The following is a 54,903-nucleotide window of genomic DNA, read 5'->3' on the forward strand; positions in this document are numbered from 1 at the left end:
GTGTTCTACGCGGATCTCCTGATCGGTGACGGCGTGCGCGTCTCCGCCCGGCCCAGCGACTCGATCGCGCTCGCGCTGCGCGTCGGTGCGCCGATCCGCTGCGCCGAGCAGGTGCTCACCGAGGCCGGCATCGTCATCCCGGACGAGCAGGAGGACGAGGTCGAGAAGTTCCGCGAGTTCCTCGAGGGCGTCCGCCCGGAGGACTTCGCCGGCTGACTTTTCGGCTCGGCGTTAACGGGTACGTAAGCTTCGCGATACGGTGACGAAGTCGTCACGCTGCGCAGGATCCCCCGTACGCGGCGTGTCGCGGCAAAGCTTCCGCGATCCGGTCCGATGTGCGCTATATGGTGGGGCTCGTCGAGGGACGCGGCACCGCACAGCGGGAGGTAGTCGCATGGACGAATCTGCTGGATCAGGGTCGGCCCCCGGGGCCGACGACGGCATCGGGATCGGCGAGGACGGCACCGTGGGATACCGCGGTGTGACCGCCTGCCACGCGGTGGGCATCAGCTACCGGCAGCTCGACTACTGGGCGCGGACCCAGCTGGTCGTCCCGAGCATCCGCGACGCGTCCGGTTCCGGGACCCAGCGGCTGTACTCGTTCCGTGATCTGGTGGTGCTCAAGGTCGTCAAGAGCCTCCTCGACGCCGGGGTCTCGCTGCAGAACATCCGCAAGGCCATCGAGACGCTGCGCTCGCACGGCGTCGAGGACCTGGCCGGCATCACGCTGATCTCGGACGGCACGACGGTGTACGACTGCCGCTCCCCGGAGGAGGTCGTCGACCTGTTGCAGGGCGGGCAGGGCGTGTTCGGCATCGCGATCGGCGGTGCGTTCAAGGAGATCCAGGGCTCGCTGTCGCACCTCCCGGGCGAGCCGGCGGTCTTCGCACGGCCCGCGGCGGACCCGGAGCCGGCGGCGGAGACGCTCGGCGACGAGCTGGCTGCCCGCCGGGCCCGGCGCCGCGCCGGCTGAACCGTTCTTCTCCCCGGCTACGCCGGCTGACATTCGCCATCCACCCGCTTCCGGCGTGGTGCGCTGGGCTCGCTCCCGCGGGCACCGGTCGTCGCTGGCGCTCCTCCCTGCCGGTCTCGTCGTCGGTTCCGCGCGGTCTCCCTCCCCGCGTGATGGCACGCCGGCGACGCGGTGCGCTCCGGGCGGACGTGGATCCGGTGCGGGCCCTGCCGCGGATGGCCGGATGTGCCGCGGGCGGGGCGCCCGGTCCACGGCCGATGCGGCCCGGCCGGACCGTGGCATGATGATCGGCATGGATGCGGCCTGGGGGATCGTCGGCGTGCCGTCCAGCGCGGGAGCGCACACGCCCGGCGTCGAGAAGGGGCCGGCCGCGATCCGGCGGGCCGGGCTCGCCGGGCTGCTGCCCGGCGGCGCGGCGGACCACGGCGATGTGCCCGGCGCTCGCTGGCGGCCGGATCGGGCACGCCCGGCCGCCAAGAACGCCGGCGAGGTCGCGCGGGTGGCGGCCGGGACGGCGGACGCGGTCGCCGGTGTGCTCGCGCGCGGGCAGCGGCCGATCGTGATCGGCGGGGACTGCTCGATCACGGTCGGTGTGGTCGCCGGTTTCGTCCGGCACGGCACACCGCCGGCACTGCTCTACGTGGACGGTGGTCCCGACCTGTTCACGCCCGCCACCAGGGCGAACGGGAATCTGGACGCGATGGGTACGGCACACCTGCTCGGGCTGCCGGGCTGTGCGCCCGAGCTGGCCGGGATCGGGCCGGTGACGCCGCTGCTGAGCCCGGCCGACGTGGTGAGCTATGGCGACGCGCTGGCCGGCGGGGACGATCCGGAGCGCCGCCTCCTCGACGAGCTGCGGATCCCGTACGTGACCGCGGCCGAGGTGCACGCGGACGTCCCGGGTGCGGCCCGGCGGGCGCTGGCCGCGATCGAGGCGACCGGGCGGCCGTTCGTGCTGCACCTGGACGTGGACGTACTGTCCTTCGTGGACGTTCCGCTCGCTGACGTGCCCGACTCCGGCGGCGACCCGATCGGCCTGACGCCGGCGGAGCTGACCGCGTCGCTGGCCGTGCTCACCGCCGGCCCGCGGTTCGCGGCCCTGGTGCTGACCGAGATCAACCCGGACCACGCGCCGGACGACTCGGTGCTGGGTGACTTCCTGGCCGCGATCGCGGGTGCGCTGCCCCGGGCGTGACGGCGGCCCGCCTGATCACCCGTTCAGGGGTGCATTTCCGCTGATCACGCCCGCGCCGGTGGTCGCGGTGACACGATTTTCGCGGCGTGCCGGTGGACCAGTCTCCGCGGACAAACCGCGCCACCGGCCGACATGGGGGGAAATATCATGCGAATCAAGGCGCGGTATGCAGCCGTCGTCGCCGGGGCTCTCGCGGCGATGGCGGTGCCGGGGGCCGCTCAGGCGGGCCCGGTCGAGGGTCCGGCCTACCTCCGCAACGTCGGGCTGGACGGCTGCCTGACCGCGGTCGGTGACGACGGCAGACGCGGTGCGCTCGTCCGGGTCAAGCCGTGCGACGGGTCGTTCGCGCAGCTCTGGCTGATGAAGGTGCTGCACGTCGACGCGGACGACCAGCCGGTGTTCACGATCCGCAAGAGCGGGTGGGAGTGCCTGGAACTGATCGGGGAGGAGCTGCCGGACAGCGGGCGGCTGGCGCTGCGCGACTGCGACGAGGGGAACCCGTACCAGGTGTTCCGGGCGTCCACGACGGACTGGTCCGCGCCGGTCTGGCGGGTGTCCGGTCCACTGCCCGGCGCGTGGCTGCGGGCCTACCACGAGCACGAGGCGCCGTACGTGGCGGCGGATGACGAGCGGCCGGGTGCGTTCGCCGAGTGGGAGCACCTGCCGATCGGTGCGTGAGCCGGTCCCGCCGGGAGGCCGCATCGGCCTCCCGGCGGGCGCCGTGACGTGGTCAGCGTTCCGCCGCGACCAGCTCCCGGGTCGCCGGCGCGATCTCCTTCGCGAACAGCTCGATCGCGGCCGGGTCGTCCGTGGCGAGGACGAAGCCGCTGGTGCCGTACTCCAGCGTCAGCCCGGCCAGCTCCTCCGCCCACTGGTCCGGCGGCCCGTCCAGGAACCCGCGGCTCTGCGCCGCGAACGAGCCGCCCACGTTCAGCAGCCGTCGCACGTCGGACGGGGACCGCCCGGCGTCCACGGCTGCGGCGTCGATTCGCGCGTTCATGTCGGTCAGGTCGGACGCACCGCCCTTCAGGTACGCGAGCGACGGCAGCCACCCGTCCGCGAGCCGCCCGGTCAGCGCCAGCATGCGCGGCTTGAGCGCGCCCACCCAGATCGACACGTCGTGCGCCGGGGCCGGGCCGCGCTTCGCACCGTCCACCGTGTAGTGCTCACCGGACACCCGCACGCCGCCCTTGACCGACGTGTCCCAGACCGAGCGGATGATCTCGATGCCCTCGGCCAGCGCGTCCACCGCCTGCCCGGGGGTGAGCCGCCGCCCGCCCATCGCCTCGATCGCGTCCCAGAACGCGCCCGCGCCCAGACCCAGCTCGACCCGGCCGCCGGAGAGCAGGTCCAGTGACGCGACCGCCCGGGCCAGCACCGCGGGCTCGCGCAGCGGCAGGTTGAGCACGTTCCCGGCGACCGTGATCCGGCTGGTCCGGGACGCGACGTAGCTCATCAGCGTCCACGCGTCGTGAAACGTCGGCTGGTACGGGTGGTCCTGGAAGGTGACCAGGTCCAGCCCGAACTCCTCCGCCGCGACGGCCAGCTCGACCGCCTGCTGCGGCGGCCGGGCCGCGGGCGTGACGAACGCTCCGAAGATCAGCTCGTGTCCGTAGTCGGTCATGACCGGTCCTCCGATGCGGGAGTGATGTTGAAGTTGTCGCGGAACAGGTTCGTCGGGTCGTAGACCGCCTTGATCTGCCGCAGGCGGGCGAGCGTGTCCGGCGGGAACGCGTCGGTCAGCCGCTCCGGCCGCGGATCGGTCTCGAAGCTGAGGTAGAGCCCTTCCATCAGCGGGTGCAGCTCGCGGTCCCAGACCCGGTCCAGCCGCTGCCGGTTGCTCCCGATCGCGGCGATCTGGAAGTTCGCGTCCCGGTGCGCGTACGCGGTGTCGAACGCGCCGACGTCGGAGACCGCGCCGCCGACCGCGCGGATCTGGAAGAAGTAGGTGGCGCCGCTGGCCAGCAGCCTTGTGATCCCGGCCGCCACCTCCGGCGTGAGGTGCCGGACGAACCCGGACCGGCTGACCGGCTCGCCCTGGCCGCGGTGCGGTTCGGTGGACGCGTTCGAGATGACCGCGGCGTACGGCGCGATCACCACGTTCTGGTCGTAGAGCGCGGAGACCGAGGCGATCGGCGTCATCTGGGCCACGATCGTCTCCGGGTCGGACGCGTCGACCAGCGCCATCACCTGCGCGAACGACGGCTGACCGGGCTGCGGCGGGCCCATCAGCAGGTTCGCGGTCAGGTCGCGCGGCGCGGCCTCGACCGCCTGCCCGTACCGGACCAGCATGCCGGCGGTGTCGGACGCGTCCAGCACGAACTGGCCCCAGCCGACGTCGCCGACCTCGTCGACCCGGAAGTCGAAGTCGATCGCCACGCCGACGTTCGCCCCGGCGCCACGCAGCGCCCAGAACAGGTCCGGGTGCTCGTCCGCGGACGTGCGCACCACCGTGCCGTCGGCCAGCACCACGGTCGCGGCGCGGACGTGGTCGAGCGTCAGGCCGTACTTGCGGGTCATCCAGCCGACGCCGCCCGCGGTGGTGAGCCCGCCGACGCCGACACCGCCGTAGTCGCCGGAGGTCAGCGCCCAGCCGTGCGGTGCCAGCGCCGCGGCCACCTCCATCCAGCGCAGGCCGGCGCCGATCCGGACGAGCCGGGCCGCGGGGTCGAGCACCTCGAACGTCGTGAACCGGCCCAGGTCCAGCACGATCCCGCCGTCGTTGGTGGACCGGCCGCTGACGCCGTGGCCGCCGCTGCGCACGCCGAACGGCAGGTGCCGGTGTGCGGCGGCGAACCGCAGCGCGTCGCCGACCTCGTCCGGCGTGGACGGTCGCAGCACCAGGCCGGGTGAGCCGCCGCGCATGTAGTTGGAGCGCACCGACGGGTACTCCACGTCGCCCGGCTCGACCGTGGACCGGGCGAGGGAGGCCGGTACGTCGTCGTAGCCGATGCCGGGGCGGCGCTTCGCCCGTACCGCCGAGGGTCTGTGGTTGGTCCTGGCCAGCGGTGCGGCGGCGTCCCGGAGCGCGGGCATCACGTCGGTCGCGAACGTCTCCATGTCGGCGGCGGAGTCGGTCATCAGGATCAGCGTGCCGATGCCGTCCGCCAGGATCAGCGGCAGCAGCTCGTCGATCCACTGGGCGGGCGGGCCCTGCAGGAAGCCCTCGGACGTGTCCCGGAACGTGCCGGAGATGTTGAGCAGGCGGCGGATGTCGGCCGGTTCGCGCCCGGCGGCCACCGCGGCCTCGTCGATGATCTTGTTGCCGGCCGCGATACCGTCCCGGCCGACGTAGGGCAGCGACGGCAGCCAGCCGTCCGCCTTCGCGCCGATCAGCCGCAGCATGCGGGGCTTGACGCCGCCGGCCCAGATCGGGATCGCGTGCGCCGGCGCCGGTCCGCGTTGTGCGCCGACGACGCGGTGGAACTCGCCACCGGCGCGTGCCGGCCGGCCGCTGGACAGGTCCTGCAGCTCGCGGATCACGTCGATCGCCTGGCCGAGCGCCTCGATCCTCGCGCGCGGCGGCTGCACGGTGGCGCCCATCGCCCGCGCCGCGTCCGGGAAACCGCCGGCGCCGAGCGCGAGCTCCAGACGGCCGCCGGAGAGCAGGTCGAGCGAGGCGGCCGCGCGGGCCAGGACCGAGGGGTTCCGCAGCGGCACGTTGATCACGTTCGGTGCGAGCCGGATGCGCGAGGTCTGGCCGGCCACCCAGGCCAGCAGTGTCCAGGTGTCATGAAATCTCGGTTGATATGGGTGGTCCTGGAACGTGACGAGGTCGAACCCGAGCTCCTCGGCACGCTTCGCCAGGTCGACCGGGTCGTGCGGCGGCGCGTTTCCGGGCGTGACGAACGTGCCGAACTCAAGGGGGTGTCCGTAACTCATGATCACGCTCCGTCTTAGGTTGATGCATCAACCAGTGTGCCAGATTCGCCGGAGATCGGCTGTGACCCTCGCCGCGTCGTACCGCCGCACGGTTTTAAATGTTTCGGAACGTCGTGAAACGATCACGCAACACCGCACGTGACCGCCCGTAATCAACTGTGAGTTCACTGCCGCTCACAACGCTTTGAGTCTCAAGGGAGTACATACAGTGGACAGTGGTAGCACCGCGTGGGTGTTGACCAGCACCGCGCTGGTCCTGCTCATGGTGCCCGGCCTCGCGCTGTTCTACGGCGGCATGGTCGGCGCCAAGCGCGTCATCAACATGGTCATGATGACCTTCGGCGCGGCCATCGTGGTCTGCGTCATCTGGGTGCTCTACGGGTACTCGCTCGCGTTCGGTGACTCCATCGGCGGCGCGGGCATCCTCGGCCTGGACACCGCGAACTTCGGCCTCGGTGGCGTGATCGCCGAGGACGAGGCCGCCACCATCCCGCCCGCGCTGTTCGCCGTGTTCCAGATGCTGTTCGCGGCGCTGACCACCGCGCTGATCGCCGGTGGCGTCGCGGACCGGATGAAGTTCGGCGTCTGGCTCGCGTTCACCGCGGTCTGGGCCACCCTGGTCTACCTGCCGGTCGCGCACTGGGTCTTCGCGTTCGACAGCGACACCGTCGTCGGCGGCTGGATCGCCAACGACGTCGGCGCGATCGACTTCGCCGGTGGCACCGCCGTCCACATCAACGCCGGCATCGCCGCGCTCGCGGTCGTCATCGTGCTCGGCAAGCGCACCGGCTGGCCGTCGTCGCCGCACAAGCCGCACAACCTGCCGCTGACCGCGCTCGGCGCCGGCCTGCTCTGGTTCGGCTGGCTCGGCTTCAACGGCGGCTCCGCGCTCGCCGCCGGCAACTCCGCCTCGGTCGTCGTGCTGAACACGGTCGCGGCCGCGTCCGCCGCCGGCCTCGCCTGGATCGTCGTCGAGCGGTTCCGTGGCGGCGCCATGACCTCGCTGGGCAAGTCGTCCGGCATCGTGGCCGGCCTGGTCGCGATCACCCCGGCATGCGGCGCGGTGAACCCGCTCGGCGCGCTCATCATCGGCGCGGTCGCCGGTGCGCTCTGCGCGCTCGCCGTCAACCTCAAGTACAAGCTCGGCTACGACGACTCGCTGGACGTGGTCGGCGTGCACCTGGTCGGCGGCATCATCGGCACGCTGCTGATCGGCTTCCTCGCCACCGCGGACGCGCCGAACGAGCGCGACGGCCTGTTCTTCGGCGGCGGCGTCGAGCTGCTGCTCGACCAGACCATCGCGGCGGTCGCGGTGCTCGCGTACAGCTTCGTGCTGACGTTCATCATCGCCAAGCTGTTCGACCTGGCCGTGGGCCTGCGGGTCAGCGCGGAGGTCGAGCAGGAGGGCATCGACAGCGTGCACCGGGAGTCCGGCTACGACTTCCTCGGCCCGGACCCGGTCGCCGAGCCGGAGCCGGTCAAGGCCTGACCAACGCTTGCGCAGACGTGGCCCCGGCGCCCCGCCCACTCCTCCCGGGCGGGCACGCCGGGGCCCGCCGCGTTCACGACCGGATCGGCGCCGGCCGGTCGTGGCTCAGGATGGCGGCCGCGGGGCACCGGAGCACGGCCTCGCGGACCGCCGGAGCCGTGTGTGCCGGCGGCCGCGCGTCGAGCAGGCGGACCAAGCCGGCCTCCTCGTCCAGATCGAAGACCTCCGGGGCGATCGACCGGCACATCCCGGAGCCGATGCAGCTCGCGCCGTCGACCTCCACCCGAAACGCACTCATGTGTAGCCTCCCGCTCACTGTCGGTCTAGGACATCGTTCCTGACCGTCATTCCGCGCACCAGACGCGGAGATCGCGGATGACGCCAATCCCGGCACGTGTCCGGCCGAAAGCACTACCTGCCCGCGGCGTTCCCGGCCTTCCGGCCGAGGTTCCGGGCCGCGCGTGCGCGCAGGCTGTCGGGCATGTCGTCGAGAACCGTGGCGCTCGACGTGATTCGCGGATTCGCACTCTGCGGCATCACCGTCGCCAACATCAAACCCATCGCCCACCGGGGTACGGTGCACGAGTCCACGGGGACGGTGCTGCCGCCCGGTCCGGTGCCGGACGCCGTACCGTGGCTGCATCTGTTCGTCGATCAGCGCTTCTATCCGATCTTCGCGGTGCTGTTCGGCGCCGGGTTCCAGCTGCTCCTGCTGCGCGCGGCCGGGTCGCGGCGGGTGCTGCTCCGGCGGCTGCTGGCACCGTCACGGACGACGGCCGTGTGATCACGGGCGGCAGCCCAGTCGCCGGCCTGACCGGCAGCACCGGCACCGGCCTCACCGCCGGCACCGGCTGCTGGCCGAGGCGGTTCGGGCCGCGCACGCCGGTGACGCGCTGGTCTCCCCGTCGATCACGACGCGCCTGCTGCGGCACTTCGCCGGCGCCAGGCCGTCGACGGGCCCGCCGCCCCCGCTGACCGGCCGCGAGCTGGAACTGGTCCGGAAGGTCGCGCACGCCGGACCAACCGGGAGATCGCCGCGGAGCTGTTCGTCTCGGTCGCACCGTCAAGGCACACCTGGCGAACGTCCAGGCCGAGCTCGGCCTGCGCAACCGGGTCGAGGTCGCGGCCTGGGCCTGGCAGAACCGCCAGGTCTAGAGATCGCTGAACGTGGTCAGGAAACGGTCCCGGAACGTGTCCATCCGCCAGACCGGCGCGTCCGGGGCCGGCTTGAGCCCGGGCGTCCACTCCCACGAGGCGACGCGGTCCAGGACCGCCGGGTCCTTGGCGACGATCGTGATCGGCACGTCGCGGGTCGCGTTGTCGCCGGTGATGATCGGGGCCGGCTGGTGGTCGCCGAGGAACACCAGCACCGTGTCGTCCGTGCCGTAGGTGGCGATCCACGAGGTCAGCGCCTCGATCGAATACTCGATCGACTGCCGGTAGGCGGCGCGCACCCGGTCGGAGTTGCTCCACAGCTCGCGGGTCGGGACCCCGGCCTGCGCCTGCGGCGTGAAGACCGTGCCGTCGCCGACCGCGTTCCAGTCGACCATCTGCGGCAGCTTCGTCCACGGCGAGTGACTGGACAGCGTGTCGATCTCCGCCATCACCGGGCCGTCGTGCACGTCCAGCTCGCGCCGCTGCAGCGTGGAGTAGGAGAACTGGTCCGGGACCACGACCCACGTGAAGTGCTCACCCTCGTACCCGATCGTGTTCGAGTCGTAGACCTGGTCGAAGCCGTAGAAATGCTGCTCAGGCCAGGCATAGGTGAGGGCCGGCATGACGCCGACCGTGCGCCAGTCCGCGCGCTGGAACGCGCCGGTCAGCGTGGTGTGCCGGGTGCTGACCAGGTTCCGGTACCGCTGCTGGTTGTCGATCCACAGCCCGGACTGGAACGTGGAGTGCGCCAGCCAGCTGCCACCACCCGCGGTCGGCGAGGTCAGCCAGCCGCTGCGCGCGCTGAACCCGGCCGCGGTCAGCCGCTGTTCACCCGCGTCCAGTGCGGCCGTCACCGGCCCGGTGTAGTCGTACCCCTCCACCGCGGTCCGCCCGTAGCTCTCCACGAACGTGAGGAAGAAGTCCTTACCGGCCAGCCCGGTAAGCAGCCGCTCCGGCGGCACGTCCCGGAACGCGTCGTTCGCGGCCAGTTCCGCGAACTCCCGCGAGTCCGCCAGCCCCGTGTTCACCTGCCGCACCTTGTCCGCCGCCATCCGTGCGGTGCTCCACGCCGCCACCGGCCCACCCGGATCGGCCCGCAGCCCCGTTCCGGCGATCAACACCCAGATCACGGTCAACACCGCCACGGTACGGACGGAGGCCCGGTCGTGCCGCACCACGAACCCGGACAGCCGCACCGTCGCGGCCGCCGTCAGCGCCAGCACCCCCACCGCCAGCAGCACCACCCCGGCCAGCACCGCCCACGCCACCGCCGTGTTCGTGTTCCCCTGCACGATGTTGTAGGCGTCCGCGAAGAACGGCCAGTCCAGCACCAGGTCGAACGACCGGGACAGCGTGGTGTAGAAGCCCATGTCGACCAGCTTGACGATCAGCAGCAGCCCGAGCACCGCCCCGAGCACCGCCGCCAGGATCTTCCGCGGCCGGGCCGGGAGCAGGCGCAGGACCGCCACCGCGATCAGCGCTTCCAGCGGAATCCGGAGGAACGCGGCGGGCCCGAGGCTGCTCACCTGGTTGGGGGAGAGCAGCGCCCCCAGTACCAGCACGGCCGCCAGTAGCGTGACGACCCACCCACCGACGGTTCCCAGTCGCGTCCCGGTTCGCACCGGCGCGGACGCGGGCGCCTCGGGCGCGGGCTCCGTGGCCGACACGGTCGTGTCGACGGGCGGCGTGTCCAGACCTGGTGTGATGAGCGACAACGGTCAGTTCCTTCGCAGCGGGACCCGTATCGGGCCGTCAGACCTACCCGGTCCTAGGTACGGCCGCCCGGCCCCGCAGCGTTCAACATCACGCGATCTTTCTGCCGCCGGTGGACCGCGCCGCGACGGCGAGCTAGTCTAACGTCGTTAGTGTATCTAACAACGTTAGGAATATGGAGAGCAGCAGATGATCTATCACGTCATTCGCGCCGCGCTGAAGAAGACCGCGTCACCCGAGCAGGCCGAGGCCGCGCTGGAGAGCTGGCGGGAGACCGGCCGGTCGGTTCCCTCGGTCCGGTCCTGGGTGGTCGGCCGCGATCATGGCGGAGAGTTCGAGTACGGTGCGACGTTCGTCTTCGACGACCTCGACGGCATGTTCGAGTTCCTGATTCACCCGGCCACGCTCCGCACCGACCTGATCGGGCTCGAGCTCATCGAGAACATGCAGATCTTCGACATCAGCGACGACGACGATCCGGCGCTGTCCGACAAGATCGCTGCCTTGCACCGCCGCCGCAACGAGCACAGCCCCGAGGTCTCCGGTCTGCTCGCCGACGTGCCCACCTACCTCGGCGCCGGCGTCGACGCCCGGCCGTGACGACGGGCATGGGCGGGCTGAGCTGACCGTCCGGTGGAGCGGCGGAATCCACCGCCGCTCCCCACCGGGCGGGCGATGCGAGCCGGGCGCCGGTCTCGGCAGGCGGACGGCGTGACGGAGATCAGTCGCCGCGGCCTGCTGACCGCGGCCGGAGCGTCCGCGCTCGGTGCCACCGGGCTCCCGCCGCCATGCCGCGCCCGCCGCGATCGTCATCCGGCCCGGCGACCGCCGCTACGACAACCTGCCGCGCGGCGACAACCACCGGTTCGCCGGCCGGACGAGATCCGGATCGCGTCGGCGGTCGCGGACGTGGCGCGCAGTGTCCGACGCGGTCCGGACCGGGCGCCGGATCGCACCGCACAGCGGGAGCACCGCTTCGAGAACTTCACCGCGGACCGGCCGTACGCCCGCTGCTGGATCTGTCGCGGTTGGACCGGGCCGGCTGGGACGCGGCCCGCACCGCGGCCTGTGGTGGGCGCACACCGGCACCCGATCCGCGGGCCGATCGTACGAGTCGTGGGGCGTGCGGTGGGTTCCGTGGGGTAGTGAGTTCCACTTACGTGGCGAATCTTGAGGTGCGGCTCCTACAGTCGGTGGATGCAGAGCGACCGTCGGGCGCCGGTGGTGATGACCGTGCTGCGTGACCCCGCGTCCGTTCCGGTGCCGGCCGAGCGGCCGCCGGACGATGGGGCGAGACCGGGGCGCCGGCTGGACCGGCGGCGGCTGCTGATCGGCGCGGTCGCCGTCTGGGCCGTCGTGATCACCGGGCTGGTGGTCCTCCAGGGCACGCGCGCGGAGCCGGAGGCCGCGCCGGTGGTGGCCGTGCCGTCGCCGAGCGAATCCGGCGGGCCGCTGGGCGTGCCGCAGGTCTACGAGGCGGTGCTGCCGTCCGTGGTGCGGATAACCGCGGGCGGGTCGACCGGGACCGGAGTGCTGGCGAACGCGGACGGGACCGTCCTCACCGCCCATCACGTGGTCGGCAACGGGCAGGCGATCACCGTGACCTATGCGGACGGCAGCGAGACGCCGGCGGCGATCGCGCAGGCGGAGCCGGCCATGGACATCGCGGTGCTGCGGCCGGAGCGGCTGCCGGAGACGCTGGTCCCGGCCACGCTGGGCGGTGCGGCCGGGGTGGGGGAGGCGGTGGTGGCGATCGGCAACCCGCTGGGGCTGACCGGGACGACCACCAGCGGGGTGGTGTCCGCGCTCGACCGCACGCTGGATCGCGGGAACGAGCCGGACCTGCCGGGACTCATCCAGTTCGACGCGGCGGTCAACCCGGGCAGCTCGGGCGGGCCGCTGATCAACGACCGTGCCGAGGTGGTGGGCATCGTGGTGGCGCTGGCGAACCCGACCGACGCGGGCACGTTCATCGGTATCGGTTTCGCGGTCCCGATCGGTGCCGCGCTCGGCGCCGTCGACGGCGACGGCCAAGCACCCCCGCTGTAGCGATCCTAAGGAGCGACCCATGCCGGATGCCGGACCGATCGAGCAGGTGCTCTACGAGGTCAAGAAGACCATCGTGGGGCAGGACCCGCTGCTCGAACGGCTGGTCGTGGCGCTGCTCGCGCGCGGCCACATCCTGGTCGAAGGTGTGCCCGGGCTGGCCAAGACGCTCGCGGTGAAGTCGCTGGCGGAGGCGATCGGCGGCGAGTTCCACCGGGTGCAGTTCACGCCGGACCTGGTGCCGGCGGACATCCTCGGCACCCGCGTCTACCACCAGCCGACCGGCGAGTTCCAGGTGTCGCTCGGGCCGGTGTTCACGAACCTGCTGCTGGCCGACGAGATCAACCGGGCGCCGGCCAAGGTGCAGTCCGCGCTGCTGGAGGTGATGCAGGAGCGGCAGGTCACGATCGGCCGCGAGACGCACCGGGTACCGAACCCGTTCCTGGTGATGGCGACCCAGAACCCGATCGAGAACGAGGGTACGTATCCGCTGCCCGAGGCGCAGACCGACCGGTTCATGATGAAGGTCCTGGTCGGCTACCCGAGCGTGACCGAGGAGTTCGTGATCGTCGAGCGCGCGCTGACGCCGGCCGCGGTGATCCAGAAGATCATCGACCCCGGGACGCTGGTGGGCCTGCAACAACAGACCGACCGGGTGTACGTGGATCCGTCGCTGATCGAGTTCGCGGTGCACCTCGCGCACGCCACCCGCGAGCCGGGCCGGATCGGGCTGGACGACCTGGCCCGGTACGTCACGTACGGCGCCTCGCCGCGCAGCTCGATCAGCCTGGTGCTGGCCGGGCGCGCGCTGGCGTTCATCCGCGGGCGCGACTACGCCGTACCGGCGGATCTGACCGATCTTGCGCTGGACGTGCTGCGGCACCGGCTCGTCCTGTCCTACGAGGCGCTCTCCGACGACGTCACCGCGGACCTGATCCTCCAGAAGATCCTGGCGAACCTGCCGGTGCCCGAGCCCGCCGGCCGCCGATGACCAGCGCCCCGGACCGGCTGCTGCGGCGCCTGGAGTGGCGGCTCGGCCGCCGGCTCGACGGGCGGCTGCAGGGTGCCTACCGGACCGTGTGGCACGGCACCGGCCTGGACTTCACCGACCTGCGCGCGTACACGGCCGAGGACGACGTCCGGCACATCGACTGGAACGTGACCGCGCGCCTGGACGAGCCGTACGTCCGGCAGTACACCGAGGACCGCGAGCTGACCGCGTGGCTGGTCGTTGACCGGTCCGCGTCCATGCGGGTCGGTGCGCGCGGCAAGGAGTCGGTCGCGGCGGACCTGTCGGTCAGCCTGGCCCGGCTGGTGTCGCAGGGCGGCAACCGGGTCGGCGCGATCCTGTTCGACAACGACGCGCAGCGGGTGATCCCGCCGCGCGGCGGCCGCGACCAGATCCTGCGGATCGCGGCCGAGCTGATCAAGGCGGACGGCGCGGCGGCCGGGCAGACCACCGATATCACGCGCATGCTGACCTTCGCGGCCGCCACCACGAAGCAGCGGCGCAGCCTGGTCTTTTTGGTCTCCGACTTCATCGGCGACCCCGGCTGGGAGAAGGCGCTGGCCATGCTCACCCACCGGCACGAGGTGGTGGTCGTGCGCGTGGTCGACCCGGCCGAGCTGGAACTGCCGGACGTCGGGCTGGTGCTGGTGGAGGACGCGGAGACCGGCGAGCAGATCCTGGTCGACACCGGCGACCCGATGCTGCGCCGCCGGCTCGCCGAGGAGGTCGACGGCCGGGAGTCGCTGATCACGACCGCGATGCACCGGGCCGGCGTGGCCGCGCACCGGATCACCACCGATGCGGACCTGCTCGACGCGCTGGTCTCGATGACCCGGCAATCCGGGAGGGTACGCCGATGACCGTGCTCTACCCGGCCGTGCTGGTGCTCGCGGTGCTGCTGACCGGCGCCGCGATCGCCGCCTACGTGCTGTTGGCGCGTCGTCGTACCCGCGTGCTGGTGTCCGCGGGTCTGATTCCCGCGGCGGACCGGCGCGCGGCGGTCAGACGGCACCTGCCCTGGGCGTTCTTCCTCGCCGCGCTGCCGATCATGCTGGCCGGTGCCGCGCGGCCGGAGGCGGAGATCGCGGTACCGCGGGTGTCCGGCACCGTCATCCTGGCGTTCGACATCTCCAACAGCATGGCCGCGGACGACGTCAGCCCGACCCGGCTCGGCGCCGCGCAGGCCGCGGCCGGTGAGTTCGTGCGGCGGCAGCCCGAGTCGGTGGACGTGGGCGTGGTGGTCTTCGGCGATCAGGCGCTGACCACGCAGGCGCCGACCGGCGACCACGACCTCGCGATCGCCGCGATCGACCGGGCCAGGGCCGGCGGCGGCACGTCGCTCGGCCAGGCGATCCTGGTCTCGCTCGGCGCGATCACCGGCAAGCCGATGGTCATGCCGGACGAGGGCGGCACGCCGCCCGATCTCGGTTACTGGCCGTCCGCCACGATCGTGGTCTTCTCCGACGGCGAGGAGACCGGCGGCCCGGACGTCGAGGCCGCCGCCGAGCTGGCCGCCGCGGCCGGGGTGCGGATCCAGACCGTCGGCGTCGGCACGCCGGAGGGCGCCACGGTCGAGGTGGACGGCTACCGGCTCACCACCGCGCTGGACGCGACGCTGCTGACCGCGATCGCGCAGGTCAGCGGCGGCGAGTACCACACCGCCGGGGACGCGGCCGGGCTCGAGGGCACCACCGGCGGCATCGACCTGCGGCTGACCACGAAGCGGGAGCCGGTCGAGCTGACCGCGCCGTTCGCCGGGGCCGCGCTGCTGCTGCTCGCCGTGGGCGCGCTGCTGAGCACCCGCTGGCACGGGAGGATCATCTGATGTCGGTCGCCTGGCCGCTGGGCCTGCTCGCGCTGCTGGTCGTACCGCTGCTGCTGCTCGCCCGGTGGTGGTTCAACCGGCGGCGCAGACGGGCCGCGCTGCGCGTCTCCAGTGTGGCGCTGATCCGGGCCGCGCTGCCGGCCCGGTCGTCGTGGCGCCGCCGGGTGCCGGTGATCCTGTTCCTGGCCGGCCTGACCGCGCTGGCCGGTGGGCTGACCCGGCCGCAGGCCTCGCTCGCGGTGCCGTCCACCGACACGTCGATCCTGCTGGCGATCGACGTGTCCGGCTCGATGTGCACCACGGACATCGCGCCGAACCGGCTCGCGGTCGCGGCGGACGCGGCCCGCGAGTTCATCCGGGACACCCGGGACGGCACCCGGATCGGGCTGGTCGCGTTCTCCGGCATCTCCGGGCTGCTGGTCGCGCCGACCGAGGACAGGGAGGCGCTGCTCGCCGCGATCGACGGCCTGAAGACCGCGCGCGGCACCGCGATCGGCGCGGCGATCCTGACCGCGATCGACGCGATCGCGGAGATCAACCCGAACGTGGCCGCGACCGGCGTGGACCTCGGCGACCCGCCGGTGGCGGACCCGGCCGCGTTCCAGCCGGACACCATCGTGGTGCTGACCGACGGTGCGAACAGCACCGGCGTCGACCCGGTCACCGCGGCCGAGCAGGCCGCGGCACGCCGGCTGCGGATCTTCACGATCGGCTTCGGCACGACCGAGCCGGCGCAGATGGTGTGCACGCCGGACCAGATCGGCACGGACGCGTTCTCCGGCCGGCGTGGGCCGGGCGGGCGCGACCCGGGCGCCTGGGGGAACGGTGGGCGGCGGATCCAGGAGATCGACGAGGAGGCGCTGACCACGGTCGCGGACCTGACCGGTGGGCGGTACTTCAAGGCGGAGGACGCGGAGCAGCTCACCGGCGTGCTCGGCGACCTGCCCCGGGAGATCGGCCTGCACCGGGAGGACGTGGAGATCTCGTTCTGGTTCCTGCTGGCCGGTGCGGTGCTGGTGGTGACCGGCGCCGGGCTGTCGCTGTGGTGGAACCGCGGGACGTCACCGGTCAGGAGATAGGCGGCTGGACCAGGCAGGAGACGTGCTGACCACGGGCGGCCGCCGCCACGCACCAGTCATCGATGATCTCCAGTGCGGCCCGGGCGGTGTCCGGGCGGGCGGCGGAAAAATTGTCGTACCCGACGAACGCGACGGCGAGACCGTTCGGTGCGGTCACCTCGGCGAGGCAGCCGGAGAGCCCGTCGAGGTCGTGGCGGAAGCCCGCCGGCAGGTCCAGCGCGGCGCCGAGCTCCCGGTAGAGGTCGTCGTCCGCGGTCCAGCCGGACGCGTCGAGGCGGATCACGCGCTGCCCCCGCGCGCGCAGCGACGCCGCCACCGCGTCGAGCACGACCTCTTCCAGAAACGGGCGGACGTGAGTCATGTGCCCGACCATAGCCAAATATTGATATTGCTGCAGGCCCTATAGTCCTCTGGCATGAGCGATTCGCCGCTGTCGGACGCGTTGGCCGCGTATGCCGGAAATCGGACGGATGAGAACTGGGCCCGTCTGATCGACGTGTTCCGCAACTCGATCGTCGGCGCGGTCGGGTCCGGACCGGTCGCCGCGGACGGCACGTCCGGCGCCGGGTTCGGTGTGGGCCGCACCACGCACGGCGACGGGCGGCCGCGCATCCTCACGTTCGCCGACCCGCCGGTCTACGCTCGCACGTTCGGGCAGGCTTTCACCGTCGGCGTACCCGGGTCCGTGCTGCTCGAGATGGCCGCCGGTGACCTCGACTGCGCCGGCATCCTGATCAACAGCGCCACGTCCGAGACCAGCGTCGTGATCAGCCGGGAGGCCGCGGTCGCCGCGCGCGACTGATCGGTGGGACGCGTTCGGCAGAAGCGGATCACGCTCGGTAGGCTTGTCGGCTATGTCCGCTGCAACCAGGCCGAGTCTCCGGCAGATGATCGAAACGGGCGGGGAGCCCCTGCTGGTGGGCATCACGCCGCCCCGGCGGTCCACCGAGCCCGCACAGGCGGCCGAGATCGCCGGCCGCACGCTGGAGCGGCTCGCCGCCGTCGACATCGACGGGCTGATCCTCTACGACATCGACGACGAGAGCGACCGCAACCCGGAGCAGCGCCCGTTCCCGTACCTGCCGACCATGGACCCGGCGTCGTTCCACGACACGCACCTGGCCGGCTGGGACCGCTCGGTGATCGTCTACCGGTGCGTCGGCAAGTACCCCGAGGCGGATCTCGCGGAGTGGCTGCGTTCCGTCGACACCGACCGGGTGCTCAGCGTCTTCGTCGGCGCGTCGTCCGGCGACAAGCCGGTGCACACCCACCTCGGCCAGGCGCACGCGCTGCGCCGGGAGATCCGCGACGACCTGGCGCTCGGCGCGGTCAGCATCACCGAGCGGTACAGCCGGCGTGGCGACGAGCACCTGCGCATGCTGGACAAGCAGGAGCGCGGCGTCGCGTTCTTCATCTCCCAGGTCGTCTACGACGTGGGTGCGACCAAGAGCATGCTGTCCGACTACTTCTACGCGTGCCGGGAGCGCGGCGTCGCACCGCGCCCGGTCATCCTGACGCTCTCGGTCTGCGGCTCGGTCAAGACGCTGGAGTTCCTCCAATGGCTCGGCGTGGACGTTCCCCGCTGGCTGGAGAACACGCTCCGGCACACCGAGGACCCGCTCAGCGAGTCGTACGACCAGTGCGTGTCGAACGCGCGCGAGCTGATCGCGTTCTGCCGCCGGCTCGGCCTGCCGTTCGGCTTCAACGTGGAGAGCGTCTCCAGCCGCAAGGTCGAGATCGAGGCGTCCGTCGCGCTCGCCGCCGAGATCCGGAAACTGCTGGCCTGAGCCATCGATGCCGGACGCCGGATCGGCGGTGCGCCGGCGAGAGCCGGGCGGGCCGGAATGTGTCCGACTCGCAACACGGTTAACGACGCACGAGCGGTGGTTCGTTAACCTGCGGGTCATACCGTGTCCGCCCGACGGTCCCTCGCCGGACGTACTCCGATTCGCCGGAAGGCATTCATGGACATGACACTGGATGTTTCCACGCGCGCGGACGGCAGCCTGGTCATACGTGCCACCGGGGACGTGGGGGTGGAGGACGCGGTGCAGCTGCGGCAGACGCTGGTGCACGCGGTGCGCCGGACCCGCCCGCTGCGTCTGATCGTGGACCTGGCCGGGGCGGAGTCCGTCGACTCGATCAACGTGGGCACGTTCGCCGCCACCTGTGCGCTCGCGGACGTGCACCAGGTCGCCGTGTTCTTCGACGATCCGGCGCCGGAACTGGCCGCGCAGCTGGCGACCGCGGGCGTGCCGCCGTGGCGGTTACGCCGCTCGGAGCGTTCCTGACGCGTACTCCCACAGCCACCCGGCCGTCTCCGGATCGGTCGCGTTCGACGCGCCGCTGGACGTGAAGTTCAACGCGGTCCGCACCGGTTCGGCCCTGCTGATCGTGGACGGCGTCACCTGGCCGCCGGCCGTCGGCGACTGCTTCGTGGTCACCCGTCCGGTGCCGTTCGTGCTGGCCGGCGGCGCGAGGTGACGCCGCTGCCGGCCGGGTGATTTTCCGGGAGGTGGCCGGCGGCTTCGCTGGCCGCGGACCGGCTGCGGCGTGGCGAGACCGTGGCCGCGATCGCGCACGCGGTCGGGTACGGCTCGGAGAGCGCGCCCAGTGTCGCGTTCAAGCGCGTCACCGGAACCACACCACGGGCGTACCGATCGTTCGTTTCCGGGACATTCAGGTGATCAGTTGATCGCTCTATATTCTCGGGCATGAATCTCACGAGGGCGATCGCCGCCGCACTGATCACGACCGGGGTCGCGGTGCTCGCGGCCGCTGCACCGGCCTCGGCCGCGCCGACCCGGGCGGAGCTCGCGCTGCGCTGGGCGCCGATCCACCACCAGGACGTCGACCAGACCGGCGCTCACGCGCTCGGCGGCAAGTCCGACTACATCACCCGGGTCGACTTCGACGGCAACCTCAACGGCCGCGACAACTGGGACAACACCGGTGCGGCCGGCGCCGACCTGTCCGCGGCCGCGTACTACTCGGTCGCGGAGACGAGCTCGCACTGGTTCATCACCTATCTGTTCTTCCACCCGCGGGACTGGGTGGACCATCCGTTCTTCGAGACCGAGCACGAGAACGACGGCGAGGGCGTCATGCTCGCGATCGAGAAGAACGGCACCGAGTACGGCGTGCTGCGCTCCGCGGTCACGGTCGCCCACAGCGACTTCTTCTCGTACCTGCCGGCCGGCAGCAGCTGGACCGGTGGGCGGGAGAACAGCGACGGCACGCTGCAGCTCGCGTCCTCGCCGCACGACGCGTTCCAGCACCCGGTCACCGCGCAGGAGACGCAGGGGCACGGGCTGAAGGCGTGGCCGCAGTACCAGATCAACGGCGACGGCGTCGTCTACTACCCGTCCACCAGCGGCGAGACGCCGAGCGGGCCGGACGACCGGGACGTGAAGTACCGCCTGATCGACCTCTTCACCGGGGACGGGCTGTGGGCGCAGCGGGCGAACGCGAGCTTGTTCGCCGGCCTGGGCACGTTCGCCGGTGACACGTCGGGCGGCTGCGGCAGCGGCACGTTCAGCTGCGGCACGAACTCGGCGAACGCGCCGTGGGGCTGGGACGACGGCGACGACGTGCCGGTCCGCGGCGAGATCGCGACCGACCCGGCCAAGCTGTCCGCGGAGTACTGGACGATCCCGGGGACGCTCGCGCGGTCGTACACGTACAACCCGTACTCGTCCGCGGCGGCCGCGCTCAGGGCGGCGGAGACGCTGCCGCGGGTGACGGACTGAGCAGCGCGTCCAGGCGCGCGGCCGCGGTCAGCATGTCCCGGCCGCGCGCGGACAGCCGCTGCCGCCACCGCGCCAGGGACTCGGCCAGCGCGGCGGTGCCGTCCGCGGCGCGCACCTGCGCGGTGACCGTGGCGATGTGGTCCAGACGGTAGCCGCCGCGCCGGAGCAGGTGCGCGAGCTGGGCGTCGCGCAGGTCGTCCTGGTCGTAGACGCGCTGGCCGGTGCGGTCCCGGCGCGGCGTCAGGATGCCGGCCGCCTCCCACTTGCGCAGCGTCGCCGGGGTCACGCCCAGCCGGTACGCCACCTCCCCGATCTGCAGATTCACCCGCTTTTCCGGCGAGATCTCGGACAATATGGCTATGGCGATCTCGACCGAGTCCAGCGTCTCCCGGTCACGCAGCAGCAGCGCGTGGCCCTGATCGACGGCGCGTAACGCCGTGTCCGGGTCGCCGCCGAGCACTGCTCGCATGATCGTGCGCGCGGTCGCGTGACCGTACGCCGGGATCAGCGCCAGGAACGCGCGCAGCGCCACCGCGTGCGCGTCCGTGTAGATCCGGTAGCCGCTGGTGGTCCGCGCGGCCGGCGGCAGCACGCCGTCCGCCTCATAGTTGCGGATCGCCTGGGTCGAGAGGCCGTGCTCCCGCGCCAAGTCGACCGGCCGTTGAGACTTCAACGCCACGCTCCCAGGTCAGGAGGCAGCAAAGCCTCAATAGGAGATTCAACGATACGGTAGAGGCCTATGACGTTCGATTTCTCCCCGCTGCTGGCCCTGCTGGACGCACGCTCCACACCGCTGGAGGTGCTCGCGGCCGGCGAACCCGATCACGGCGAGCCCGCGTTCCAGGCCCTGCGCAACGACCTGCTCCTCGCGCTGGCCGCGCGCGGCTTCCGATCGGTCGCGCTGGAGACCGACCGGGTGCGCGCCCGGATCGTCGACGACTACGTCCGCGGCGAGGCCGACGCGGACCTGGAGACCGTGCTGGCCGACGGGTTCAGCCACGGCTGGGGCAGCTTCGCCGGCAACCGCGACCTGGTGGTCCGGCTGCGCGAGCACAACGCGTCGGTGCCGCCGGAGGACCGGATCGCGTTCCACGGCTTCGACGCGCCGACCGAGGTCGACTCCGCGCCGAGCCCTCGTCCGTACCTGCTGCGTGCCGTTGATCTGGTCGGCGACCGGGTCTCGGTGGACCGGGCGCGGATCGAGGAGCTGGCCGGGCCGGACACGCGCTGGTCCAGTCCGGACGCGGTGATGGACCCGGCACGCTCGCCCGGCCTGAGCCCGGACGCGGCCGCGTTGCGGATCATCGCCGACGACCTGCTCGGCGCGCTCTGGGCGGCCGGGCTCACGGACGACGTGACGCACGCGGAGACCGCGCTCTGGCTGCTGCGGTACCACGCGGCCGCGGCCGCGCCGGTCGCGTTGAACGTCCGCGTCACGCGCCTGATCGGGCTCCGGGACGCCTGGATGGCCCGCAACCTGATCGACATCCGGGAACGGGAGCGGCGGCGCGGCGCCACGCTGCTGCACGCGCACAACGCCCACCTGCAACGGCACGGCGCCTCCTGGGACGCGGCCGGCTGGGAGCAGGGTGACCTGAACCTGCGCTGGAACCCGGCCGGGCGGATCGCGGCCGGTGTCCTCGGCGACCGGTACCTGTTCCTGGCCGGCAGCCTCGGCGCCAGCGCCGCACTGGGCCTGGCGACACCCGCCGAGGGTACGTTCGAAGCCGCGCTGACGGACGGCCTCAACGTCGGTGCCGAGGCCGGCGACCTGGTGGGCCGTGCCGACGGTGTGCACGGGCACTTCCCGCTCACCGCGGAGCTGATCGCGGACGCGGACGCGATCTGGCACCTCGCGTCCGTGGGCCTGGACGGGCCGACCGAGCCGGAGATCGCCGAACGGATCCGCAACATCCCGGGCGTGACCGAGTTCGTCGCGGACGAGACCGCGAACCGGGACCGCTTCTTCTTCGCCGGTGTCTCGCACCGCATGCCGTTCGCCACGATCGTCGCGCGGGACACGCCCGGCGTCGACGAGGAGTCCCGGCTGGACCGGCCCGGCGTGTTCCGGCTCAACATCGCGCTCGGCCGTGCCGAGTTCACCCGGCGCTTCGGCCACCCGCCGGCGGACGCGGCCGCGCACCGCGCCGGTGTGGACTTCGCCCGGCTCGGCGTGATCATGCCGCACCCGGCGTACGCGGTGCAGGGCTGGGCCGCCGTGCTGAACCCGCCGGTCGCGCTCCTGCCCGAGCTGGACGACCTGCTCGACCGCGCCCGGCGCCGGGCCTCCGGAGAGGCCGGTTGATCATTCGCCTGTTACGGTGGCGACCGTCACCGTAGGGAAAGGTGGTCGTCATGACCGACGTGGAGAGCCCGCTCCGGACGGTCGAACCGCCCACCGCGGCCGACCTGGACCACGCCCGCCACGTCGTCGCCGCCGAGCTGGCCCCTACGCCGCTGGTCCGGCTGCCGCTCGACGACCTGGTCGGCGCGGACGTCTACGCCAAGCTCGAGACGATGCAGCCGACCGGGTCGTTCAAGGTCCGCGGCGCGCTCGCGGCGGTCGCCGCGCTCGGTGGCACCGGCGCCGGTGTGGTGACCGCGTCGGCCGGCAACCACGGGCTCGGCGTGGCGTACGCGGCCACCCGGCTCGGCGTCCCGGTCACGGTCGTGGTGCCGTCGAACGCGTCGCCCGCCAAGATCGAGGGGTTGCGCCGGCTCGGCGTCGAGCCGGTGCTGCACGGCACCTCCTACGACGACGCCGAGGCGCACGCGCTCGGGCTCGCCGCGCGGGCCGGTGCGGCATTCGTCTCCGCGTACAACGATCCGTACGTGATCGCCGGTCAGGCCACCTGCCTCGCCGAGGTCCGCGACCAGCTGCACGGCGGGTTCACCGCGGTCGTCCCGGTGGGCGGCGGCGGCCTGCTCGCCGGTTCGGTGCTGGCCGCGCACGGCCCGACCCGCGCCGCGGCCTCGCCGTGGTCGTCCGCGGCCGCGCGGATCCGGGTGATCGGCGTCGAGTCGGCCGCGTCCCGCGCGGTCTCCGCCGCGGCCGAGGCCGGCGCGATCACCGAGGTCGAGGTCGGCCCCACGCTCGCCGACGGGCTGGCCGGCAACCTGGAGCCCGGCTCGATCACGCCGGGGCTGGCCGCGGCGCACGGCGTCGAGTTCGCCGCGGTGGGTGAGGAGCACATCGCCGAGGCGGTACGGCTGCTCGCCACTCGCTGCGGCCTGATCGTCGAGGGCGCGGGCGCGGTCGGCCTCGCCGCGCTGCTGGCCGGCGCGGTGTCCCCGGCCGGTCCGGTCGTGCTGCTGCTCACCGGCCGCAACATCGCGGCCGGTGCGCTCTCCACGATCATCGCCTGAGAACGAACCAGCCCACGTTCACCAAGCCCCGGCGGGCCGGCCGCCGCTGACCGTGAGGTGGACCGAACGGGTGCCGGTGACCGCGCTGACCTCGCCCGGCACCTCGCGGAAGCTGCTCCCGCCCGCCATGGTGAGCCGGATGAAGCAGGCCCTGGTGGCCGGTCGTCTGCGACCGGTACGACCCGATCCGGTTCTGCGGGACCGGCAACCGATGTGAAGTGCTATCGGTCCGCGATCGAGGCACCCGGCCGGCGCCGTGCGGTGCCGCACGACGTCGAGGCCGGCTACGCCGTCGGCGACTACGTGCTCAAGCCGTTGTCGCCGCGTTTCCTGCGCACCCGGCGCCGAACTGCCGCTCGCGCGGAGCGCCGCACCGGCGTGCGATCGCGGCTGACCGGTGCGGGCGGACCGGATTCGAACCGGCGTCCTTCCGGTTTTGGAGACCGGACGCGACGACCTCTGCGCTACCACCCACGTGATCGGGAAGGCGAGTGTGCCGGATTCGAACCGGCGTCCTCCGCCTTGACAGGGCGGCGCGTCGACCTCTGCGCTACCACTCGCCCGCCCGGGGGTACGGGCGGGCCGGATTCGAACCGGCGTCCCCCGTTCTGCGAAAACGGTGCGCCGACCTCTGCGCTACCACCCGTACCGGAGGACAGACTAGTCACACCGGTCCCGAGGGGTGACAGGGCCTCGCCCGCACGGGGGCGGGCGACCTAGGATCTAGCCCAGGGGGTGAGGATGGACGGGCGGCATACCCTGTGGCCGGGTCGCAGTGCGGCACCGGTACGCCGTCGTGCCATCCGGCCCGTCGAGGGTACGGCCGCGGCGGACGTCCGGCGGATCCACGCGGAGCTGATGACCGGGGCCGGCCGGCGGGTCCACTCCAAGGGCTGCGGCCGCTGGCGTGGCCCGCGCCTGACCCACGCCGGCACCCGGCACGTGCTGTCCTGGGAGCCGTGCGCGGACGACTGCCCGTGGCCGGAGGCCGAGCCGGAGGAGATGCCGCTCGCCACCCGCGGGTCCCGGCTGTCCCGGTGGGTCACGCTGGCCCTGCTGATCCTGATCCCGGTCATCTCCTCGCTGTGGAACATCCTGAGCCCCGCCGAGTCCACCTCCGCGCCGTCGTGCCCGCGCGGCCAGGTCACCATGGCCGCGGCCGGCGGCGACGTCAGCGCGACGCTGGAGCCGAACGGCGCCTCCGGGTCGTACCGGCTGCGCCTCTGCACCACCGGCGGCGTCATCTCCTCCTGGATCGCGTCCGCCACACCCCGGTCCGGCGGGCCCGCCGTGCCCTTCCAGATCACCAGGGTCAGCGACGGTACGGCCATCGGCACCACCACGCTCCCGCCCGGTCAGGAGTGGCTCCTCTCCGTCCAGTTCGCCACCGAGGCCGGCGACCAGCGCGTAGCCACGTCCTACCTCAAGAGCTGACCGCCACTCCCGGGGCGGCACTCCTTTATCCGGAAATTTCGGGCACGTAGTGCCCGGCTTCCCGCGTGCCGGGTTGCGCGAAGCCGGAGCCGGGAGGGTTGTCTTGCCGCCGGATTCCGTTGAATGACGAAGTCTCGGGTCTGGAGGGCTGCGCCGGTGCGGGCGTGGGTTTACCCAGCGCCGGGCTTGCGTGGTGGTGTGAAAGGTGTGTGGCGGCTGACCGGAGCCCAATGCCGCTTAGCTTAAGTTGATCACGGACTCTGGCCTGGGTTTTACGAAGCGCCCCACCGCGTCTGCTCCCCACCCGCCGCACCGCACGATTCCGCATCTACGCTGGCCAGAGACTCGCGGCCCTACCAGGTCCGCCTCAAGATCAAATTAAGCTGAGTGGCACGAGGCGCCGGTCGTCGCCGGCGCTTCTCCCTGCCAGCCCGTGGCGGCAAGCCCTCCACTGTCATCGCTTTGCTCTGCTTACCTGACCACCCGCCCTACCCAAACGCCCACATTTCACTCTGCACCCCTCACCCCCAAGCAACCAGCCGAAATACCTCGTAACCGGCGCAAAGCTCATCCGCGAAGGCGCGCGGCGGGCCCCGCTTCGGAGACCCAGCCCGGAGGCGCGACCCGGCCTGGCGCCGGCACTCCGGGCACCACACGAACGCGCGAAGCGCAGCATCGGACCGCGCTGTGCGGCGCACGACGCGGCGCAGCGATGCGCAGTGGCTGCTTCGGGACGCGTGCGAAGCCCGCGTCCGAAATATAGCCATATTTGGTACCGCGTTCGAGTGGTCTATGACCGCGGGCATCCCGCCTGCCCGGCTGAGTGATCAATCAGTGGTACAAAATGGCGATCAACATCGATATTTGATCTCCTTTTTGCGCCACTGATTGATCACTCAGGGCTGGCGGCGGCGCCTTCGCGCCGGCCTGGCGGAGCGCCGCCGGCACCTCGTCCCCGATATCATGATATTTCGGGCATGGGGTGCGGCGGCCGCCGGCTCGGTGGTGCGCTGCGAGATCTGCACGCCGCTGCCGGCCGCTTCGATCCGCGCGAAGCGGCCACCACCACATCGCGATCTTCAATCCCACGCGGATGGAAGATCATCCTGGGTATTTGACCCGCCTGCGGTGGCGAGCGAAGCACTCGGATCGCCAGCAGCGCGGCCCGCACCGCCGGTGTTGGCCCGGGACCGGTCGCGTGCGAAGTACGTGACCGGGGGCAGTGTGGGTTTGCACTGCCGGTGACGAGGCGGGACTGATGAGCGGCCACGCCGGAAGTGGGTACATCCGGGTTGTGATCTTCGGCTGGGTGATGAACGTGACGCCGGGGCGGGTCGTGGTTGGCAGGCCGGGGGTGGGGCGGCAGGATCGGCGCCGTGGATCTGACGGTGATCGTGGGCCCGGTCAAGGGTGGCAAGAGCCTCGAGATGATCAGTTTGCTCTCGCCGCTGGAGCACGCCGGTGTACCACACCGGATATTCCAGTCGATGCGGCACGGGCGGGACACCGAGATCGTGTCGCGAGCCGGGGGCAGCCTGCGGACCGAGAAGGTGGCGAGCCTGCGCGGTGCGCTGGACCGGCCGGTGCAGGTGATCGGCGTGGACGAGGTGCACATGTTCTCGGCCGCGGACGTGGCCGTGCTCGGTGAGGCACTGGGCAAGGGCGTGAAGGTGGTCGCGGCCGGCATCGACCTGGACCACCGCGGCGAGCTGTTCGCGCCGATCCGGGCGCTGCTGGAGCTGGCACCGGAGAAGGTGATCCACCGGCGCGCGGTGTGTGACGTGTGCCGGAGCATGGATGCGGCCTGGACGCAGGTGCTGGAGAGCGGCGTGCCGTTCATCCGGCGGCTGGCGCCGTCGACCGCGCTGCCGGACGACGGAACCTATACGTACGAGGCCCGCTGCCGCCGCTGCTTCGTGTTTCCTGATCATGACGAGCGGTGACTAGATCACGAATCGGAGACGCCTGCGAACCTTTCCGCGGGCCTCGCCTCTCCTGTCTGACTGAGGGAGGCGAACAGCGCCGCCCGGGGTGAGGAGTTGACGGCGGCGATGAGGCTGGTGATGCGGCGCGCCCGCGCGGCGAGGAGCCTGCTGGTCGCGGCCGTCGCGGCAACGTTGATCGCGACGGCGCTGCTGACGGGACTGGCCGGCTACAGCCGCGAGGTCGTCGACGCAGGCGCGCGTGGCGCGGTGTCCGCGGCGGACGGTGATCAGCGCTCGATGCTGATCCGGGGATCGGCGGGCGGTGACGCGGCCGGCCTGGCCGAGCGGGACCGCAAGGTGCGGGAGCGGCTGGCGGCCGGGCTCGGCGGGCGGGCGACCGCGGTCTCCGGCGCCGGGTACGCGGCCGGCCGGCAACTGGTCGGCGACACCGGAACCGCCCAGCCGGACGACGACGGCACGGTCTACGCGTCCGTGGTCTTCCTGGACGGCATCGAGAACCACGCGAACCTGGTGACCGGCGCCTGGCCCGCGGCCGACGGCCTGCAGGCCGCGCTGGCCGAGGACGCCGCGGCCGTGCTCGGCGTGCGCGCCGGCGACACGGTGCCGATCCTGGACCGGGTCAGCAAGCGGGTCACCGGCGTGACCGTCACCGGGCTGTGGGCGCCGAACGACCCGGACGACGCCTACTGGCGGCTGACCCCGGACCAGTCATCGGCCTACGGCCCGTTCGTGGTCGGCCGGGACACGTTCGTCGCGCACTTCCTGGCCAACGCGTCCGTGGCCTGGCTGGCCGAGCCGGACCTGAACGGCGTCGCGCTGACCGAGCTGCACGGGATCGCGCGGGACGCGGCCGTGATCGCCGAAGGGCTGCCGGAGGCGACCGGGCTGGGCAGCTCCGGGTTGGTCACCTCGGACATCGGCGCGCTCGCCGACCGGCTGGCCGCCGCGGAGCTGGTCGGCCGGTCCGCGCTGGTCACGCCGATGCTGCTGGTGGTCGTGCTGAGCGGGTATGCGCTACTGCTGGTCGCCGGCCTGCTCACCGAGCAGCGCCGGGACGAGACCGCGCTGTTGCGCGCCCGCGGCGCCGCCCGCAACCAGCTGGCCGGGCTGGCCGCGCGCGAGGCGCTGCTGGTGGTGCTGCCCGCCGCGATGATCGCGCCGCCGCTGGCCACCCGGCTGGTCGGCGCGGCCGGTGAGCTGCCGCTGCTGCGCGACGCCGCGATCGACCTGCACCCGTCGACGGACGCGCTCGCCTGGATCGTGGCCGCGCTGGCCGCGCTCGGCTGCGGCCTTGCGATGCTGGCACCGGCGCTGCGCACGGGCGGCACCTACGCCGGTGAGCTGGCCGCCCGCGCCCGCCCGGCGAAGCGCACGCTGTTCCAGCGAGCAGGCCTGGACCTGCTGCTGATTGCGCTGGCCGCGCTCGGCTGGATGCAGCTGCGGCAATACTCCTCGCCGCTGGCCGGGTCCGGCGCCGGCCTCGGCATCGATCCGCTGCTCGCGGCCACGCCGACGATCGCGGTGCTGGGCGGCGCGGTGGTCGCGCTGCGGCTGCTGCCGCCGGTGACGCGGCTGGCCGAGCGCCTGGCCGACCGCAAGCAGTGGATCTCCGCGACGTTCGGCACCTGGCAGGCCGGGCGCCGCCCGCACGCCGGTCCGGTGCTGCTGCTCTCGCTCGCGGTCGCGGTCAGCACGGTCGCGTGGTGCCTGGCCGGCACGTCCAGCCGGTCCAACACCGACCAGGCCGACCACGTCACCGGTGCCGACCTGCGGCTGGTCGAGCAGGACGGCGTCGCGCCGGCCGGACGCGCCGCGCAGCTGGCCGGGCTGCCCGGTGCCGCGACCGTGCTGCCCGCCTGGCGGGACAGCCTGCGGATGGGGCCGGAGAACACGCTCGGCGACATGGTGGCGCTGGACGCGGCGGACGCGCCCGGCGTGCTGCGGCTGCGCGACGACCTGGCCGGGGGCGGCGCCGGCCGGCTGCTCGGCGGGCTGGCCGAGGCACGCCGGACCGCACCGGCCGTGCCGCTGCCGCCCGGCGGTACCCGGCTGACCGGCGCGTTCACCGGCGACGGCGTGCGGTCGCCGATCCGGGCCACGGCCGTGCTCGCGGACGGGCACGGCACCACCTACCGGCTGGCGCTCGGCGAGGCCTGGTCCGGCGACCTGGCCCGCTTCGACGTGGCGCTGCCGTCTGGCCCGGACCGGCTGGCCGGTTTCGTGGTCGACGCGGTCGGCGGCAACGGCGAGCGGCTGAACTGGGCGCTGACCGGGCTGGCCGTGGACGGCACGCCGCTGGACCTGACCGGCGGTGCGCCGCGCTGGAACGGCACGGACCGGGCCGGCCGGGTCAGCGACGCGGCGGTCGAGGGCGGCGGGGTGCGCGCCGCGTACACGGTCCAGGGGGTGCTCTTCGGGGTCCGGTCGTTCACGTTCGCGGTGGTGCCGAAGGCCACCGAGCAGCTGGCGGTGCCGGTGGTCGCCACCCCGGCCGCGCTGTCCGCGCTGCGGCTGGACGTCGGCGGCACGACCCGGATGTCGCTCGGTGGCGCCTCGGTCGCGGTGGTCGTCACCGGCCGCGCCGACTCGCTGCCGGGCGGCACCCAGACCGCGTCGCTGCTGGTCGACCTGCCGTCGCTGAGCTCCGCCGTGTTCAACGCCTGGGGACTGACCCGCGGCCCGCAGGAGTGGTGGGTGTCGGCCGGGCCCGGCACCCGGACCGAGGCGGCGGACGCGGCCCGCGCGCTCGGCGGCCTGACCGTGCTGGACCGGGTCGCGCTCGGCGGTGCGGCGGACTCCGATCCGTACGGCGTCGGTGCCCGGGCCGCGCTGTTCGCGGCCGCGCTCGGCGCGGTGCTGCTGGCCGCCGTCGGCGTCGCGGTGGACGTGCGCGCCACCGGGCGCCGCCGGCTGACCGAGATGGCGGTGCTGCACACGCTCGGCGTCGGCGCCCGCCAGCTGGCCCGCGCGCTCCTGATCGAGCAGGCGTTCCTGGCCGGGCTCGGCGTGCTGGCCGGGCTCGGCGTCGGCATCGCGGTCGCGGCCACGATGGCGCCGCTGGTGGTGCTGACGCCGTCCGCGGAGAGACCGGTGCCGGAACCGGTGCTGCAGGTCGACTGGCCGGCGGTCGGCGTGACCGGCGCGCTGCTGCTCGGCCTGGCACTCGGGCTGTCCGCGCTGTCCGCCCTGAACCTGCGCAACCGGCTGGCCGTCGCCCAGCTGCGGATCGGAGAGGATCGATGAGACTCCTGCGGCGGATACGGGCGGCGGCCGGATGTCTGGCTCTCCTCGCGGCGCTCGGGCTGGTGGCGTCGCTGCTGGTCAGCGGCGTGCCCCGGCTGGCGAACGGGTTCACCGACGACGGCCTGCGCGCGGACGTGCGCGCACTGCACTTCGCGGCCCGCGACCTCACCTACGGCGTGGAGCCGGAGATCGACGGCAAGGTCCGGGTGACCGGCGCGGAGGGACGGCTGGAGGGCTACCGGCAGGTGATGCCCGCGCCGCTGCCCGACGCGGTCGGCGGGCGCTGGTTCGCCGCGCAGGTCGGTGGCCAGCCGCCCGCGATCGGGAAACCCCAGGTGGCCGTGGCGCAGGGCCGGTTCGCCACGCCGTGCCCGCCCAGCCTGTCGTTCCGCTACCAGGCCGGCCTGACCGGCAGGCTGCGGATCACGGCCGGCCGGGCGCCGGACACCAGGGCGGGCGGCCCGGTCGAGGTGATGGTCTCCGAGGAGGCCGCGTTCCGGCTCGGCGTGCGGGACGGGACCGCGTTCGCGGTGACCGGCGCGACCGAGACGCCGGTGGCGGCGGAGATCGTCGGCGTCTACGCGCCGCTGGACCCGGCGGCACCGGACTGGGACAACGTCGTGCTGGCCACCGTCGCCTGCGGGCCGGCCTCCACGGACACGACGTGGCGGGCCACCGTGCTGACCGACGCGGACGGCCTGGGTACCGCGGCGGACGGCACCGGCATGCTGGCCTACGAGTGGCGGTACCGCGTCGACGAGACCCGGTTGACCGCGGACGGCCTGCCCCCGCTGGTCACCGCGATCGCCGAGGCCAAGCGCACGCCGCCGGACGAGGGCCTGCGGCTGACCACCTCGCTGGACCGGGAACTGCTGGACTTTCAGGGCCGGCGGCGCGCGGTCGCGGCACTGCTCGCGGTGGTGCTGTCCGGCCTGGTCGCCACGCTGCTCGGGCTGATCGTGCTGGCCGCCCGGCTGGCCGTGGACCGGCGGCGGGACGAGCTGTCGCTGCTGCGCGCCCGCGGCGGCACCGGCACCGCGATCGGCCTGCGTACGCTCGCCGAGACCACGGTGATCGTGCCGGCCGCGGTGCTCGCCGGCTGGGCGGCCGGCACGCTGCTGCCCGGCCGCGCGGCGGAGGGGGAGTGGTGGTCCGTGCTCGGCATCGGGCTGGTCGCCACGCTGTCCGTACCGGTGCTGGCGATGTCGGTGCGGACCGGGTTCCTCGGCGGCCGGCAGGATTTGATCGCGCTGCGCCCGTCGCTGCGCCGCCTCGCGGTCGAGGGCTTCCTGCTGCTGCTCGCGGTGCTCGGCGTGGTCGTGCTGCGCCGCCGCGGGCTCAGCCAGGACGTCGGCGTCGACCCGTTCCTCGCGTCCGTGCCGGTGCTGCTCGCGGTCGCGGCCGCGCTGGTCGCGGTGCGGTCGGTGCCGTGGCCGCTGCGCCAGGTCGGCCGGTTCGCACACCGGTCCCGCAGCGTGGTGCCGTTCCTCGGCCTGGCCCGAGCCGGGCGGGCCGCGCCGGTCAGTCTCGGCCCGCTCGCGGTGCTGGTCGTGGCGATCGCGACCGGCGTCTTCACCAGCGTGGTCACCAGCACCATCGGGTACGCCCGGGACCGCGCCGCGGACAGCGCGGTGGCCGGCGACGCGCAGCTGACCGGGTACGCGTTCGGCCCCGGCACGGCCGCTTCCCTGGAGAAGCTCAACGGCGTGACCTCGGTCGTGCCGTTGAGCGTGGAATCCGGTGTCCGGCTGCAGGACCGGCTCGGCACCGGCAGCCACGAGACCACCCAGGCCCAGCAGGTCGTGGTGGACGGTCCCGCGATGGCGCGGGTGCTGCGGGACAGCGGGCTCGGCGTCACGCTGCCACCGGTGCTGCTCGACTCGGCCCGGGTCGCCACGGACGACGCGCCGGTCCCGGCCGTGGTGTCGCCGTCGGTCGCGGCCGAGGTCGGCGACGGCGGCGCCACCGAGGTGCAGGGCCGGCGGTACGCGTTCCGGGTCGCCGCGGTCGTCGACTCGCTACCCGGCCTGGACATGGGTGCCCGCGCGTTCATCGCGCTCCCGGCCGCCGCGCTGCCGTTGCCGCAGAACGCGGAGATCGTGCCGAACCGGTTCCTGATCGCCGGCGACGGCTTCTCCACCGCGGAGCTGACCGCGACCGGTGACCAGGGCCAGCTCGACTACTTCGCCACCGTCTTCGGCCGCCCGGTGCCCGACACCCAGCTGGAACGGCGGGCCACGGTCGTCACCTGGGCCGGTTACCGGGACGTGATGGAGAGCGGCGGCGTCAACGGCGTGCTCAGCTTCACGTTCGCGGCCGGTGCCACCGGTGCGACGCTGCTGGCGCTGCTCGCGGTCGGGTTCACCGTGCTGGCCGACGCGGCCGGGCGCGGGCGGACGCTGTCGAGGCTGCGGACCATGGGCCTGTCCGCCGGGCAGGGCCGCGGTCTGCTGGTCTACGAGCTGCTGCCGCTGGTCGCGGTCGCGGTGCTCGCCGGTGGCGCGGTCGGGGTCGCGCTGCCGCAGATCCTCGGGCCCGCGCTCGGGCTCGGCGGGTTCACGGCCGGCGCGCCGGTCCGTACTCATGTGGATCCGGTGTTGGTGTTGGGTGTTCCGCTGCTCATGGTGCTGGCGCTGCTGCTGGCCCTGCTGGTGGAGAGCGGGCTGAATCGCCGGATGCGCCTCGGCGAGGTGCTCCGCCTCGGAGAGGAGAACTGATGGCGGCCCCTGATCTGGCCACCCTGCAGCGACGGGCGGCCGAACGCGCCGCCGCGCGGGCGGGCGGCACCGACCGGCTGCGCGGGCACATCGTCTGCGACGGCCTGGTGCGGATCTTCAAGACCGAGGGCGTGGAGGTCTTCGCGCTGCAGGGCCTGGACCTGGTCGTCGACCGCGGCGAGCTGGTCGCGATCGTCGGCGCGTCCGGCTCCGGCAAGTCGACCATGCTGAACGTGCTCTCCGGCCTGGACGTGCCGACCGCCGGGATCGCCCGGGTCGCCGGTTACGACCTGCTGACCATGTCGCCGCGCAAGCGCCTCACCTACCGGCGGCACACGGTCGGGTTCATCTGGCAGCAGACCGCGCGGAACCTGCTGCCCTACCTGACCGCGAGGGAGAACGTGGAGCTGCCGCAGCAGCTGGCCCGGCGCGGCCGCGGCGCGGCCAAGCGCGCGCAGGAGCTGCTCGGCATGCTCGGCGTGGGCGAGCTGGCGAACCGGCGGCCGGGCGAGATGTCCGGCGGCCAGCAGCAGCGCGTCGCGGTCGCGGTGGCGGTGGCGAACAACCCGGAGGTGCTGTTCGCCGACGAGCCGACCGGTGAGCTGGACGAGGCCACGGCCGCGGAGGTGTTCGGCGCGCTCCGCACGATCAACGCGGAACTGGGCGTCACCGTCGTCATCGTCACGCACGACCACTCGGTGTCCTCGCAGGTCCGCCGCACGGTGCAGATCCGCGACGGCCGGACGTCCGCGGAGGTGCGCCGGTCCGCACGTCTTTCCGAGGACGGCGTGGAAGAACTGATCACCGAGGAGTACGCGGTGATCGACCGCAGCGGCCGGCTGCAGCTGCCGGCCACGTTCGTCGACGAGCTGGCACTGCGCGAGCGCGTCAAGCTCACGCTGGAACCCGATCACGTCGCCGTCTTCCCGGGGCAGGAAAAATGATCATCTCAGTGTCCGGCGTGAGCCGGAACTACGGCGACGTCGAGGCTGTCCGGGCCGTGTCGTTCACCGCGAACCGGGGCGAACTGGTCGCGGTGCGCGGCCGGTCCGGCGCCGGCAAGACCACGCTGCTCAACATGGTCGGCGGCCTGGACCGGCCGTCGTCCGGGCAGATCGTGATCGACGGGCACGACGTGACCGCCGCGTCCGAGAAGGAGCTGCTGAAGCTGCGCCGCACCACGATCGGCTTCGTGTTCCAGTCGTTCGGACTGATCCCGATCCTGTCCGCGGCCGAGAACGTGAGCGTGCCGCTGCGCCTCAACAGACAACCCCCGGCGGTACGCGAGGAGCGCATCTCGCTGCTGCTGGAGCTGGTCGGGCTCGGCGGTCACGCGAACCAGCGGCCGTACGAGCTGTCCGGCGGCCAGCAGCAGCGCGTCGCGGTCGCCCGCGCGCTGGCCAACGACCCGCCGCTGCTGATCGCGGACGAGCCGACCGGCCAGCTCGACTCGGAGACCGGACGGTCCATCATGGACCTGCTGCGCGCGCTGGTCGCCTCGCGCGGCATGTGCGTCCTCGTCGCCACGCACGACCCGACCCTGATCGACCTGGCCGACCGCGTCCTCACGCTCCGCGACGGCCGCCTCGCCGAGGCCCCGGTCCCGGCGCTGTGACGGAATGCGCCCGGCCGTTTCCGGCCGGGCGCGATCGCTCAGCGGATGCGTGCGCCGTAGACGTGGTCGACGGTGATGGTGAGCAGGACGCGGCGGTCGGCGACCATGGCGCGCTTGTAGTCGTCCCAGTCCGGGTGTTCGCCGGCCGCCTTGCGGTAGTAGTCGATCAGCGCGGCGACCTCGGGGCCGTCCGGGTCGGTGCCGGGGCCGGTGAGCGTGGCCGTGCCCTCGGCCGTCACCCAGGACCAGCCGTCCGGGCTGGTCGCCTCCAGTGTGGCGCGCGGGTCGCGGCGCAGGTTCGCGGTCTTGGCCCGGCCCTCGGTGATCGACACCAGGATGGTGCCGGCCTCCCGGTCGAAGTAGTGCGTGACCGGCGAGAGTTGCGGCCGGCCGTCCTTCTTGATGGTGGCGAGAATGCCGATCTTGGTGCTGGCCAGCAGGTCGTGCAGCTCGTCAGGCGTCATACTCGGCCCCAACCCCTGCTGGTCACGGGACATTCCGGTTCGGGGCCGGGTCGTCGACCCGGCCCCGTCCGTGCTCAGTGTTTGCCGGGGGAGGGCAGGATGCTCTCCTCGTGGTCCAGCTCGCGCTCCAGGATCCGCAGGTCGGCGTCCTCGAGCAGGCCGTTGTCCCGCCAGGACAGCAGCTCCTCGCGCTGCGCCATGATCATCTCCCGGCGCGCTTGCTGTGCGGCGCGGTACTCCTCGTTGACCGGCAGGGCCTCGTCCTCGGTTGCGTTCAGCACGGCCAGCCGGCCGCGGTAGCGCTCCAGGCGGGCCTCGGCCAGCCGGCGCGCGCCCGGCAGCGACGCGCGGATCGCCGGGTCCTCCGACTCCTCCAGCTCGTCCAGCCGGGCCACCGCGGCCTCCATCGCGGCCGCGCGGGCCTCGTTGCGGGTCCGGGCGCGGCTCACGTCCGTGCCCGGGATCCGCAGCACGCGCAGCAACGGGCCGAACGTCAGGCCCTGCCCGATCAGCGTCACCAGCACCACGATGTACGCGCAGAACAGCAGCAGATCCCGGTTCGGCGTGTCGCCCGGCAGCGTGAAGACCGCGGCCAGCGTGATCACGCCGCGGGTGCCGGCCCAGGTCAGCGCGGTCAGCTCGCGCAGCGACAACGCCGGGTTGTTCCGGTTCGGGTCGCCGCCCAGCCGCGCGTGCATGTGGCCGGGCAGGTGCGCCATCACGTACAGCCAGACCGGCCGCAGCAGCAGCACCACCGCGACCGTGATCCCGGCGGCGGAGACGATCGTGGCCCAGCTGTACTCGGTGAGCGCGCGCAGCACCGACGGCAGCTGCTGCCCGATCAGCACGAACACGTACCCCTCGAGCAGGTACTCCACGAAGTGCCACACCGGCCGGGACTGCAGCCGGGACCGGCTCGTCGTCATCGACGGCGCCCGGTGGCCCAGCCACAGGCCGCAGACCACCACGGCCAGCACGCCGGAGACGTGGATCTCCTCGGCGACCAGGAACACCGCGAACGGCGTACCCAGCGACAGCGCGGTGTCGATCAGCGGATCGGTGATCCGGCGGCGGACCTGCCCGAGCAGCCACGCCGACGCCAGGCCGATCGCCAGGCCACCGGCCGCCATCAGGGAGAACTCGCCGACCGCGTGCCCGAGCGAGAAGTGCCCGCTGACCGTGGCCAGCACCGCGACCTTCAGGATCGTCAGCGCGGTCGCGTCGTTGAGCAGCCCCTCACCCTCGACCAGCGTGATCAGCCGCGGCGGCAGGCCCGCCTTCCGGCCGATGGACAGCGCCGCGACCGGGTCCGGCGGCGCGACCGCGGCGCCGACCGCGATGCCGGCCGCCAGCGTCACCCCGGCCACGAACAGGTCCAGGCCGAGGCCGACCAGCAGTGCGGTGGCCAGGACCAGGCCCACGGACAGGCCCAGCACCGTACGCATGTTCCGCTTGATCGCGGTGAGGCTCGACTCCAGCGCCGCCGCGTACAGCAGCGGCGGGATCACCAGGTAGAGCACGACGTCCGGGTCGAGCTCGAGGTTCGGCCCGGGCAGATAACCGTACCCGATCCCCGCGACGACCAGCAGGACCGAGGCGGGCAGGCCACTGCGGTGCGCGACGGCGTTCGCCACCATCACCACCACGAGCCCGCCCAGCACCAGCGCCATTGTTTCGACCATCCGTACCGGCTTTCCCCTCTGCGCGATCCTCCCCACCGGAACCCTTTCATGGCGGTACGTGGCAGGTGCGGGGCGGTGCGGCACTATTGCCGGATGAACGCCGAGATCCTGCAGTTGCTGGCCTCGCCGGTGCACCGGTTCGAGGGCCGCCCGCAGGACGGCCCGGCTCCGGCACCGGCGGGCGAGCTGCGCGACTCGGTGCTGGTCCGGGCCGGCCTGGGCATTGTCGGCGATCGCTACTTCGGCCACCCGGCGCACCGCGACGCGAGCATCACGCTGATCGCGGCCGAGTCGCTGCCGCCCGGCGCCGGGCTCGCCGAGGTGCGCCGCAACGTGCTGCTGACCGGCGTGCCGGTCGACGAGCTGGTCGGCACGGTGCTCACGCTGGACTCCGGCGACGGCCCGGTGCGGCTGCGGGTCAACCGCGCGGCGCACCCGTGCGCGTGGATGGACGTCACGATCGCCCCGGGCGCGTGGCGCGCACTGCGCCGGCGCGGCGGCGTCCGCTGCACACCGCTGGACGACGGGCTGCTCCGCACCGGCCCGGTCACCATCTCCTGACCGGCCCGGCCCGACGTCTCGCCGGCGCCGCGTCGCCGGGAAATGTCGCCGAACACCGACACACCGTTGTCGCGGTGGGGCCCGAGAGTGGCGGCATGACCGAGAACACGACACCCGCAGCCACGATCGACTCCAGCGCCCGGCGGTCCCTGGACCTGTGGCTGACGATGTGGAACGGCGACGGCGAGATCGCGCGACAGATCTGCGCCGACGACTTCCGCATCCATTTCGCCGTGACCGAGTCCGACGGGTCGACTCCCGCGGACGACATCCGCACCGCCGACGACTTCGCGCGGTACCTCGCCTGGTGGCACGGGCAGCATCCGGGTGTCGTCTTCACGAACGTCGCGGACGCGATCGACGGTGACCACGGCCGGCTGCTGTGGGACATGCAGGCGGGCGAGCTTCTCGTGGGCGGTGTCGACGTGTTCGACTTCGCCGCGGACGGCCGGGTCCGGCGGGTCTGGTCGGTCGGCGGGCAGCGGAGCATGCGCAGCTGACGCGCGACCCGGCTCTGCCAGACTCGGGGGATGAAGCGAGCCGAGCGGCAGTACGCCCTCGTCGACCTGCTCCGCGGAGCACGCCGGCCGTGGTCCGCCGCTCGGCTCGCCGGCGAGTTCGGCGTGTCCGCACGCACCATCGAACGCGACATCGGATCACTCCAGCGGGCCGGGGTGCCGATCTACGCGGACCACGGCGCGGCGGGCGGCTACTCGATCCTGCGCGAGTATTCCTTGCCCCCGCTGAACCTGTCCGCCGCCGAGTCGCTCGCGGTGCTCGCCGGGCTCGCGCTGCTGGAGTCCTCGCCGTACCAGGGGGCGGCCCGGCGCGCACGGGCCAAGATCGCTGGCGTGATGGACGAGGCACACCGGGCGCCCGTGCAGGAGATGCTCGGCATGATGCGGGTCGTCGACGCCGTGGCGCCGCCGGACGGCGCCGTGCCGCTCGGGATGCTGTCCGACGCGATCGCCGCCCGGCGGGTCGTGCGGCTCACCTACCTGGGCGAGACGGATGCCTCGGCCAGCACCGTGCGCGACGTCGAGACGATGGGGCTGCTGCGCGCGGGCGACGCGTGGATCCTCGCCGGCTGGTGCCGGCTCCGCGACGCGATCCGCGGCTTCCGCATCGAGCGGATCAGCCGGTTCGAGATCCTCGACGAGGTCCCGCCGCCGCGCGACCCGGCGCTCCTCGACGCGGACCTCGCTCGGTGGCCGACCCGGCGCCTCGGCTGAACCACGCCCCGGCCGGGCCGGCGCCCGGGAGACGACGCCCGGACGAGTCCCGGGGTCCTCCGGGCCGGGCCGGCCGCGGTCTCCTGACGCCGCGACCGTCGCGTGTGCCGCGGCTCGTCAGGCCCGGTAGCGGGACGCGAGCCGAGGGCTCTGCCCGCCGAACGCGGCCAGCTCCGCCGTGAACACCGAATCCAGCAGCCCGCGGTCCTCGACGCCGGGGGCGATGACGACCTCGCCGCGGCCGATGCCGGTCAGCGCGGCGGTGACCACGTCGGCGGCCGGCATGCGGGGGACGGCGGACAGGTCCATGCCCTGGACCGAGTGGAACTCGGTGGCGACGACGCCCGGGCAGACCACGTGTGCGGTCACGCCGGTGCCGTCCAGCTCCGCGTGCAGCGTCTGCGTCATCGTGAGCGCGTGGGCCAGCGTGCCGGCGTAGACGGCGCGGCGTGGCATCAGTGACGCCGGTGCCGGGCCGGAGAACGCGATCATGCCGGCCACCGCCACGACCGTGCCGGTGCCGCGGGAGATCATCCCGGGCAGCGCGGCGCGGGTGAGCATGGTCGGTGCGACCACCTTGACGTGCACCAGTTCGCGGGCCTTCGCGGCCGGCAGCGCGGACATCGGCATGTAGTGCGCCACGCCCGCGTTGTTGACCAGCATGGTCAGCGGCTCGCTCGCGCACAGCTCCGCGACCGTGTCCACGCCGGCGTCGGTGCCCAGGTCCGCGACGACGACCCGGACGTCGACGCCGGGCAGGGACGCCGCGAGCGCGTCGAGCCGGTCGCGGCGGCGCCCGGTCACGATCAGGTCGTGTCCGTCCGCGGCCAGGCGCTCCGCGAAAGCCTGCCCGATCCCGGACGACGCGCCGGTGACGAGTGCGAGTCCCATGATCTATCCCCTTTTCCTGTCGTGCGGACAGGACCATGGTGTGCCGCGGCGCCCGGCGTACCCAGTGGATCGCTTTTCCTGGGTCTGTCAGGGCCGGTGTCGCGGTTCAGAGCGCGCCGACGGCGCGGTACAGCCAGACGGAGCCGAGGGCACCGGAGGGCCGGGGCGTGCCGTTGATCGTGGCGACCAGTGCGTGGTAGCGGCCGAGCAGCGCGGTGCCGCGTGCGGTGTGCGGGCCGGGGTCCGCGTCGAGCACCTGCCGCCGGACGCGGTCGACGTCCGGGTCGCCGGTCAGCGTCGCGAGCGTCGTCACGTACCGGTTCGCCAGTTCCCGGGCGCGCGCGGAGTCGATCGGCTCGCCGCCCCGGGCCGCGATCATGGCCTCGGTGAGGATCCCGGCGAGCCGCTCCGCCTCCTCCTCCGGCCAGCGCTCGGCGCCGCGGAAGGTCTCCCGGAAGTAGCCGCGCACCGCGGACCGGAACGCGGGGTCGCGGACCGTGTCGGCCAGCTCGATCCACGCCTCCAGCTGTTCCACGGCCGGGTCGTCCGGCAGCCGGGGGCGCATGCGCACCAGCTCGCCGACCAGGTCCGCCAGGTCCAGGCCGGCGGTCACCTCGGTCCAGAACTCCTCGATCAGCCGGGCGCGGTCGTCGTCGGACATGGAGACCAGCTTGTGCATCAGATTCACCTGTTCGGCCGGGGTCTGCTGGCGGACGACGGTGCGCAGGACCGCGCGCCGGGCCTGGAAGTCGCGCATCCGCGCCTCGAGCAGCTCCAGGTGCGCGGCGGCGAGGTCGTGCAGCGTGGTGCCGCCGGCCAGCAGCCGGCGGATCTCGTCCAGGCCGGCGCCGAGGTCGCGGAGCGTGCGGACCAGTTCCAGGCTCGCGATCGCCCGTACGTCGTAGAGCCGGTAGCCGGCGTCGGTGTGCCCGCTGGGCGCGATGACGCCGGCGTCCGCGTAGTACCGGATGGCGCTGACGCTCAGGCCGGTGCGCCGCGCCACGTCTCCGATCGGGTAGAGCTCGTTCATACCGATCACTCTGGCGTCTCAAGCCGCTCGAGAGTCAATTCCCCGACGGAAACCGGCCGCAACCGCCCCGCCGGGCGCGGCGTGTTCCTCACGTAGAGCGGCTGACACACGGGGGCAGCCGCCGATCAGCAGGAGGAACAGCCGTGAACAGTCCAATGAGGACGATTGCGCCCATGCTCGTCGCCGCCGGCATGCTCGGCACCGTCGCGCTGACCGCCGCACCGGCCGGGGCCGCGCCGGCCGGGACTACGGCCGCGAAGTGCCGCATCGCCTACCTGCCGGTGCCGGACGGCGCCGACGTCCACAGCACGGTCATCGCGGGCGGGGACGTCACCGGGCGGTACGCGGTCGGCAGCGTCACGTACGGCTTCGGCACCGAGCAGGTGATCTGGAAGGACGGCGCGGTCAGCGTGCCGTCGCTGCCGTTCGGCGAGGGCAAGCTGGACGACGTGAACTCGTCCGGCGTCGCGGTCGGCTACGGGCTCACCATGAACTACGACTCCGTCCCGGTGGCCTGGTCGGAGGCGACCGGCCTCCAGGAGCTGACGGTGCCGGAGGAGGGCTGGTCGGGCCGGGCCTTCGCGATCAACTCACGCGGCGACATCGCCGGCACGGTGTACGACAAGTCGGACTACGACGGCACCCAGGTCGCCGTGGTCTGGCCGGCCGGTGCGCCCGGCACGATCGAGGTCCTGCCGGCCGAGGGCCCGCACTACGCGGTCGACATCGACGAGGACGGCACCGTCCTGGCGCACGCCGGCAGCTTCGTGTGGAGCCCCGGCGGGTCCACGGTCTGGGACCGGGCCGGCGACGACGTCCGGCAGCTCGGCGAGCGGTCCTTCGGCTCGACGATCAGCGGCGGCTACGTCCTCCACTCCAAGGACACCGCGGACGGCACCCGGTACGTGGTGCTCGACCTGGACGGCCGGAGCCGGGACGTGCGTCACCTCGACATCGCGGCGACGATCAACCGCCACGGCGACGTCGCGGGTCAGGGCACGGTCATCGAGCGCCGCAACGGCTCCACCATCCCGCTCCAGCTCCCGGCGGGCACCGTCGCCTGGGTCACCGCCCTCAGCGACACCGGCACCGCCTACGGCACCGCCGCCGGCCTGCCGGCCATGTGGAAGAACTGCCGCTAGAGCACGACGCGACCCGGGGCCGGCACGGCCTGCCCCGGGTTCGCCGCGGCCCCGCGGGCACGGACGTGGCGGTGGCCGCCGTCGCGGCCGGGGGCCTCCGGGGGCAGCGTCTCGGCGTACCGGTAGCCGGACTTGACCGCGACCCGGCAGGACGCCGGGTTGCCCAGACGGTGGAACAGGTCGATCGCGGCCAGCCCGGGGAACTCGACGAACGCCCAGCCGGTCAGCAGGCCCACCGCGCGCGGTGCGACGCCCCGGCCACGGGCGGCCGCGACGGTCCAGTAGCCGACCTCGCCCCGCGGGCCGGCCGGGTCCGGGCGCTTCAGCGCGACCGTGCCCAGCACCAGCGCGTCCTTGACCACGGCGAAGCCGTAGCGGGTGCCGGCGGCCCAGCCCTCGTCGTGCATGGCGATCCAGGCCGACGCCTCCGCGGGCGTGGTGCAGTGCAGCCGGGTGCCGGCGCGCAGCACCGGGTCGGCGTACGCGTCGACGAGCGCGGGCACGTCGGCCGCCACCCAGCGGCGCAGCTCGATCATGAACGGACTCTAGACGTACCCCCGAATGGGTCTGAAAAGCGGCAGCTGGGTATCTCGGGACCGGACGCGCGCAGTAGAAACGATGGATGCGGAGCGTCAGCGAGATCGATGTCGAGCGGCTGACCGGGCGGGCGTTCCATCCGTCGCCGGTGGCCTGGGAGGACGAGGTCCTCTACTTCCTGATGGTGGACCGGTTCTCGGACGGGCGGGAGCGGGACTGGCGGGACAACGACGGCGTGTCGGTCGCGTTCGGCGAGACGCCGCGGCTGCGGCCGGAGAACCACGGCAACGCGCTGGGCACCGAGGCGGAGCGCGCAGCCTGGCGGGACGCGGGCGAGCGGTTCACCGGCGGCACACTGCGCGGCTTGCGTGGCAAGCTCGGCTACCTGCGCCGGCTGGGGATCACCGCGGTCTGGGTCAGCCCGATCCTGAAGCAGGTGCCGGGCGTGGAGAGCTACCACGGGTACGGCACGCAGGACTTCCTCGACGTGGACCCGCGCTTCGGCACCCCGGACGACCTGCGCGACCTGGTGGCGACCGCGCACGCGATGGGCATCCGGGTGATCCTGGACGTGGTGCTCAACCACACCGGCGACGTGTTCGACTACGCGGTCCCGGCGCCGGTCTGGGACGGCTCGACGTTCCCGGTCGCGGGCTTCCGGGACACCGACGGCAAGCCGGTCCTGCCGTTCGGGCCGCTCACCGACAGGGACACCGGTGTGTGGCCGGCCGAGCTGCAGACGCTGGAGACGTTCACCCGGGAGGGCCGGATCCAGGACTGGGACCGCTGGCCGGAGTATCTGCGCGGCGACTTCCAGACGCTCAAGGACGTGGCGCTGCTGCGCCCGGACGGCTCGCCGTCACCGGCGCTGGCCGCGCTGACCCGGGCGTACCAGTTCTGGCTCGCGTTCGCCGACCTGGACGGCTTCCGGGTGGACACGGTCAAGCACATGGACCCGGCCGCGGCCCGCTACTTCGCGTCCGCGATCCACGAGTTCGCGGCCAGCATCGGCAAGGAGAACTTCTACCTGATCGCGGAGATCACCGGACCGCGCTCGTTCGCGTTCCGGACGTTGCAGGCGGTCGGCATGGACGCGGCGCTCGGCATCGCCGACGTGCAGGACCACCTGGAGTGGCTGGTCAAGGGCCGGCAGAACCCGGTCGACTACTTCGGGCTGTTCCGGGACGCGCTGCAGGACGGCAAGGACTCGCACACCTGGTACCGCAATCGCGTGGTGACCGGCTTCGACGACCACGACCAGGTGCGCAAGGGCGCGCGGAAGGCCCGGTTCGCCGCGACCGAGCACGGTGACCGGCTGGCCGTGGCCGCGCTCGCGCTGAACGCGGCCACGCTCGGCATCCCGTGCGTCTACTACGGCACCGAGCAGCTGTTCGACGGCGCGGGCGGCGACGACCGGTACATCCGGGAGGCGATGTTCGGCGGCGCGTTCGGGCCGTTCCGCAGCCGCGGCCGGCACGCGTTCGACGAGGACCACCCGGTTTACCGCGGGCTCGCCCGGGTGCTGGCGCTGCGCCGCCGGGTGCCCGCGCTGCGCCGCGGCCGGCAGTACCTGCGGCCGATCTCCGGCGACGGTGTCTCGTTCGGCCCGCCGCAGATCATCGGCGACGGCCCGATGCGCGCCGTCGTGCCCTGGTCGCGTATCTTCGCCGGCCACGAGGTGCTGTGCGCGATCAACACGGACCCGTTCGCGCCGCGTACCGCGTGGGTGACCGTCGACCGTGATCTGCACCCGCCGGGCACGGAGCTGACCTGCCACTTCAACACCGACCAACACCTCGAGGGTACGGTCGTGCGCGCGGAACCCCGGAACGGTAGCGCGATCCCGGTCACCGTGCCGGCGGGGGGCTTCGTGGCGTATTGGTGATCACGTGAGCACCGGATGGACTGGGGTTTGACACCCGGCGAGCCGATACTGGATCACGGCAGCTATCCGTGTCGGAAATATCAGGGGATCGTCGATGCTCGAGTCTCGGGACGGACGCCGGGTCGTGGTGACCGGTGTGGGAGTGGTGGCACCGTGCGGGATCGGTGCGGCCGACTTCTGGGCAGGTCTCGCCAAGCCCGTGCCGCCGTCGGTCACCCGCGAGGTGACCGGCTTCGACCCGGCCACGATCGGCCTGTCCAAGGTGGAGATCCGCCGCTTGGACCGGTTCGCCCAGCTCGCGCTGGTCGCGGCGGACGAGGCGATCGGCGACGCCGGCCTGGCCGAGGAGTCCGCGCGGGACGGCGAGCGCACCGGCGTGCTGATCGGCTGCGGCATCGGCGGCGCGTGGTCGTGGGAGTCGCAGGTCCGGCTGATGGACGAGAAGGGCCCGGCCCGGGTCTCGCCGCTGACCGTGCCGATGGTGATGCCGAACGCGGCCGCCGGTGCCGTCTCGATGCGCTGGGGCCTGTCCGGCCCGTGCGAGACGATCTCCACCGCGTGCGCCACCGGCACCCAGTCGATCGGCAACGCGGCCCGCTGGATCGCCGCGGGCCGCGCGGACACGGTCGTCGCCGGCGGCACCGAGTCCTGCCTGACCGGCGTCAACCTGGCCGGGTTCGGCAACATGCGCGCGCTCTCCCCGACCGGCGTCTCCCGCCCGTTCGACGCGGACCGGGACGGTTTCTGCGCGGCCGAGGGCGCCGGCATCCTGGTGCTGGAGGAGCGCTCCCGGGCGGTGGCGCGCGGCGCCCGTATCTACGCGGAGATCGCCGGGGTCGGCTCGGGCGCGGACGCGTACCACATCACCGCGCCGGCGCCCGGCGGCCGGGGCGCGGCGCGGTGCATGCGGGAGGCGCTCGCCGACGGCGGCGTCGCGCCGGCCGAGGTCACCCACATCAACGCGCACGGCACGTCCACGCCGCTCAACGACGCCGGTGAGGCGGACGCGATCGCGGCGGTGTTCGGCGACCACCGGCCCGCCGTCACGTCGATCAAGGGCGTGACCGGGCACTCCCTCGGCGGCGCCGGTGCGATCGAGGCGGCCGCGCTGTCGCTGACGTTCGCTCACCGCTCGCTGCCGCCGACGGTCGGCACCACCACGGTGGACCCGGCGCTGGACATCGACGTGGTGCTGTCCCCGCGGGACTGGGAGCCGGCGCCGGCGCTGACCAACAGCTTCGGCTTCGGCGGCCACAACGCCACGCTGCTCTTCACGCCGGCCGGGTAGTCCCGGTCAGGATCGGCGCGGGACGGGGCGCGCCGATCTCGGTGAGGATGGCCTCGGCCGCGTCGCGGTGGGTGGCCGCGGCGGTGCCGTCGGCGAGCGCCTCCGCGGCCGCGGTCAGGCCGCTGTGCGCACGGGCCTGTTCGTAGCGGTCGCCGATCTCGCGGGCCACGGAGAGCGCGGCCGTGTGCGCCTCCCGCGCGGCGCCGGGCCGGCCGGCCGCGGCATGTGCCTCGCCGATGCTGTTGCCGGCCTGTGCCTCACCGGCGCGCTCGCCGAGCCGGCGGAAGATGGTCAGCGCCTCCAGCAGGTGGTCGAAGCCGGCGGCGTCGCCGAGCGCCAGCTCCGCGGTGCCGAGGCCGTCCAGCGCGAGCGCCTCACCGCCGCGTTCGGTGCTGCGGCGGAAGAGCGTGAGCGCGGCCCGGTGGTGGTCGGCCGCGTCGATCAGCCGGCCCCGGCCGGCCTCCACGTGGCCCAGGGTGACGAGCACGTACGCCTCGCCGATGTGGTCGGAGATGCTCCGGCACAGCTCGACCGAGCGGCGCAGGTGCGTCTCCGCGTCCGCGTGCCGGCCCTGCCGCCGGTAGATCTGGCCGAGGTTGCCGAGCACGCGCGCCTCGGCCGGGCGGTCGCCGGTGCGGCGGCACAGCGCCAGCGCCTCGCGCAGGTGGGCGGCCGCGGACTCGTACCGGCCGAGCCACGCGTCGACGTGGCCGAGGTTGCCGAGCGCGCGGGTCTCCGCGGCCGCGTCCCCGCACCGCCGGGCCGCGTCGATCGCGTACCCCAGGTACTCCGCGGCCTGCGCGAACCGGCCCTGCTGGCTGTAGATCAACGCGATGTTGTTGAGCAGCTGTGCCTCGGCCGCGGTGTCGCCGGTGCGCCGCGCGGCGTCCCGCGCGTGGGTGTGCATCGCGATCGCCTCGGCCACGTGCCCGCCGCCCTCCAGGTAGCGCAGCAGCGTGACGGTGAGCGCGACCGCGTGCGCGGAATGGTCGTGCACGGCCGCGTACGCCACGGCCGCGGCCAGGTTGCCGCGCTCGTCGTCCAGCCACATCTGCGCGGCCATCGGGTCGCCTACCGGCGGCATCGGCAGCGGGGGTGCGGTGGACAGCCGGTACCGGTCGCGTTCGGCCGGGTGCAGCGTGATCATCGCGGTCTGCGCGGTGTGCAGCCAGGCGTCCAGCATGCGGGCCGTGCCGGTCTCGTCGCCGTCGAGCAGCGCCAGTTCGGACGCGTACGCGCGGAGCAGGTCGTGCAGCGCGTACCGGCCGGAACCGTGGTGCTGCACCAGGTGTGCGGCGGCCAGCGACTCCAGCAGGTCCCGGGCGCGGGCCACGCCGGTGTCGAACAGCGCGGCCGCGGCGTACGGCTCGACGTCCGGGCCCGGGTGCAGGCCGAGCAGCCGGAACGCGCGCGCGGCCGGTTCCGGCAGCTGCCGGTAGGAGAACGAGAACACCGCGCGGACGCCGGTCTCCGGGTCGCCGCCCGCGTCCAGCATGGACAGCCGCCGCCGTTCGTCCGCCAGCTCGCCGACCAGCTGCCGCAGCGGCACGGACGGGCGGGACAGCGCCAGCTCCGCGGCCACCCGCAGCGCCAGCGGCAGCCGGGCGCAGCGCTCGGCCAGCTCGTCGGTGGCGGCCGGGTCCTGGTCGCAGCGCGGCCCGATCAGCCGGCGCAGCAGCGCGAGCGCGTCCGCGTGCGGCAGCAGGTCCAGGTCGAGGCGGCGGGCGCCGTGCCGGGCGACCAGGCCGGGCAGCGCGTCCCGGCTGGTCACCACCGTGAGGCAGCCGGCCGTGCCGGGCAGCAGCGGGCGGACCTGCGCGACCGAGGACGCGTTGTCCAGCACGATCAGCATCCGGCGGCCGTCCAGCAGGCTGCGGTAGCGGTCGGCCCGCTCGTCCGTGTCCAGCGGCACCTCCTGGCCGGGCACGCCGAGCGAGCGGAGGAACCGGGCGAGCGCCTCACCGGCCGCGACCGGGCGCTCCGCGTCGTACCCCCGGAGGTTGATGTAGAGCTGGCCGTCCGGGAAGCCGGTGCGGACCCGGTGCGCCCAGCGCACCGCGAGCGCGGTCTTGCCGACCCCGGCCGTGCCGGACAGCGCGGAGATGACCACGGTCGGCGAGCCGAGCAGTGCGTCCAGCCGGGCGAGTTCGCCGTCCCGGCCGACGAAGTCCGGCACGTCCGCGGGCAGTTGCGCGGGGACGTGCCGGCGTGGCCGGGATTCGGCCGCGATGACCGGCGCCTCGGCGCGCAGCACCGCGTCGTGCGCGGCGCGCAGCTCCGGGCCTGGGTCGACGCCCAGCTCGTCCGCGAGGCGGCGGCGGGCCGCGTGGTAGACCTCGAACGCGTCCGCGCGCCGGCCGGCCGCGGCGTACGCGCGGATCAGCCGGGCCTGACCGGCCTCGTCCAGCGGCTGGGCCGCGACCGCCTCCTCCAGCGCGGGCAGCGCCTCCGCGACCTCGCCCAGCGCGATCTTCAGCTCGCCGTAACGGGCCAGCGCGGCGGCGCGCTCGGCCGCGACCGCGACCACCTTCGGGTGCCCGGCCAGCTGCGGCACGTCGGCCAGCGGCGCGCCCTGCCACTGCCGCAGCGCCTGCTCCAGCAGCGCCGCCGCGCGCCGGTCGTCGCCGACGTGCCGGGCCGCGGCGGCCTGCGCGTGCAGGTGGCGGAAGCAGAGCAGATCCAGCGTGTCCGCGGTGGCGCGCAGCGCGTAGCCGTCGCCGACGTGCGGGAGCAGCAGGCTGCGCGAGCGGGCCGGGCGGTCCGGTTCCAGCCGGCGGCGCAGGTGCTTGACGTACGTCTGCAGCACGTTGACGGCGCTGGCCGGCGGGTCGTCACCCCAGAGCGAGTCGATCAGTTCGGGCCGGGTCACCGGCTGGCCACCGGCGAGCGCGAGCAGGCCCAGGACGGCGCGCTGCCCGGCCGAGGTGAACTCGACCGGCTGCTCGCCGAGCCAGGCGCGGACCGTGCCGAGCACCTGGATCCGCACGCGGCGCCTCCTCTCCAGTACCCGTCCAGTACGCGTCCAGTGTGCGGGTCGACGCTGCCATTGAAACGATAGATCGCAGTGTGGAAATAGGACAGAAACTGGGGGTACGGAACGTGCGAGGGGGAATCGCCACACTGGTGGCGGCGTGTCTGGCCGCGATCCTCCCGGCGGTGCCGGCGTCGGCCGCAGCCGCGGGAGAGCCCTGCAACATCAGTTACCGGCCGACCCAGGGCGGCGAGGTCTTCGACGTCTACCTGGTGATCACCAACACCAGCGACTATCAGATCAACGGCTGGACGCTGGCGTTCGTGCTGCCGGAGGGGCAGTCGTACGCGGGCGGCGCCTACGGCGTGGAGGTCACGGTCAACGGCCGGGAGGTCATCGGACGGCACAAGGAGTGGAACAAGGTCGTGGACGAGGACGGTGAGGTGTCGCTCGGCTTCAAGATCAAGGGCTCGAACTGGCGGGTCGAGCCGACGGAGTTCACCGTCAACGGCGGCACCTGCACGGTGTCCTGACATCGATCAGCATCGCTGTTTTTGCGAAGGGTTCTCGCCGTGGTCCGGCCGGTGCCGCGCTCGCCGCGGTGCCGGCCTCGTCGTCCGCCGCGCCGCTCCCGGGATGTTCCGCGAGGGGTTCGGCCGCGAACCGGTGCTTCGCGGCTTCCACGTCTCCGGCAGCGCCGAGCGCCCGCGCCGAACCCGCCGCCCGCGCCGAACTCGCGGCCTGGGCCGACGCGGAACGGTAGAGCTGCGGTGTTACCGTGGCGAAACAGCGCTGCGGCCGGTCTGTAACGGGCCGCTGGGCGGCCGGCGCCCCTCCGCCGGTTGATCGAGGTGCCGTCATGAAAGCTCTGCGCTTCGCCGAGTTCGGACCGCCCGAGGTGATGAGCGTCGTCGAGACGCCCGCACCGCACGCCGGCCCCGGGCGGGTCCGCATCGCGGTCCGCGCCGCCGGCGTCAGCCGCACGGATTCGCTGATCCGCGCCGGTGCCACGCCGCCGGTACCGCTGCCGCGCATCCCCGGCCTGGACGCGGCCGGCGTCGTCGACCAGGTCGGCGAGGACGTGCGCGGCTACCGGATCGGCGACGAGGTGTTCGGCATCGCGCCCGGCGGCGCCTGCGCGGAACACGCGGTGCTGACCCACTTCGCGCGCAAACCCCCCGCGATGAGCTGGGCCGACGCGGCGGGTCTGCCCAGCGCGGTGGAGGCCGCGCTGCGCGCGCTGGAGACGCTGCGCCCCGCGCCCGGCGACGTCCTCCTGATCACCGGCGCGGCCGGTGCGGTCGGCCTGGCCGCGGCGCAGCTCGCCCGCGCCCGCGGCCTGCTGGTGGCCGGCGTCGCCGCGCCGGACGCACACGACCTGCTGCGCGGGTTCGGCATCACGCCGGTCGCCGCGCCGGAGGTGGCCCGCGCGCTGGTCCCGGACGGCATCGACTGCGTGTTCGACGCCGCCGGGACGCTGACGCCGGACCTGATCGCGCTGGCCGGTGCCGCCGACCGGGTGGTCACGTCCGGCCCGTCCGGCGACACCGGCGCGCTCAGCCTCACCACCGACGCGCCGCGCCGCGCCTGGCACGGCCTGGCCGAGGCCGCCGGCCTGTTCGAACGCGGCGAGTTCCGCCTCCCGGTGGACCGTACGTTCCCGCTCGCCGCCGGCCCCGAGGCCCACCACCTCAGCGACTCCGGCCACCGCCTCGCGCTGCTCCTCTGACGAGGGGGTCAGCCGGCCAGGAGCTCAAGGGTGTCGATCACGCGGTTGGAGAAGCCCCACTCGTTGTCGTACCACGCGACGACCTTGATGTGGCGGCCGTCGACGCGGGTGAGGGCGGCGTCGAAGATGGCGGACGCCGGGTTGCCGGTGATGTCGCCGGAGACCAGCGGCTCGTCGGCGTACTCCAGGATGCCCTTCAGCGCGCCCTCGGTGGCGGCCCGGCGGTAGGCGGCCAGCACCTCGTCGCGGGTCACGTCGCGGGCGACCGTGGTGTTCAGCTCGACGATCGAGCCGACCGGGACCGGGACGCGGATGGAGTCGCCGGAGAGCTTGCCGTCCAGCTGCGGGAGGACCAGGCCGATGGCCTTCGCGGCGCCGGTCGTGGTGGGCACGATGTTGACGCCGGCGGCGCGGGCGCGGCGCAGGTCGCGGTGCGGGCCGTCCTGCAGGTTCTGCTCCTGCGTGTACGCGTGCACCGTGGTCATGAAGCCGTGCTCGATGCCGGCCAGGTCGTCCAGGACCGCGGCCAGCGGGGCGAGCGCGTTCGTGGTGCAGGACGCGTTCGAGACGATCGTGTGCCGCGCCGGGTCGTACGCCCCGGTGTTGACGCCGTAGGCGAGCGTCACGTCGGCGCCGGAGGCGGGCGCGCTGACCAGCACCTTCGAGGCACCTGCGGAGAGGTGCGCGCGGGCCGCGTCCGCGGACGTGAACCGGCCGGTCGACTCCAGCACGATGTCCACGCCGAGGTCGCGCCACGGGAGGTTCGCCGGGTCGCGCTCGGACAGCACGGTGATCCGGTGGCCGTCGACGATCAGCGTGTTGCCGTCCACCTCGACCGGGCGGCCGAGACGACCGAGCGTGCTGTCGTACTTGAGCAGGTGGGCGAGGGCGGACGGGGCGGTGAGATCATTGATCGCGACCACCTCGAGCTTGCTGTCCCGGTCGAGGAGTGCGCGGAGGAAGCTGCGTCCGATACGGCCGAATCCGTTGACGGCGATGCGTGTCATGCCTCCATGCTGCGGGTTCGCGCCCGGCCACGGCAGCGACCGGAACGCCATGGCCCGCAAGGATCCCGCCAATGCCGCCACCGGGTCGCTAAAGGTCCGAGAACGTGTGGCGGTACTCGGACGGCGACGTGCCGAGGATGCGGTGGAAGTGCAGGCGCAGGTTCGCGCCGGTGCCGAGACCGACCCGCCGGGCGATCGCCTCGACGCTCAGATCACTGCGTTCCAGCAGCTCACGGGCGAGGTCGACGCGGGCCCGCAGCACCCACTGCATCGGCGTGTACCCGGTGTCCTCGACGAACCGGCGGGAGAACGTGCGCGCGGAGACGCGCGCGTTGCGGGCCAGCACCTCGAGCGTGAGCCGCTCGTCGAGGTGCGCCAGCGCCCACTCCCGCGTGCCGGCGAACAGGTCGCCGAGCGGTTCCGGCACGCTGCGCGGCACGTACTGTGCCTGACCTCCGCTGCGGTACGGCGCCGCGACCAGCCGCCGGGCCACGTGGTTGGACAGGCCGACGCCGTGGTCCCGGCGGACCAGGTGCAGGCACAGGTCGATGCCGGACGCCGCACCGGCCGAGGTGAGCACCGCGCCCTCGTCCACGAACAGCACGTTCTCGTCGACCCGGATCGACGGGTGCCGTTCCGCGAGCGCGCGCGTGTAATGCCAGTGCGTGGTGGCCCGGCGGCCGTCCAGCAGACCCGTCGCGGCCAGCGCGAACGCGCCGGTGGAGATCGCGGCCAGCCGGGTGCCGCGGGCGTGGGCGTGCCGTAGTGCCTCGACCACCTCGGGCGACGGTTCCGTGGTGGCGGGCTCCCGGTAGCCCGGGATGAAGATCGTGTCGGCACGGTCGAACGCGTCCAGGCCCTCGGCCACGTGGTACGACAACCCGTCACCGCCGGTGACCAGGCCCGGCGCGGGACCGCAGACGCGCACCTCGTACGGCATGCTCGGCCGATTCGAGAAGACCTGCGCCGGGATGCCGACGTCCAGCGGCTTGGCGCCCTCCTGCACGAGTACGGCGATCTGATGCACCCGGCGATCATGCCGGATGCCGCGGCCGTGCGTGCCCGGCGGCACACGGCATAACGTCGGGTGCATGACGCCGACACACGAGGTCACGAACCAGCCCCCACCCCTGCACGGGTACGACGTGAGCGCCGACCCGGTGCTCGAGGAAGCGCTCGACCGGGAGGGCGCCGGCTGGTCACTGCCGGACCTGCGCGCGCTCGGCCGGCGTGCCGGCGCGGCCGAGGCGCAGCGCTGGGGCGTGGAGGCGAACGAGTTCCCGCCGGTGCTGCGCACCCACGACCGCTACGGGCACCGGATCGACGAGGTCGGCTTCCACCCGTCCTGGCACCGGCTGATGGAGACCGGCGTGGCCGCGGGCCTGGCCGGTGCGCCGTGGGCGTCGCCCCGGCCCGGCGCGCACGTGGCCCGCGCGGCCGCGATGTCCGTGTGGAGCACGGTCGAGTCCGGCCACACGCTGCCGCGGGTGCTGCCGGACGGCACCCGCAACACGTTCCGGATCCAGCGCCTGAAGGACAAGCTCGGCAACCGGAGCAACGCGAGCGCGGAGCCGGAGTTCGACGACACGGTCGCGTGGCCGGTCGGCGAACCCGGCCGCGGCGTGCGGACCATCCTGGAGATGGTGTCGCTGACCCGGCTGGACTGCGCGGTCGGCTCGGCGGCCGGGATCCGGGCCGCGCTGGTCCAGGCGGTGCACCACGCGCGGTGGCGGCACGCGTTCGGCCGGCCGCTGCTCGACGCGCCGCTGATGCGCAACGTGCTGGCCGACCTGGCGCTGGAGTCGGAGGCCGCGACCGCGCTGGCGTTCCGGGTCGCGGGCGCGGTGGATCGCGGCGAACGGGACTTCGCGCGGGTCGCGACCGCGCTGGCGAAGTTCTGGATCTGCAAGCGGCACCCGGTCGCGGTCGCGGAGGCGCTGGAATGCCTCGGCGGCAACGGGTACGTCGAGGAGTCCGGCCTGCCGCGGCTCTACCGGGACGCGCCGCTGAACGGCATCTGGGAAGGCAGCGGGAACGTGAACGCGCTGGACGTGCTGCGCGCGCTGTCCCGGTCCCCGTCCGCGCTGGACGCGTACGCCGCGGAGGTCTCGCTCGCCGCCGGCGCGGACCGGCGGCTGGACGCGGCGTGGACCGCGGTGCGGGCCGAGCTGGCGGCCGCGACGGAGTTCGGCGCGCGCCGGCTGGTCGAGCGGATGGCGCTGGTGCTGCAGGCCGCGCTGCTGGTCCGGCACGCGCCGCCCGCGGTCGCGGACGCGTTCTGTGCGTCCCGGCTCGACCGCGACCGCGGGCTGGCGTTCGGCACGCTGCCGGCGGCCGCGGACGTCACCGGGATCCTCGCCCGGGTGCCACCGGTCCCGGCGGGCGGGTAGTCGCCGCCGGCTTGCCGCCGGTACTTCTCCGCCGGGCCGTCAGGCGAACGTGTCCGGGTCCGGGCCGGTGCGGTAACCGCGGTCCAGCGTGACGATCTCCGCGATCTCCGCGTCGGTCAGCGAGAAGCCGAAGATGTCGAAGTTCTCCGCGACCCGGGACGGCGTCACGGACTTCGGGAAGATCACGTCGCCACGCTGGACGTGCCAGCGCAACGTCACCTGCGCCGTGGACCTCCCGTGCGCCTGCGCGATCCGGACCAGCACCGGGTCGTTCAGGCACTCGCCCTTCGCGATCGGCGACCACGCCTCGGTGACGATGCCGTGGGCCCGGCCGAACGCGCGGACCGCCTCGTTCGTCAGGTACGGGTGCACCTCGATCTGGTTGACCGCCGGCACGGTCTCCGTCTCCGCGAGGATCCGCTCCAGGTGCGGCACCTGGAAGTTGGAGACGCCGATCGCGCGGACCCGGCCGGTCCGGTGGATCTCCTCCATCACTCGCCACGTCGCCACGTAGTCACTCTCGGCCGGGCGCGGCCAGTGGATCAGGAACAGGTCGAGCACGTCGAAGCCGAGCGCGTCCATGGTCGCGTCGAACGCGCGCAGTGCGTCGTCCCGCGCGTGCGCCCGGTTGTGCAGCTTGCTGGTCACGAACACGTCCGCGCGGTCCAGACCGGACGCGCGGATCGCCTCGCCGACCTCGCGCTCGTTGCCGTACCCCTCGGCCGTGTCGATGTGCCGGTAGCCGGTCTCCAGCGCGGTGAGCGTGGCCTTGACCGTCTCCTCCGGCGGCACCTGGAAGACACCGAAACCCAGCTGCGGGATCTCGACGCCGTTGTTGAGCGTGATCACGGGTACTGCGGACATGCGGATGATCCCTTCGAAGGCTGATCTGTCGCTACCGCATACCCCGTTTTCACTGGCCCTCCCACACCGCCTTCGCGCCGGTGTCGCCGGTGCGGATCACGTAGTACAGCGTGGCGCCGGACGCGGCCAGCGCGAGCACGCCGAGCAGGATGCCGAGCACCCGGTTGGACGCGGCGAAACCGTCCCGCGGCCGGACGAACCAGACCAGCGCCAGTGTGATCACGCCGAGCGCGACCGAGACGAGCAGCGTGGTGGTGCCCAGGTCGCTGTGCTCGTTGAGTCGCGGGTAGTAACCCTCGCTGATCCGGCCCTGCGCGTCCAGCCGGGCGTAGAACGCGTCCCCGCTCAGCTTCGCCAGCAGCGCGGACAGCGGCGCGCCGATCGCCAGCAGGCCGAGCACCCAGCGGGTGTGCGCACGGGTGACCGGCACGAACGCGTACACGATCGCCAGCACGGCCAGCAGCGGCACGAACACCACCGCGGCGTGCACCATCAGCGGGTGGGCCGGGATGCCCATCACGGTCTCGAACACGGCGCCTCCTGGATCGGGTGCACACACAATACGGAACACCCCGGCCGTTCGGCCCCCCAAGTCCACAATCGATCGAGGGTACGAGGGCTGAGGCGCGGATACCGGGTCAGCTGCGTGCGGTGCGCGATCCGGTCGGCCGGTGCCGCGCCCCGGCGTGCCGCCGGAGGATCTTCCCCGTGGGTAATCAGGCGAATGCGTTGCGAAAACTGACACCGCTGCGTGCGAGGAGGTTCTCGCCGCCGGGCTCGGGCCGTACCGCGAG

51 protein-coding genes, 3 tRNA genes and 1 pseudogene (2 of these 55 running past the window's edge) are annotated in these 54,903 nt (G+C 73.3%); 36 read left to right on the top strand and 19 right to left on the bottom strand.

Going from position 1 to position 54,903, the window contains the following annotated elements:
• The 4 genes from J2S42_RS36395 to J2S42_RS36410 all read left to right on the top strand — a co-directional run.
• Positions 1-216, top strand: the 3' end of a protein-coding gene (locus tag J2S42_RS36395) for a bifunctional nuclease family protein (protein ID WP_307246715.1). The gene continues 249 nt to the left of window position 1, outside the view; the window shows 216 of its 465 coding nt (coding positions 250-465); its start codon lies beyond the left edge, outside the window; its stop codon occupies positions 214-216.
• Positions 217-394: 178 nt separating this feature from the next.
• The gene (locus J2S42_RS36400) at positions 395-973 is read left to right on the top strand and encodes a MerR family transcriptional regulator (protein WP_307246717.1); all 579 of its coding nucleotides are present in this window, start codon (positions 395-397) and stop codon (positions 971-973) included.
• Between the two features lie 292 nt (positions 974-1,265).
• Positions 1,266-2,168 (top strand): arginase family protein, encoded by a 903-nt coding sequence (locus tag J2S42_RS36405; protein ID WP_307246719.1) that lies wholly within the window; start codon positions 1,266-1,268, stop codon positions 2,166-2,168.
• 147 nt (positions 2,169-2,315) lie between these two features.
• The gene (locus J2S42_RS36410) at positions 2,316-2,846 is read left to right on the top strand and encodes a DNA-directed RNA polymerase subunit beta family protein (RefSeq protein ID WP_307246721.1); all 531 of its coding nucleotides are present in this window, start codon (positions 2,316-2,318) and stop codon (positions 2,844-2,846) included.
• Positions 2,847-2,898: 52 nt separating this feature from the next.
• On the opposite strand, the gene J2S42_RS36415 is transcribed toward J2S42_RS36410, so the two are convergent.
• Together J2S42_RS36415 and J2S42_RS36420 are read right to left on the bottom strand one after the other, a co-directional pair.
• Positions 2,899-3,792, bottom strand: coding sequence for an LLM class flavin-dependent oxidoreductase (locus tag J2S42_RS36415; protein ID WP_307246723.1), 894 nt, complete (start codon positions 3,790-3,792; stop codon positions 2,899-2,901).
• Complete coding sequence (locus J2S42_RS36420) at positions 3,789-6,050, bottom strand: LLM class flavin-dependent oxidoreductase (protein WP_307246725.1); 2,262 nt, start codon at positions 6,048-6,050, stop codon at positions 3,789-3,791. The genes J2S42_RS36415 and J2S42_RS36420 overlap by 4 nt, the downstream gene beginning before the upstream one ends.
• Before the next feature lie 208 nt (positions 6,051-6,258).
• Here J2S42_RS36420 and J2S42_RS36425 point away from each other — a divergent pair, with 208 nt between their 5' ends.
• Positions 6,259-7,539 carry an ammonium transporter gene (locus J2S42_RS36425; protein ID WP_307246727.1) on the top strand — a complete coding sequence of 427 codons (1,281 nt, stop codon included), beginning with the start codon at positions 6,259-6,261 and terminating at the stop codon, positions 7,537-7,539.
• Positions 7,540-7,612: 73 nt separating this feature from the next.
• Here the strand turns inward: J2S42_RS36425 and J2S42_RS36430 are convergent, their stop codons facing one another.
• Positions 7,613-7,837: a ferredoxin gene (locus J2S42_RS36430; protein ID WP_307246729.1), complete on the bottom strand. Its 225-nt coding sequence runs from the start codon at positions 7,835-7,837 to the stop codon at positions 7,613-7,615.
• Positions 7,838-8,020: 183 nt separating this feature from the next.
• Here J2S42_RS36430 and J2S42_RS36435 point away from each other — a divergent pair, with 183 nt between their 5' ends.
• Positions 8,021-8,323 carry a DUF418 domain-containing protein gene (locus tag J2S42_RS36435; protein ID WP_307246731.1) on the top strand — a complete coding sequence of 101 codons (303 nt, stop codon included), beginning with the start codon at positions 8,021-8,023 and terminating at the stop codon, positions 8,321-8,323.
• A gap of 367 nt (positions 8,324-8,690) precedes the next feature.
• Here J2S42_RS36435 and J2S42_RS36440 read toward each other — a convergent pair whose 3' ends face one another.
• Positions 8,691-10,409: a sulfatase-like hydrolase/transferase gene (locus J2S42_RS36440; RefSeq protein WP_307246732.1), complete on the bottom strand. Its 1,719-nt coding sequence runs from the start codon at positions 10,407-10,409 to the stop codon at positions 8,691-8,693.
• A 187-nt stretch (positions 10,410-10,596) separates the two neighbouring features.
• Here J2S42_RS36440 and J2S42_RS36445 point away from each other — a divergent pair, with 187 nt between their 5' ends.
• The 6 genes from J2S42_RS36445 (at position 10,597) to J2S42_RS36470 (ending at position 16,366) form a co-directional block, all read left to right on the top strand.
• The gene (locus J2S42_RS36445) at positions 10,597-11,007 is read left to right on the top strand and encodes a Dabb family protein (protein ID WP_307246734.1); all 411 of its coding nucleotides are present in this window, start codon (positions 10,597-10,599) and stop codon (positions 11,005-11,007) included.
• Between the two features lie 597 nt (positions 11,008-11,604).
• Entirely contained in the window at positions 11,605-12,456 is an 852-nt protein-coding gene (locus J2S42_RS36450) for a S1C family serine protease (RefSeq protein ID WP_307246736.1), read from the top strand.
• Positions 12,457-12,475: 19 nt separating this feature from the next.
• Positions 12,476-13,444: an AAA family ATPase gene (locus J2S42_RS36455; RefSeq protein WP_307246738.1), complete on the top strand. Its 969-nt coding sequence runs from the start codon at positions 12,476-12,478 to the stop codon at positions 13,442-13,444.
• Positions 13,441-14,322, top strand: a complete 882-nt coding sequence (locus tag J2S42_RS36460; RefSeq protein WP_307246740.1) for a DUF58 domain-containing protein — start codon at positions 13,441-13,443, stop codon at positions 14,320-14,322. Before J2S42_RS36455 ends, J2S42_RS36460 begins: the two co-directional genes overlap by 4 nt.
• Positions 14,319-15,287 carry a VWA domain-containing protein gene (locus J2S42_RS36465; protein WP_307246742.1) on the top strand — a complete coding sequence of 323 codons (969 nt, stop codon included), beginning with the start codon at positions 14,319-14,321 and terminating at the stop codon, positions 15,285-15,287. Before J2S42_RS36460 ends, J2S42_RS36465 begins: the two co-directional genes overlap by 4 nt.
• Positions 15,287-16,366, top strand: coding sequence for a VWA domain-containing protein (locus tag J2S42_RS36470; RefSeq protein ID WP_307246744.1), 1,080 nt, complete (start codon positions 15,287-15,289; stop codon positions 16,364-16,366). Before J2S42_RS36465 ends, J2S42_RS36470 begins: the two co-directional genes overlap by 1 nt.
• On the opposite strand, the gene J2S42_RS36475 is transcribed toward J2S42_RS36470, so the two are convergent.
• Positions 16,356-16,727 carry a barstar family protein gene (locus J2S42_RS36475; protein WP_307246745.1) on the bottom strand — a complete coding sequence of 124 codons (372 nt, stop codon included), beginning with the start codon at positions 16,725-16,727 and terminating at the stop codon, positions 16,356-16,358. The two genes, J2S42_RS36470 and J2S42_RS36475, sit on opposite strands and share 11 nt — an antisense overlap.
• 54 nt (positions 16,728-16,781) lie before the next feature.
• Between J2S42_RS36475 and J2S42_RS36480 the strand changes: the two genes are divergently transcribed.
• The 6 genes from J2S42_RS36480 to J2S42_RS36505 all read left to right on the top strand — a co-directional run bounded on the left by J2S42_RS36480 (position 16,782) and on the right by J2S42_RS36505 (position 20,115).
• Positions 16,782-17,168, top strand: a complete 387-nt coding sequence (locus tag J2S42_RS36480) for an SseB family protein (protein WP_307246747.1) — start codon at positions 16,782-16,784, stop codon at positions 17,166-17,168.
• 85 nt (positions 17,169-17,253) lie between these two features.
• Positions 17,254-18,153, top strand: coding sequence for a 5,10-methylenetetrahydrofolate reductase (locus tag J2S42_RS36485; RefSeq protein WP_307246748.1), 900 nt, complete (start codon positions 17,254-17,256; stop codon positions 18,151-18,153).
• Positions 18,154-18,330: 177 nt separating this feature from the next.
• On the top strand, positions 18,331-18,657 hold the full coding sequence (locus J2S42_RS36490; RefSeq protein WP_307246751.1) for an STAS domain-containing protein: 327 nt from the start codon (positions 18,331-18,333) through the stop codon (positions 18,655-18,657).
• Between the two features lie 61 nt (positions 18,658-18,718).
• Positions 18,719-18,850 carry a hypothetical protein gene (locus tag J2S42_RS36495; protein ID WP_307246753.1) on the top strand — a complete coding sequence of 44 codons (132 nt, stop codon included), beginning with the start codon at positions 18,719-18,721 and terminating at the stop codon, positions 18,848-18,850.
• Between the two features lie 62 nt (positions 18,851-18,912).
• Positions 18,913-19,053, top strand: coding sequence for a helix-turn-helix domain-containing protein (locus tag J2S42_RS36500; RefSeq protein ID WP_370879464.1), 141 nt, complete (start codon positions 18,913-18,915; stop codon positions 19,051-19,053).
• Between the two features lie 27 nt (positions 19,054-19,080).
• Positions 19,081-20,115 (top strand): hypothetical protein, encoded by a 1,035-nt coding sequence (locus J2S42_RS36505; protein WP_307246755.1) that lies wholly within the window; start codon positions 19,081-19,083, stop codon positions 20,113-20,115.
• Here J2S42_RS36505 and J2S42_RS36510 read toward each other — a convergent pair.
• Positions 20,078-20,794: a MerR family transcriptional regulator gene (locus J2S42_RS36510; RefSeq protein WP_307246756.1), complete on the bottom strand. Its 717-nt coding sequence runs from the start codon at positions 20,792-20,794 to the stop codon at positions 20,078-20,080. The two genes, J2S42_RS36505 and J2S42_RS36510, sit on opposite strands and share 38 nt — an antisense overlap.
• A gap of 60 nt (positions 20,795-20,854) precedes the next feature.
• Here J2S42_RS36510 and J2S42_RS36515 point away from each other — a divergent pair, with 60 nt between their 5' ends.
• Together J2S42_RS36515 and J2S42_RS36520 are read left to right on the top strand one after the other, a co-directional pair.
• On the top strand, positions 20,855-22,420 hold the full coding sequence (locus J2S42_RS36515) for a DUF6194 family protein (protein ID WP_307246758.1): 1,566 nt from the start codon (positions 20,855-20,857) through the stop codon (positions 22,418-22,420).
• A gap of 50 nt (positions 22,421-22,470) precedes the next feature.
• The gene (locus tag J2S42_RS36520; protein ID WP_307246760.1) at positions 22,471-23,481 is read left to right on the top strand and encodes a threonine ammonia-lyase; all 1,011 of its coding nucleotides are present in this window, start codon (positions 22,471-22,473) and stop codon (positions 23,479-23,481) included.
• Positions 23,482-23,879: 398 nt separating this feature from the next.
• Here the strand turns inward: J2S42_RS36520 and J2S42_RS36525 are convergent.
• The 3 genes from J2S42_RS36525 to J2S42_RS36535 form a co-directional block, all read right to left on the bottom strand.
• Positions 23,880-23,956: transfer RNA gene (locus J2S42_RS36525), tRNA-Trp, on the bottom strand.
• Positions 23,957-23,967: 11 nt separating this feature from the next.
• Positions 23,968-24,042, bottom strand: a tRNA-Asp gene (locus J2S42_RS36530).
• Between the two features lie 12 nt (positions 24,043-24,054).
• Positions 24,055-24,127 (bottom strand) — tRNA-Ala (locus J2S42_RS36535).
• A gap of 95 nt (positions 24,128-24,222) precedes the next feature.
• Here J2S42_RS36535 and J2S42_RS36540 point away from each other — a divergent pair.
• From J2S42_RS36540 to J2S42_RS36565, 6 genes are all read left to right on the top strand, one after another.
• Positions 24,223-24,915: a hypothetical protein gene (locus J2S42_RS36540; protein WP_307246762.1), complete on the top strand. Its 693-nt coding sequence runs from the start codon at positions 24,223-24,225 to the stop codon at positions 24,913-24,915.
• Positions 24,916-26,291: 1,376 nt separating this feature from the next.
• Positions 26,292-26,858, top strand: coding sequence for a thymidine kinase (locus tag J2S42_RS36545; RefSeq protein WP_307246763.1), 567 nt, complete (start codon positions 26,292-26,294; stop codon positions 26,856-26,858).
• Positions 26,859-26,966: 108 nt separating this feature from the next.
• The gene (locus tag J2S42_RS36550) at positions 26,967-30,104 is read left to right on the top strand and encodes an FtsX-like permease family protein (RefSeq protein WP_307246765.1); all 3,138 of its coding nucleotides are present in this window, start codon (positions 26,967-26,969) and stop codon (positions 30,102-30,104) included.
• Positions 30,101-32,821, top strand: a complete 2,721-nt coding sequence (locus J2S42_RS36555) for an FtsX-like permease family protein (RefSeq protein WP_307246767.1) — start codon at positions 30,101-30,103, stop codon at positions 32,819-32,821. The genes J2S42_RS36550 and J2S42_RS36555 overlap by 4 nt, the downstream gene beginning before the upstream one ends.
• Positions 32,821-33,765 carry an ABC transporter ATP-binding protein gene (locus tag J2S42_RS36560; RefSeq protein WP_307246770.1) on the top strand — a complete coding sequence of 315 codons (945 nt, stop codon included), beginning with the start codon at positions 32,821-32,823 and terminating at the stop codon, positions 33,763-33,765. The genes J2S42_RS36555 and J2S42_RS36560 overlap by 1 nt, the downstream gene beginning before the upstream one ends.
• Complete coding sequence (locus J2S42_RS36565; RefSeq protein WP_307246771.1) at positions 33,762-34,436, top strand: ABC transporter ATP-binding protein; 675 nt, start codon at positions 33,762-33,764, stop codon at positions 34,434-34,436. Before J2S42_RS36560 ends, J2S42_RS36565 begins: the two co-directional genes overlap by 4 nt.
• Before the next feature lie 38 nt (positions 34,437-34,474).
• Here the strand turns inward: J2S42_RS36565 and J2S42_RS36570 are convergent, their stop codons facing one another.
• Positions 34,475-34,900 (bottom strand): PPOX class F420-dependent oxidoreductase, encoded by a 426-nt coding sequence (locus J2S42_RS36570; protein ID WP_307246773.1) that lies wholly within the window; start codon positions 34,898-34,900, stop codon positions 34,475-34,477.
• Between the two features lie 74 nt (positions 34,901-34,974).
• On the bottom strand, positions 34,975-36,570 hold the full coding sequence (locus J2S42_RS36575; RefSeq protein WP_307246775.1) for a Na+/H+ antiporter: 1,596 nt from the start codon (positions 36,568-36,570) through the stop codon (positions 34,975-34,977).
• 105 nt (positions 36,571-36,675) lie between these two features.
• Here J2S42_RS36575 and J2S42_RS36580 point away from each other — a divergent pair, with 105 nt between their 5' ends.
• The 3 genes from J2S42_RS36580 (at position 36,676) to J2S42_RS36590 (ending at position 38,375) form a co-directional block, all read left to right on the top strand.
• Positions 36,676-37,143: a molybdenum cofactor biosysynthesis protein gene (locus J2S42_RS36580; protein WP_307246778.1), complete on the top strand. Its 468-nt coding sequence runs from the start codon at positions 36,676-36,678 to the stop codon at positions 37,141-37,143.
• A 95-nt stretch (positions 37,144-37,238) separates the two neighbouring features.
• On the top strand, positions 37,239-37,643 hold the full coding sequence (locus J2S42_RS36585; protein ID WP_307246780.1) for a nuclear transport factor 2 family protein: 405 nt from the start codon (positions 37,239-37,241) through the stop codon (positions 37,641-37,643).
• A gap of 30 nt (positions 37,644-37,673) precedes the next feature.
• Positions 37,674-38,375 carry a helix-turn-helix transcriptional regulator gene (locus tag J2S42_RS36590; RefSeq protein ID WP_307246782.1) on the top strand — a complete coding sequence of 234 codons (702 nt, stop codon included), beginning with the start codon at positions 37,674-37,676 and terminating at the stop codon, positions 38,373-38,375.
• A 117-nt stretch (positions 38,376-38,492) separates the two neighbouring features.
• Here J2S42_RS36590 and J2S42_RS36595 read toward each other — a convergent pair whose 3' ends face one another.
• A complete protein-coding gene (locus J2S42_RS36595; protein WP_307246784.1) occupies positions 38,493-39,266 on the bottom strand; it encodes an SDR family NAD(P)-dependent oxidoreductase in 774 nt (257 codons plus the stop codon).
• Between the two features lie 106 nt (positions 39,267-39,372).
• A complete protein-coding gene (locus J2S42_RS36600) occupies positions 39,373-40,296 on the bottom strand; it encodes a helix-turn-helix domain-containing protein (RefSeq protein WP_370879332.1) in 924 nt (307 codons plus the stop codon).
• Positions 40,297-40,469: 173 nt separating this feature from the next.
• On the opposite strand from J2S42_RS36600, the gene J2S42_RS36605 reads away from it, so the two are divergent.
• The gene (locus J2S42_RS36605) at positions 40,470-41,438 is read left to right on the top strand and encodes a hypothetical protein (protein WP_307246786.1); all 969 of its coding nucleotides are present in this window, start codon (positions 40,470-40,472) and stop codon (positions 41,436-41,438) included.
• On the opposite strand, the gene J2S42_RS36610 is transcribed toward J2S42_RS36605, so the two are convergent.
• Positions 41,435-41,974: a GNAT family N-acetyltransferase gene (locus J2S42_RS36610; protein ID WP_307246788.1), complete on the bottom strand. Its 540-nt coding sequence runs from the start codon at positions 41,972-41,974 to the stop codon at positions 41,435-41,437. The genes J2S42_RS36605 and J2S42_RS36610 overlap by 4 nt on opposite strands.
• An 86-nt stretch (positions 41,975-42,060) precedes the next feature.
• Between J2S42_RS36610 and J2S42_RS36615 the strand changes: the two genes are divergently transcribed.
• A complete protein-coding gene (locus tag J2S42_RS36615) occupies positions 42,061-43,860 on the top strand; it encodes an alpha-amylase family glycosyl hydrolase (RefSeq protein ID WP_307246789.1) in 1,800 nt (599 codons plus the stop codon).
• A 94-nt stretch (positions 43,861-43,954) separates the two neighbouring features.
• Entirely contained in the window at positions 43,955-45,148 is a 1,194-nt protein-coding gene (locus J2S42_RS36620) for a beta-ketoacyl-[acyl-carrier-protein] synthase family protein (RefSeq protein ID WP_307246791.1), read from the top strand.
• On the opposite strand, the gene J2S42_RS36625 is transcribed toward J2S42_RS36620, so the two are convergent.
• Positions 45,132-48,134, bottom strand: a complete 3,003-nt coding sequence (locus J2S42_RS36625; protein ID WP_307246794.1) for an AfsR/SARP family transcriptional regulator — start codon at positions 48,132-48,134, stop codon at positions 45,132-45,134. The two genes, J2S42_RS36620 and J2S42_RS36625, sit on opposite strands and share 17 nt — an antisense overlap.
• 113 nt (positions 48,135-48,247) lie before the next feature.
• Between J2S42_RS36625 and J2S42_RS36630 the strand changes: the two genes are divergently transcribed.
• Together J2S42_RS36630 and J2S42_RS36635 are read left to right on the top strand one after the other, a co-directional pair.
• Positions 48,248-48,652, top strand: coding sequence for a cellulose binding domain-containing protein (locus J2S42_RS36630; RefSeq protein WP_307246796.1), 405 nt, complete (start codon positions 48,248-48,250; stop codon positions 48,650-48,652).
• Between the two features lie 326 nt (positions 48,653-48,978).
• Complete coding sequence (locus J2S42_RS36635; protein WP_307246798.1) at positions 48,979-49,848, top strand: NADP-dependent oxidoreductase; 870 nt, start codon at positions 48,979-48,981, stop codon at positions 49,846-49,848.
• Between the two features lie 8 nt (positions 49,849-49,856).
• Here J2S42_RS36635 and gap read toward each other — a convergent pair whose 3' ends face one another.
• Both gap and J2S42_RS36645 read right to left on the bottom strand, forming a co-directional pair.
• On the bottom strand, positions 49,857-50,855 hold the full coding sequence (gene gap / locus J2S42_RS36640) for a type I glyceraldehyde-3-phosphate dehydrogenase (RefSeq protein WP_307246800.1): 999 nt from the start codon (positions 50,853-50,855) through the stop codon (positions 49,857-49,859).
• 88 nt (positions 50,856-50,943) lie between these two features.
• A complete protein-coding gene (locus tag J2S42_RS36645; RefSeq protein ID WP_307246802.1) occupies positions 50,944-51,882 on the bottom strand; it encodes a GlxA family transcriptional regulator in 939 nt (312 codons plus the stop codon).
• A 64-nt stretch (positions 51,883-51,946) separates the two neighbouring features.
• Between J2S42_RS36645 and J2S42_RS36650 the strand changes: the two genes are divergently transcribed.
• On the top strand, positions 51,947-53,245 hold the full coding sequence (locus J2S42_RS36650) for an acyl-CoA dehydrogenase family protein (protein WP_307246804.1): 1,299 nt from the start codon (positions 51,947-51,949) through the stop codon (positions 53,243-53,245).
• A gap of 39 nt (positions 53,246-53,284) precedes the next feature.
• Here J2S42_RS36650 and J2S42_RS36655 read toward each other — a convergent pair whose 3' ends face one another.
• Positions 53,285-54,109 carry an aldo/keto reductase gene (locus J2S42_RS36655; protein ID WP_307246806.1) on the bottom strand — a complete coding sequence of 275 codons (825 nt, stop codon included), beginning with the start codon at positions 54,107-54,109 and terminating at the stop codon, positions 53,285-53,287.
• A 49-nt stretch (positions 54,110-54,158) separates the two neighbouring features.
• Entirely contained in the window at positions 54,159-54,641 is a 483-nt protein-coding gene (locus tag J2S42_RS36660) for a DUF2231 domain-containing protein (protein WP_307246808.1), read from the bottom strand.
• Between the two features lie 229 nt (positions 54,642-54,870).
• Here J2S42_RS36660 and J2S42_RS42060 point away from each other — a divergent pair.
• Positions 54,871-54,903: pseudogene (locus tag J2S42_RS42060) on the top strand (excalibur calcium-binding domain-containing protein); its annotated part runs 48 nt beyond the window's last position; the annotation flags it as partial.

The sequence above is a fragment of the Catenuloplanes indicus genome (genome assembly GCF_030813715.1).
In the GTDB taxonomy this organism is placed as follows: Bacteria; Actinomycetota; Actinomycetes; order Mycobacteriales; family Micromonosporaceae; genus Catenuloplanes; species Catenuloplanes indicus.

What these genes read in the sequence shown, in the direction of transcription:
- J2S42_RS36405 (WP_307246719.1), top strand. Translation starts at nt 1,266, where the DNA reads ATGGATGCGGCCTGGGGGATCGTCGGCGTGCCGTCCAGCGCGGGAGCG.
- J2S42_RS36650 (WP_307246804.1), top strand. Translation starts at nt 51,947, where the DNA reads ATGACGCCGACACACGAGGTCACGAACCAGCCCCCACCCCTGCACGGG.
- J2S42_RS36465 (WP_307246742.1), top strand. Translation starts at nt 14,319, where the DNA reads ATGACCGTGCTCTACCCGGCCGTGCTGGTGCTCGCGGTGCTGCTGACC.
- J2S42_RS36600 (WP_370879332.1), bottom strand. Translation starts at nt 40,296, where the DNA reads ATGAACGAGCTCTACCCGATCGGAGACGTGGCGCGGCGCACCGGCCTG.
- J2S42_RS36505 (WP_307246755.1), top strand. Translation starts at nt 19,081, where the DNA reads ATGAATCTCACGAGGGCGATCGCCGCCGCACTGATCACGACCGGGGTC.
- J2S42_RS36520 (WP_307246760.1), top strand. Translation starts at nt 22,471, where the DNA reads ATGACCGACGTGGAGAGCCCGCTCCGGACGGTCGAACCGCCCACCGCG.
- J2S42_RS36605 (WP_307246786.1), top strand. Translation starts at nt 40,470, where the DNA reads ATGCTCGTCGCCGCCGGCATGCTCGGCACCGTCGCGCTGACCGCCGCA.
- J2S42_RS36620 (WP_307246791.1), top strand. Translation starts at nt 43,955, where the DNA reads ATGCTCGAGTCTCGGGACGGACGCCGGGTCGTGGTGACCGGTGTGGGA.
- J2S42_RS36550 (WP_307246765.1), top strand. Translation starts at nt 26,967, where the DNA reads ATGAGGCTGGTGATGCGGCGCGCCCGCGCGGCGAGGAGCCTGCTGGTC.
- gap (WP_307246800.1), bottom strand. Translation starts at nt 50,855, where the DNA reads ATGACACGCATCGCCGTCAACGGATTCGGCCGTATCGGACGCAGCTTC.
- J2S42_RS36590 (WP_307246782.1), top strand. Translation starts at nt 37,674, where the DNA reads ATGAAGCGAGCCGAGCGGCAGTACGCCCTCGTCGACCTGCTCCGCGGA.
- J2S42_RS36455 (WP_307246738.1), top strand. Translation starts at nt 12,476, where the DNA reads ATGCCGGATGCCGGACCGATCGAGCAGGTGCTCTACGAGGTCAAGAAG.
- J2S42_RS36615 (WP_307246789.1), top strand. Translation starts at nt 42,061, where the DNA reads ATGCGGAGCGTCAGCGAGATCGATGTCGAGCGGCTGACCGGGCGGGCG.
- J2S42_RS36585 (WP_307246780.1), top strand. Translation starts at nt 37,239, where the DNA reads ATGACCGAGAACACGACACCCGCAGCCACGATCGACTCCAGCGCCCGG.
- J2S42_RS36435 (WP_307246731.1), top strand. Translation starts at nt 8,021, where the DNA reads ATGTCGTCGAGAACCGTGGCGCTCGACGTGATTCGCGGATTCGCACTC.
- J2S42_RS36515 (WP_307246758.1), top strand. Translation starts at nt 20,855, where the DNA reads ATGACGTTCGATTTCTCCCCGCTGCTGGCCCTGCTGGACGCACGCTCC.
- J2S42_RS36580 (WP_307246778.1), top strand. Translation starts at nt 36,676, where the DNA reads ATGAACGCCGAGATCCTGCAGTTGCTGGCCTCGCCGGTGCACCGGTTC.
- J2S42_RS36450 (WP_307246736.1), top strand. Translation starts at nt 11,605, where the DNA reads ATGCAGAGCGACCGTCGGGCGCCGGTGGTGATGACCGTGCTGCGTGAC.
- J2S42_RS36445 (WP_307246734.1), top strand. Translation starts at nt 10,597, where the DNA reads ATGATCTATCACGTCATTCGCGCCGCGCTGAAGAAGACCGCGTCACCC.
- J2S42_RS36470 (WP_307246744.1), top strand. Translation starts at nt 15,287, where the DNA reads ATGTCGGTCGCCTGGCCGCTGGGCCTGCTCGCGCTGCTGGTCGTACCG.
- J2S42_RS36460 (WP_307246740.1), top strand. Translation starts at nt 13,441, where the DNA reads ATGACCAGCGCCCCGGACCGGCTGCTGCGGCGCCTGGAGTGGCGGCTC.
- J2S42_RS36565 (WP_307246771.1), top strand. Translation starts at nt 33,762, where the DNA reads ATGATCATCTCAGTGTCCGGCGTGAGCCGGAACTACGGCGACGTCGAG.
- J2S42_RS36595 (WP_307246784.1), bottom strand. Translation starts at nt 39,266, where the DNA reads ATGGGACTCGCACTCGTCACCGGCGCGTCGTCCGGGATCGGGCAGGCT.
- J2S42_RS36555 (WP_307246767.1), top strand. Translation starts at nt 30,101, where the DNA reads ATGAGACTCCTGCGGCGGATACGGGCGGCGGCCGGATGTCTGGCTCTC.
- J2S42_RS36570 (WP_307246773.1), bottom strand. Translation starts at nt 34,900, where the DNA reads ATGACGCCTGACGAGCTGCACGACCTGCTGGCCAGCACCAAGATCGGC.
- J2S42_RS36415 (WP_307246723.1), bottom strand. Translation starts at nt 3,792, where the DNA reads ATGACCGACTACGGACACGAGCTGATCTTCGGAGCGTTCGTCACGCCC.
- J2S42_RS36575 (WP_307246775.1), bottom strand. Translation starts at nt 36,570, where the DNA reads ATGGCGCTGGTGCTGGGCGGGCTCGTGGTGGTGATGGTGGCGAACGCC.
- J2S42_RS36610 (WP_307246788.1), bottom strand. Translation starts at nt 41,974, where the DNA reads ATGATCGAGCTGCGCCGCTGGGTGGCGGCCGACGTGCCCGCGCTCGTC.
- J2S42_RS36430 (WP_307246729.1), bottom strand. Translation starts at nt 7,837, where the DNA reads ATGAGTGCGTTTCGGGTGGAGGTCGACGGCGCGAGCTGCATCGGCTCC.
- J2S42_RS36655 (WP_307246806.1), bottom strand. Translation starts at nt 54,109, where the DNA reads ATGTCCGCAGTACCCGTGATCACGCTCAACAACGGCGTCGAGATCCCG.
- J2S42_RS36400 (WP_307246717.1), top strand. Translation starts at nt 395, where the DNA reads ATGGACGAATCTGCTGGATCAGGGTCGGCCCCCGGGGCCGACGACGGC.
- J2S42_RS36540 (WP_307246762.1), top strand. Translation starts at nt 24,223, where the DNA reads ATGGACGGGCGGCATACCCTGTGGCCGGGTCGCAGTGCGGCACCGGTA.
- J2S42_RS36410 (WP_307246721.1), top strand. Translation starts at nt 2,316, where the DNA reads ATGCGAATCAAGGCGCGGTATGCAGCCGTCGTCGCCGGGGCTCTCGCG.
- J2S42_RS36420 (WP_307246725.1), bottom strand. Translation starts at nt 6,050, where the DNA reads ATGAGTTACGGACACCCCCTTGAGTTCGGCACGTTCGTCACGCCCGGA.
- J2S42_RS36635 (WP_307246798.1), top strand. Translation starts at nt 48,979, where the DNA reads ATGAAAGCTCTGCGCTTCGCCGAGTTCGGACCGCCCGAGGTGATGAGC.
- J2S42_RS36485 (WP_307246748.1), top strand. Translation starts at nt 17,254, where the DNA reads ATGATCGAAACGGGCGGGGAGCCCCTGCTGGTGGGCATCACGCCGCCC.
- J2S42_RS36560 (WP_307246770.1), top strand. Translation starts at nt 32,821, where the DNA reads ATGGCGGCCCCTGATCTGGCCACCCTGCAGCGACGGGCGGCCGAACGC.
- J2S42_RS36475 (WP_307246745.1), bottom strand. Translation starts at nt 16,727, where the DNA reads ATGACTCACGTCCGCCCGTTTCTGGAAGAGGTCGTGCTCGACGCGGTG.
- J2S42_RS36490 (WP_307246751.1), top strand. Translation starts at nt 18,331, where the DNA reads ATGGACATGACACTGGATGTTTCCACGCGCGCGGACGGCAGCCTGGTC.
- J2S42_RS36480 (WP_307246747.1), top strand. Translation starts at nt 16,782, where the DNA reads ATGAGCGATTCGCCGCTGTCGGACGCGTTGGCCGCGTATGCCGGAAAT.